General features: G+C 58.6%; 50 protein-coding genes and 1 pseudogene (2 of these 51 cut by a window edge). 34 read left to right on the top strand and 17 right to left on the bottom strand.

The genetic code is table 11. The features are described 5' to 3' along the window. The 16 genes and pseudogenes from K0F75_RS14160 to K0F75_RS14085 all read left to right on the top strand — a co-directional run. A protein-coding gene (locus K0F75_RS14160) for a copper chaperone PCu(A)C (protein ID WP_219062497.1) crosses the window boundary here: on the top strand, window positions 1–88 show its 3' end. The gene continues 398 nt to the left of window position 1, outside the view; 88 of the gene's 486 nt are visible here — the last part of the coding sequence; the start codon falls outside the window, past its left edge; the stop codon is at window positions 86–88. Window positions 89–138: 50 nt separating this feature from the next. Next, on the top strand, window positions 139–543 hold the full coding sequence (locus K0F75_RS14155) for a DUF2946 domain-containing protein (RefSeq protein ID WP_257604376.1): 405 nt from the start codon (window positions 139–141) through the stop codon (window positions 541–543). A gap of 83 nt (window positions 544–626) precedes the next feature. Next, a complete protein-coding gene (locus tag K0F75_RS14150) occupies window positions 627–2,762 on the top strand; it encodes a TonB-dependent copper receptor (protein WP_219062495.1) in 2,136 nt (711 codons plus the stop codon). Between the two features lie 87 nt (window positions 2,763–2,849). Beyond that, a pseudogene (locus K0F75_RS14145) lies at window positions 2,850–4,217 on the top strand (PepSY-associated TM helix domain-containing protein). 337 nt (window positions 4,218–4,554) lie between these two features. After that, window positions 4,555–5,820, top strand: a complete 1,266-nt coding sequence (gene urtA, locus K0F75_RS14140) for an urea ABC transporter substrate-binding protein (RefSeq protein WP_219062494.1) — start codon at window positions 4,555–4,557, stop codon at window positions 5,818–5,820. Window positions 5,821–5,969: 149 nt separating this feature from the next. Further along, window positions 5,970–7,472: an urea ABC transporter permease subunit UrtB gene (gene urtB, locus K0F75_RS14135; RefSeq protein ID WP_219062493.1), complete on the top strand. Its 1,503-nt coding sequence runs from the start codon at window positions 5,970–5,972 to the stop codon at window positions 7,470–7,472. Further along, a complete protein-coding gene (urtC, locus tag K0F75_RS14130) occupies window positions 7,472–8,551 on the top strand; it encodes an urea ABC transporter permease subunit UrtC (RefSeq protein ID WP_219062492.1) in 1,080 nt (359 codons plus the stop codon). The genes urtB and urtC overlap by 1 nt, the downstream gene beginning before the upstream one ends. Continuing rightward, window positions 8,548–9,411 (top strand): urea ABC transporter ATP-binding protein UrtD, encoded by an 864-nt coding sequence (gene urtD, locus K0F75_RS14125; protein WP_219062491.1) that lies wholly within the window; start codon window positions 8,548–8,550, stop codon window positions 9,409–9,411. Before urtC ends, urtD begins: the two co-directional genes overlap by 4 nt. A gap of 57 nt (window positions 9,412–9,468) precedes the next feature. Next, on the top strand, window positions 9,469–10,167 hold the full coding sequence (urtE, locus tag K0F75_RS14120; RefSeq protein WP_219062490.1) for an urea ABC transporter ATP-binding subunit UrtE: 699 nt from the start codon (window positions 9,469–9,471) through the stop codon (window positions 10,165–10,167). Between the two features lie 55 nt (window positions 10,168–10,222). Next, window positions 10,223–11,062: an urease accessory protein UreD gene (locus K0F75_RS14115; protein WP_219062489.1), complete on the top strand. Its 840-nt coding sequence runs from the start codon at window positions 10,223–10,225 to the stop codon at window positions 11,060–11,062. Window positions 11,063–11,101: 39 nt separating this feature from the next. Further along, window positions 11,102–11,404 (top strand): urease subunit gamma, encoded by a 303-nt coding sequence (gene ureA / locus K0F75_RS14110; RefSeq protein ID WP_219062488.1) that lies wholly within the window; start codon window positions 11,102–11,104, stop codon window positions 11,402–11,404. Window positions 11,405–11,427: 23 nt separating this feature from the next. Further along, complete coding sequence (locus tag K0F75_RS14105) at window positions 11,428–11,955, top strand: GNAT family N-acetyltransferase (RefSeq protein WP_219062487.1); 528 nt, start codon at window positions 11,428–11,430, stop codon at window positions 11,953–11,955. Between the two features lie 7 nt (window positions 11,956–11,962). Next, on the top strand, window positions 11,963–12,499 hold the full coding sequence (locus K0F75_RS14100) for a GNAT family N-acetyltransferase (RefSeq protein ID WP_219062486.1): 537 nt from the start codon (window positions 11,963–11,965) through the stop codon (window positions 12,497–12,499). Beyond that, a complete protein-coding gene (locus K0F75_RS14095; RefSeq protein ID WP_219062485.1) occupies window positions 12,496–12,804 on the top strand; it encodes an urease subunit beta in 309 nt (102 codons plus the stop codon). The genes K0F75_RS14100 and K0F75_RS14095 overlap by 4 nt, the downstream gene beginning before the upstream one ends. Window positions 12,805–12,953: 149 nt before the next feature. Then, window positions 12,954–14,654 carry an urease subunit alpha gene (gene ureC / locus K0F75_RS14090; protein WP_219062484.1) on the top strand — a complete coding sequence of 567 codons (1,701 nt, stop codon included), beginning with the start codon at window positions 12,954–12,956 and terminating at the stop codon, window positions 14,652–14,654. Between the two features lie 129 nt (window positions 14,655–14,783). Further along, window positions 14,784–15,914 carry a sensor histidine kinase KdpD gene (locus K0F75_RS14085; protein WP_219062483.1) on the top strand — a complete coding sequence of 377 codons (1,131 nt, stop codon included), beginning with the start codon at window positions 14,784–14,786 and terminating at the stop codon, window positions 15,912–15,914. A gap of 104 nt (window positions 15,915–16,018) precedes the next feature. Here K0F75_RS14085 and K0F75_RS14080 read toward each other — a convergent pair whose 3' ends face one another. Then, window positions 16,019–16,324 carry a chaperone modulator CbpM gene (locus K0F75_RS14080; protein ID WP_219062482.1) on the bottom strand — a complete coding sequence of 102 codons (306 nt, stop codon included), beginning with the start codon at window positions 16,322–16,324 and terminating at the stop codon, window positions 16,019–16,021. Window positions 16,325–16,326: 2 nt separating this feature from the next. Then, a complete protein-coding gene (cbpA, locus tag K0F75_RS14075) occupies window positions 16,327–17,271 on the bottom strand; it encodes a curved DNA-binding protein (protein ID WP_219062481.1) in 945 nt (314 codons plus the stop codon). 329 nt (window positions 17,272–17,600) lie between these two features. Between cbpA and K0F75_RS14070 the strand changes: the two genes are divergently transcribed. After that, window positions 17,601–18,866, top strand: a complete 1,266-nt coding sequence (locus K0F75_RS14070) for an Hsp70 family protein (protein WP_219062480.1) — start codon at window positions 17,601–17,603, stop codon at window positions 18,864–18,866. Window positions 18,867–18,960: 94 nt separating this feature from the next. On the opposite strand, the gene K0F75_RS14065 is transcribed toward K0F75_RS14070, so the two are convergent. The 3 genes from K0F75_RS14065 to K0F75_RS14055 form a co-directional block, all read right to left on the bottom strand. Further along, window positions 18,961–19,971 (bottom strand): AI-2E family transporter, encoded by a 1,011-nt coding sequence (locus K0F75_RS14065; RefSeq protein ID WP_219062479.1) that lies wholly within the window; start codon window positions 19,969–19,971, stop codon window positions 18,961–18,963. A gap of 191 nt (window positions 19,972–20,162) precedes the next feature. Continuing rightward, window positions 20,163–20,462, bottom strand: coding sequence for a PsiF family protein (locus K0F75_RS14060; RefSeq protein ID WP_219062478.1), 300 nt, complete (start codon window positions 20,460–20,462; stop codon window positions 20,163–20,165). Between the two features lie 71 nt (window positions 20,463–20,533). Beyond that, entirely contained in the window at window positions 20,534–21,334 is an 801-nt protein-coding gene (locus K0F75_RS14055; RefSeq protein ID WP_219062477.1) for a helix-turn-helix transcriptional regulator, read from the bottom strand. A 95-nt stretch (window positions 21,335–21,429) separates the two neighbouring features. Here K0F75_RS14055 and K0F75_RS14050 point away from each other — a divergent pair, with 95 nt between their 5' ends. After that, window positions 21,430–22,317, top strand: a complete 888-nt coding sequence (locus tag K0F75_RS14050; RefSeq protein ID WP_219062476.1) for a DMT family transporter — start codon at window positions 21,430–21,432, stop codon at window positions 22,315–22,317. Here the strand turns inward: K0F75_RS14050 and K0F75_RS14045 are convergent. Further along, window positions 22,312–23,202: a triacylglycerol lipase gene (locus K0F75_RS14045; RefSeq protein ID WP_219062475.1), complete on the bottom strand. Its 891-nt coding sequence runs from the start codon at window positions 23,200–23,202 to the stop codon at window positions 22,312–22,314. The two genes, K0F75_RS14050 and K0F75_RS14045, sit on opposite strands and share 6 nt — an antisense overlap. A gap of 236 nt (window positions 23,203–23,438) precedes the next feature. On the opposite strand from K0F75_RS14045, the gene K0F75_RS14040 reads away from it, so the two are divergent. Next, complete coding sequence (locus tag K0F75_RS14040) at window positions 23,439–23,972, top strand: bacterioferritin (RefSeq protein ID WP_374028650.1); 534 nt, start codon at window positions 23,439–23,441, stop codon at window positions 23,970–23,972. A gap of 127 nt (window positions 23,973–24,099) precedes the next feature. Here the strand turns inward: K0F75_RS14040 and K0F75_RS14035 are convergent, their stop codons facing one another. Together K0F75_RS14035 and K0F75_RS14030 are read right to left on the bottom strand one after the other, a co-directional pair. Continuing rightward, window positions 24,100–25,752 (bottom strand): methyl-accepting chemotaxis protein, encoded by a 1,653-nt coding sequence (locus K0F75_RS14035; RefSeq protein WP_219062473.1) that lies wholly within the window; start codon window positions 25,750–25,752, stop codon window positions 24,100–24,102. Between the two features lie 545 nt (window positions 25,753–26,297). After that, window positions 26,298–28,364, bottom strand: coding sequence for an AsmA family protein (locus K0F75_RS14030; protein WP_219062472.1), 2,067 nt, complete (start codon window positions 28,362–28,364; stop codon window positions 26,298–26,300). Between the two features lie 311 nt (window positions 28,365–28,675). Here K0F75_RS14030 and K0F75_RS14025 point away from each other — a divergent pair, with 311 nt between their 5' ends. The 5 genes from K0F75_RS14025 (at window position 28,676) to K0F75_RS14005 (ending at window position 32,575) form a co-directional block, all read left to right on the top strand. Beyond that, window positions 28,676–29,308: a TetR family transcriptional regulator gene (locus tag K0F75_RS14025; RefSeq protein ID WP_219062471.1), complete on the top strand. Its 633-nt coding sequence runs from the start codon at window positions 28,676–28,678 to the stop codon at window positions 29,306–29,308. A gap of 161 nt (window positions 29,309–29,469) precedes the next feature. Then, window positions 29,470–29,970 (top strand): urease accessory protein UreE, encoded by a 501-nt coding sequence (gene ureE, locus K0F75_RS14020; RefSeq protein WP_219062470.1) that lies wholly within the window; start codon window positions 29,470–29,472, stop codon window positions 29,968–29,970. Next, on the top strand, window positions 29,967–30,641 hold the full coding sequence (locus K0F75_RS14015) for an urease accessory protein UreF (RefSeq protein ID WP_219062469.1): 675 nt from the start codon (window positions 29,967–29,969) through the stop codon (window positions 30,639–30,641). Before ureE ends, K0F75_RS14015 begins: the two co-directional genes overlap by 4 nt. Before the next feature lie 43 nt (window positions 30,642–30,684). Further along, complete coding sequence (ureG, locus tag K0F75_RS14010) at window positions 30,685–31,302, top strand: urease accessory protein UreG (protein ID WP_219062468.1); 618 nt, start codon at window positions 30,685–30,687, stop codon at window positions 31,300–31,302. 136 nt (window positions 31,303–31,438) lie between these two features. Then, window positions 31,439–32,575 (top strand): AGE family epimerase/isomerase, encoded by a 1,137-nt coding sequence (locus tag K0F75_RS14005; RefSeq protein WP_219062467.1) that lies wholly within the window; start codon window positions 31,439–31,441, stop codon window positions 32,573–32,575. A 94-nt stretch (window positions 32,576–32,669) separates the two neighbouring features. Here the strand turns inward: K0F75_RS14005 and K0F75_RS14000 are convergent, their stop codons facing one another. From K0F75_RS14000 to K0F75_RS13965, 8 genes are all read right to left on the bottom strand, one after another. Next, the gene (locus K0F75_RS14000; RefSeq protein WP_219062466.1) at window positions 32,670–33,434 is read right to left on the bottom strand and encodes an SDR family oxidoreductase; all 765 of its coding nucleotides are present in this window, start codon (window positions 33,432–33,434) and stop codon (window positions 32,670–32,672) included. Window positions 33,435–34,194: 760 nt separating this feature from the next. After that, a complete protein-coding gene (locus K0F75_RS13995; RefSeq protein WP_219062465.1) occupies window positions 34,195–34,911 on the bottom strand; it encodes an ABC transporter ATP-binding protein in 717 nt (238 codons plus the stop codon). Continuing rightward, window positions 34,908–35,783, bottom strand: coding sequence for an ABC transporter ATP-binding protein (locus tag K0F75_RS13990; protein ID WP_219062464.1), 876 nt, complete (start codon window positions 35,781–35,783; stop codon window positions 34,908–34,910). Before K0F75_RS13990 ends, K0F75_RS13995 begins: the two co-directional genes overlap by 4 nt. Continuing rightward, window positions 35,780–37,063 carry a high-affinity branched-chain amino acid ABC transporter permease LivM gene (livM, locus tag K0F75_RS13985; protein ID WP_219062463.1) on the bottom strand — a complete coding sequence of 428 codons (1,284 nt, stop codon included), beginning with the start codon at window positions 37,061–37,063 and terminating at the stop codon, window positions 35,780–35,782. Before livM ends, K0F75_RS13990 begins: the two co-directional genes overlap by 4 nt. 2 nt (window positions 37,064–37,065) lie before the next feature. Next, window positions 37,066–37,980, bottom strand: coding sequence for a branched-chain amino acid ABC transporter permease LivH (locus K0F75_RS13980; RefSeq protein WP_219062578.1), 915 nt, complete (start codon window positions 37,978–37,980; stop codon window positions 37,066–37,068). 172 nt (window positions 37,981–38,152) lie between these two features. Beyond that, window positions 38,153–39,289 carry a branched-chain amino acid ABC transporter substrate-binding protein gene (locus K0F75_RS13975; RefSeq protein ID WP_219062462.1) on the bottom strand — a complete coding sequence of 379 codons (1,137 nt, stop codon included), beginning with the start codon at window positions 39,287–39,289 and terminating at the stop codon, window positions 38,153–38,155. Window positions 39,290–39,666: 377 nt separating this feature from the next. Next, a complete protein-coding gene (locus tag K0F75_RS13970) occupies window positions 39,667–40,950 on the bottom strand; it encodes an FAD-binding oxidoreductase (RefSeq protein ID WP_219062461.1) in 1,284 nt (427 codons plus the stop codon). A gap of 124 nt (window positions 40,951–41,074) precedes the next feature. Then, the gene (locus K0F75_RS13965) at window positions 41,075–42,565 is read right to left on the bottom strand and encodes an aldehyde dehydrogenase family protein (protein ID WP_219062460.1); all 1,491 of its coding nucleotides are present in this window, start codon (window positions 42,563–42,565) and stop codon (window positions 41,075–41,077) included. A gap of 179 nt (window positions 42,566–42,744) precedes the next feature. On the opposite strand from K0F75_RS13965, the gene K0F75_RS13960 reads away from it, so the two are divergent. The 4 genes from K0F75_RS13960 (at window position 42,745) to K0F75_RS13945 (ending at window position 47,068) form a co-directional block, all read left to right on the top strand. Then, complete coding sequence (locus tag K0F75_RS13960) at window positions 42,745–43,647, top strand: LysR family transcriptional regulator (protein WP_219062459.1); 903 nt, start codon at window positions 42,745–42,747, stop codon at window positions 43,645–43,647. Between the two features lie 108 nt (window positions 43,648–43,755). Continuing rightward, the gene (gene pncB / locus K0F75_RS13955) at window positions 43,756–45,000 is read left to right on the top strand and encodes a nicotinate phosphoribosyltransferase (protein WP_219062458.1); all 1,245 of its coding nucleotides are present in this window, start codon (window positions 43,756–43,758) and stop codon (window positions 44,998–45,000) included. A 3-nt stretch (window positions 45,001–45,003) separates the two neighbouring features. Next, window positions 45,004–45,831, top strand: coding sequence for an ammonia-dependent NAD(+) synthetase (gene nadE, locus K0F75_RS13950; RefSeq protein WP_219062457.1), 828 nt, complete (start codon window positions 45,004–45,006; stop codon window positions 45,829–45,831). A 211-nt stretch (window positions 45,832–46,042) separates the two neighbouring features. Then, window positions 46,043–47,068 (top strand): 2-oxoadipate dioxygenase/decarboxylase family protein, encoded by a 1,026-nt coding sequence (locus tag K0F75_RS13945; protein ID WP_219062456.1) that lies wholly within the window; start codon window positions 46,043–46,045, stop codon window positions 47,066–47,068. Window positions 47,069–47,140: 72 nt separating this feature from the next. On the opposite strand, the gene K0F75_RS13940 is transcribed toward K0F75_RS13945, so the two are convergent. Beyond that, window positions 47,141–49,123 carry a sigma-54-dependent Fis family transcriptional regulator gene (locus K0F75_RS13940; RefSeq protein ID WP_219062455.1) on the bottom strand — a complete coding sequence of 661 codons (1,983 nt, stop codon included), beginning with the start codon at window positions 49,121–49,123 and terminating at the stop codon, window positions 47,141–47,143. A 516-nt stretch (window positions 49,124–49,639) separates the two neighbouring features. On the opposite strand from K0F75_RS13940, the gene K0F75_RS13935 reads away from it, so the two are divergent. The 6 genes from K0F75_RS13935 to K0F75_RS13910 form a co-directional block, all read left to right on the top strand. After that, window positions 49,640–51,583: a hydantoinase/oxoprolinase family protein gene (locus K0F75_RS13935; RefSeq protein WP_219062454.1), complete on the top strand. Its 1,944-nt coding sequence runs from the start codon at window positions 49,640–49,642 to the stop codon at window positions 51,581–51,583. Between the two features lie 2 nt (window positions 51,584–51,585). Next, entirely contained in the window at window positions 51,586–51,987 is a 402-nt protein-coding gene (locus tag K0F75_RS13930) for an acetone carboxylase subunit gamma (RefSeq protein ID WP_257604373.1), read from the top strand. A 40-nt stretch (window positions 51,988–52,027) separates the two neighbouring features. Beyond that, window positions 52,028–54,175: a hydantoinase/oxoprolinase family protein gene (locus tag K0F75_RS13925; protein ID WP_219062453.1), complete on the top strand. Its 2,148-nt coding sequence runs from the start codon at window positions 52,028–52,030 to the stop codon at window positions 54,173–54,175. Window positions 54,176–54,221: 46 nt separating this feature from the next. Continuing rightward, window positions 54,222–56,498 carry a hydantoinase B/oxoprolinase family protein gene (locus K0F75_RS13920; RefSeq protein ID WP_219062452.1) on the top strand — a complete coding sequence of 759 codons (2,277 nt, stop codon included), beginning with the start codon at window positions 54,222–54,224 and terminating at the stop codon, window positions 56,496–56,498. Then, window positions 56,495–57,367, top strand: a complete 873-nt coding sequence (locus tag K0F75_RS13915) for a hypothetical protein (protein WP_219062451.1) — start codon at window positions 56,495–56,497, stop codon at window positions 57,365–57,367. The genes K0F75_RS13920 and K0F75_RS13915 overlap by 4 nt, the downstream gene beginning before the upstream one ends. Before the next feature lie 108 nt (window positions 57,368–57,475). Further along, window positions 57,476–57,671, top strand: the 5' end (the start) of a protein-coding gene (locus tag K0F75_RS13910; RefSeq protein ID WP_219062450.1) for a GTP-binding protein. The gene runs 1,088 nt beyond the window's last position; 196 of the gene's 1,284 nt are visible here — the first part of the coding sequence; its start codon is at window positions 57,476–57,478; the stop codon falls past the right edge of the window.

Genomic DNA, 57,671 nt, shown 5'->3' with positions numbered 1-57,671 from the left:
AAAAGCCGGTGACGTAACGGTCGAGGTTGCGGTGCAAAAACAAGCACCGGACGAGAATGCCGAACCCATGCATATGCACATGCAGTAACTGACTGACCTGCGTTGAGCCACAGGCGCTCACCAGGCTTCAGGTCCTCCGTGCAGCCTCGTCCCAATGGGACGCGAGGCGCATGGCTGAGCCTGTTCGCTATGTTGATGATCTTTATCGGCCCGCTGATTTCCCAAGCGATGCCGATGGATCAGCACGCCGGTATGTCGATGCCGATGTCCGCGTCCATGGACATGACGGCGGACGCCCCCGAGTGCCACAGCGCAGAACAGGCCACACCCTCGGCCGCAACCGATCACGTCATATGGGCCAAGTGCGGTTATTGCACGCTGCTGTTCAGTTGCCCGGCACTGCCGCAGGCGCTGGCCTTTATCGCCGCCACCCCGCCAAAACCGACGGGCTTTTTTACCGCAGCAGCCCGCCAGGGTTATGCGCGGCACACCACATTTCCCAACGCCCGCACCCGCGCGCCACCCTCTTCAGTCCTGCTCTGACACCCTTATTGTCCACACCTGCATGCACCGCCTGAAGCGGTTGCAGGGTGTGACGATCCTGATTGTTTGATGATGGAACGCTTATGTCCAGCTCCACTGCCAAGACTCGCCTGCGCACGATGCGAGTGGCTCCCTGCTTTACCCTGAACGAACCTCAGCTGCGCATGAAACACGCAGTCGCCGTACTGTGCGGTTGCATGTTCACGCCTCTGGCGTTTGCGCTGCCGACCCTTGATGTGCCTCAGCAAGACGCCACCGAGATCAGCCCGACTGTGATCACGGCCATCGCCCCCAGCTCGCCGCTGACGATAGTGACCAACCCCAAAGACCCACGTCAGCCGGTTCCGGCCAGCGACGGGGCGGATTACCTGAAAACCATTCCCGGGTTTTCCGCCATTCGCGCGGGCGGGACCAATGGCGATCCGGTGTTGCGCGGGATGTTCGGCTCACGCCTGAACATTCTCACCAACGGCGGCATGATGCTGGGCGCCTGCCCAAATCGAATGGACGCACCCACGTCGTATATTTCCCCGGAAACCTTTGACCGCCTGACCGTGATCAAGGGTCCGCAGACTGTGCTCTGGGGGCCAGGCGCTTCGGCGGGCACGGTGCTGTTCGAACGTGAACCCGAGAAATTCGGCGAGCTGGGCAGCCGGGTCAACGCCAGCGTACTGGCCGGTTCAAATGGCCGTTTCGACAAGCTGATAGACGCCGCAGCCGGCGGTGAATTGGGTTACGCGAGGGTGATCGGCAACCAGTCCCACTCCGACGATTACAAGGACGGCAATGGCAATACCGTGCCGTCGCGGTGGGACAAGTGGAACGGCGATGTGGCGCTGGGTTGGACCCCGGATGCCGACACGCTGGTGGAATTGACCGCTGGCAAAGGTGACGGTGAAGCCCGTTATGCCGGGCGCGGCATGGACGGGTCGCAGTTCAAGCGCGAGAGCCTGGGGCTGCGTTTCGAGAAGTCCAACATCGGCGATGTTCTGGACAAGGTTGAGGCTCAGGTCTACTACAACTACGCCGACCATGTGATGGACAACTACAGCCTGCGCACGCCGTCCGGCACCGGAATGATGGCCGGGCCAATGGCATCGAACGTGGATCGCCGCACTCTGGGCGCACGGATCAAGGCCACGTGGCGCTGGGCCGACGTGCAGTTGATCAGTGGCATCGATGCGCAGACCAACGAGCACCGCCAGCGCAGTGCCATGGGCATCGACGCCTATAAGGAGCTGCCGTGGACCAAGGATGCAGACTTCCACAACTACGGGGTATTCAGCGAACTGACGTGGTACGTCGCGCAGGATAATCGACTGATCACAGGGGCGCGCCTAGACCGTGCCTCGGCCAAGGATTACCGGAAAAGCAGCGGTTCGGGAATGACGGCCAAGGCGAACCCTACGGCCAACGAGACCCGCGCCGACACCCTGCCCAGTGGCTTTGTGCGTTATGAGCACGACCTTGCCGCAACGCCTGCCACGCTCTACGTCGGCCTGGGCCATGTGCAGCGCTTTCCGGATTATTGGGAACTGTTTTCCCCCACCTCAGGCCCGGCCGGATCACTCAATGCCTTCGACGCGATCAAACCGGAAAAAACCACGCAACTGGATTTCGGCGTGCAATACCAGCATGACGACTTGCAAGCCTGGGCGTCGGGCTATGTGGGCCAGGTCCGCGATTACATTCTGTTCAACTACACCACCGGCATGATGGGCACGACCTCTCAGGCCGAGAACATCGACGCCCGGATCATGGGCGGCGAACTGGGCGCGGCGTACCAGCTGACGTCCAACTGGAAAACCGATGCGACCCTGGCCTACGCCTGGGGCAAGAACAGCAGTGACGGCACCGCCCTGCCGCAAATGCCGCCACTCGAGACCCGTCTGGGCCTCAGCTACAGCCGCGACGCCTGGAGCGCCGGGGCCTTGTGGCGGGTGGTCAGCGCGCAGACCCGAGTCGACCTGAACAAGGGCAACGTGGTCGGCAAAGACCTCGGTGACAGCGCGGGGTTTGGCGTGTTCTCGCTGAATGGCGCCTACCGGATCAACAAGCACCTGAAGGTCAGTGCCGGCGTCGATAACCTCCTGGACAAAGCCTATGCCGAGCACCTGAACCTGGCTGGCAACGCCGGTTTTGGCTTCCCTTCAGACGACCCGCAGTCGATCAACGAACCGGGCCGCACGTTGTGGACCAAAGTCGACATGAGTTTCTAGACCACTGCGCCTCCAGAGGAGCGGGCATGCCTGCTCCTCTGTTCCATCAGAACCGTGTTGTAAATGATGTCGCCGGGAGCGCTACACATGAATAAATCAAATGTCTCCTTCTACAACCTTGCATGGCGCTGGCATTTCTATGCCGGCCTGTTCGTCGCACCGTTCATGATCCTGCTGTCCCTGACCGGGATGATTTATCTGTTCAAGCCTCAACTGGACACCCTGATGTACAGCGATTTGCTGTACGTGACGCCAGGCCAGCACCGGCTCAGCGCCGATGTGCTGCAACAGTGGGTGCAAGTCGATTATCCGCAGGCGCATGTCAGCAAGTACCTGCCGCCGTTGAGCGCCCAAGGCAGCGCGCAATTCGTGATGCAGCAGGACGGTCGCGAGTTGAACGTGTTTATCGACCCGTATAGCGGGAATATTCTTGGCGAGCAGGATGCCCGGAATAACGTGCAAGCCATCGCCCGTGCCCTGCATGGCGAATTAATGATCGGCAAAGTCGGTGACCGGCTGATTGAACTGGCCGCTGGCTGGGGCATTCTGCTGGTGGTGTCGGGCCTGTACCTGTGGTGGCCACGGGGCAAATCCGGGGCAGGCGTGCTGTGGCCCCGGTTCAAGAGTCGCGGGCGCGCGCTGTGGCGAGACGTGCATGCGGTGACCGGTTTTTGGGGCGCCCTGTTGCTGCTGTTGATGCTGCTCAGCGGCATGACCTAGACCGGCTTTTGGGGCAAGCAATTCGCCGACGTCTGGAACACCTTCCCGGCGGCGATGTGGAACGATATCCCCACGTCCGACAAACAGGCCGGCGAGCTCAATACCGCGACCCGCCAGACCGTCCCTTGGGCCCTGGAAAACACCCCAATGCCACTGTCCGGTGACCACGCCGAACACATGGCTCACGGCGGCATGTCGGCACCCGCTGCGCCCACGGTGTCGCTGCAACAGGTCGTCGACATCGCTACCGAGCACCGCATAGAGCCGGGCTACAGCATCACACAACCCGCCACCGCCGATGGCGTGTTCACCGTCTCAGTGTTCGCCGACGACCCGCGCAACGATGCCACCCTGCACATTGATCAGTACACCGGCAAGGTGCTGGCCGATGTGGGCTGGAAAGACTACAGCACGGTTTCCCGCGCCACGGAAATGGGGGTAATGCTGCATGAAGGGAAGTTCTTTGGCTGGATCAACCAGCTCATCATTTTCCTGATTTGCTTGATGGTGCTGCTCAGCGCCGTCAGCGGGTTGGTGATCTGGTGGCAGCGTCGCCCGCAAGGTGGCCTGGGTGTCCCGCCGCTGCGCCATGACCTGCCTCGCTGGAAAACCGCGATCATCATCATGATCGCCGTGGGTGTCGCGTTTCCGCTGGTGGGAGCTTCATTAGTGGGAATGTGCCTATTCGATCGGTTAGTCCTTTCGCGCTTTGCCAAATCTGCCGCGACAGCCTAGATTGCAGGTGTGGGTCCTGATACCTGGCGGGAGGGATTTTGATGAGTTCCTCCCCCGCCCGGTTTCAGGACCCATTTTGCTATAGCAGGCAACGCTCGTTGCAGGTTGCTTACCCCTGGCATCAAGCCATCTGACACCCCCAGATTACGCACCGTTTGCACCCGCAACCGCGCACCAAGGGTTTTGCACGGCATCATCGTGGTGCACTCCTGACATATTCAGCCGATATACCCCCCGCATATGCTTCATTTCCCGAGCTGGGCATAGCCTTTGCTAAGAAGCTTTCAGGTGTTCTGATTCGCCCTACTAAAAATTCCAAGTGAATGGAGATGGCCCTATGAAGCGTCGCAGTCTGATCAAAGCTTTCACCCTGTCCGCCTCGATTGCCGCAATGGGCATGACCTGGACTATCCAGGCAGCCGAAACGATCAAAGTCGGGATTCTGCATTCACTGTCCGGCACCATGGCGATCTCTGAGACCTCACTCAAAGACATGGCGTTGATGACCATCGACGAAATCAACGCCAAGGGCGGCGTCAACGGAAAAATGCTCGAAGCCGTGGTCGTCGACCCGGCCTCCAACTGGCCGCTGTTCGCTGAAAAGGGCCGTCAGTTGCTGACCCAGGACAAGGTGGCGGTGGTCTTCGGCTGCTGGACGTCGGTCTCGCGTAAATCGGTGTTGCCGGTGTTCGAAGAACTCAACGGGCTGCTGTTCTACCCGGTGCAATACGAAGGCGAAGAAATGTCGCCTAACGTCTTCTACACCGGTGCGGCGCCTAACCAGCAAGCCATTCCTGCAGTCGAATACCTGATGGGCGAAGAAGGCGGCAGCGCCAAGCGCTTCTTCCTGCTGGGCACTGACTACGTCTACCCACGCACCACCAACAAAATTCTGCGGTCATTCCTCAAGTCCAAAGGCGTTGCAGACAAAGACATCGAAGAGGTTTACACCCCGTTCGGTCACAGCGATTACCAGACCATCGTGTCAAACATCAAAAAATTCTCTGCCGGTGGCAAGACCGCTGTGATCTCCACGGTCAACGGCGACTCCAACGTGCCGTTCTATAAAGAGCTGGCCAACCAGGGCCTGAAAGCCACCGACGTGCCGGTTGTTGCGTTCTCGGTCGGCGAAGAAGAACTGCGCGGTATCGACACCAAGCCGTTGGTGGGCAACCTCGCTGCCTGGAACTACTTCGAATCCGTACAGAACCCGGTCAACACCAAGTTTGTCGCTGACTGGAAAGCCTACGCCAAGAAGAAAAACCTGCCGGGCGCTGACAAAGCGGTGACCAACGACCCGATGGAAGCCACTTACGTCGGCATCCACATGTGGGCGCAAGCGGTCGAGAAAGCCAAATCGACCGACGTCGACAAGGTCCGCGAAGCGATGGCCGGTCAAACCTTCGCCGCACCGTCGGGCTTCACCCTGACGATGGACAAGACCAACCATCACCTGCACAAACCGGTAATGATCGGCGAAATCCAGGACGACGGTCAGTTCAACGTGGTCTGGCAGACCAAGGAACCGATCCGCGCGCAACCGTGGAGCCCGTACATCCCTGGCAACGACAAAAAGCCAGACTATGCAGTGAAGAGCAACTAAGTAGGTTTTATTCCTGATTCAGCTCGCCTTGTAGGAGCTGACTTGTCTGCGAAGGCCATGCGGCGCGGAGTGCCTGACCGACCGCGTTGTCTGGCCTTCGCGAACACGTTCGCTCCTACAAAGTCCGCGCATGAACGTGAGACACCGATATGCCTACTGCTTTTTACCGCTTCATTCTCGCCCTGATACTGCTGTTGCCCTTTGCAGCCCATGCCAGTGATGCCGGCGACTTCGTTGCGGCCGATCCCGGGCAACAAGCCAAACTGCTTGAAGCGTGGGCCGCACAGCCCGATCCGGCACGTGTCGAGTTGATCAACAGCCTGCAACAGGGGCAGATTACCGTCGACGGTGAAACCAAAGTCCTTCGCCTGAATAACCGACTGCGCGGGCTGGTCGACACCGCCCTCGCCAGTCACCAATTACTCGCCGCCGACGCCAAGCTGCGTCTGGGCGCCGCGCAACACCTGCAAAAAAGCGCGAAACCGGCGCAACTGAAATTCCTTGATCGGCAGCTTGCGAGCGAAACCAACGCCGACGTACACACCGCCTTGAGCCTGGCGCTGGCCAATCTGCAACTGGTAGATACCGACCCAGCCGTACGCCTGGCAGCCGTCCGCTTACTGGGTGAAACCGGCGACCCATTGGCCCGCACACGCCTGGAAACCCTGCTCGACCCGGCTGTCGAAACCGATGCGGGTGTGCGCACGGCGGCTGAAACCAGCCTGGCGCAGGTCAAACGCAAACTGCTGATCGGCGAGATCCTCGGTCAGGCTTTCAGCGGCCTGTCGCTGGGCTCGATTCTGCTGTTGGCCGCGCTGGGACTGGCGATCACCTTCGGCCTGCTGGGCGTGATCAACATGGCCCACGGCGAGATGCTGATGCTCGGGGCCTACTCCACTTATGTCGTGCAGCTGATGTTCCAGCGCTATGCGCCAGGGGCATTGGAGTTCTATCCAGTGGTCGCGCTGCCGGTGGCGTTCTTCGTCACGGCGGTTATCGGCATGGCGCTGGAACGCACGGTGATTCGCCATCTGTATGGCCGCCCCCTGGAAACCCTGCTCGCGACCTGGGGTATCAGCCTGATGCTGATCCAGACGGTGCGCCTGGTGTTCGGCGCGCAGAACGTTGAAGTCGCCAACCCCGAGTGGCTGTCGGGCGGTATTCAAGTACTGCCCAACCTGGTGCTGCCCTACAACCGGATCGTGATCATCGCCTTCGCGCTGTTCGTGGTGGTCCTGACCTGGCTGCTGCTGAACAAGACCCGTCTGGGTCTGAACGTGCGCGCCGTCACTCAGAACCGCAACATGGCCGCCTGCTGCGGCGTGCCCACCGGACGCATCGACATGATGGCCTTCGGTCTTGGCTCAGGCATCGCAGGCCTGGGTGGCGTGGCCTTGAGTCAAATCGGCAACGTTGGCCCGGACTTGGGCCAGAGCTACATCATCGACTCGTTCCTGGTCGTGGTGCTGGGCGGGGTCGGTCAATTGGCCGGTAGCGTGATGGCGGCCTTCGGGCTGGGCATCGCCAACAAAATCCTCGAACCTCAGATCGGCGCCGTACTTGGCAAGATCCTGATCCTGGCGCTGATCATTCTGTTTATCCAGAAACGTCCGCAAGGGCTCTTCGCACTGAAAGGACGGGTGATTGACTGATGAACCAGCCTCTTATGGTGACGGCCGCGCAAAAGGCCGGCCCGAAAATCACCCTGGCCCTCTGCACAGTCGTGCTCGTGCTGCTGGTCGCACTGGCACTGTTGTCGTTACTGCCAGCCGATAACAGCCTGCACGTCTCGGCCTACACCCTGACGCTGGTGGGCAAAATCCTGTGCTACGCCATCGTTGCCCTCGCGCTGGACCTGGTCTGGGGTTACGCCGGGCTGCTGTCGCTGGGGCACGGGCTGTTCTTCGCCCTCGGCGGCTATGCCATGGGCATGTACCTGATGCGTGAAGCGGCAGGCGATGAGTTACCTGCGTTCATGACCTTTCTGTCGTGGACCGAACTGCCCTGGTACTGGACCGGGACCAATCACTTCCTCTGGGCCATGTGCCTGGTGGTCTTGGCCCCTGGCTTATTGGCGTTGACTTTCGGTTTCTTTGCCTTCCGCTCGCGGATCAAGGGTGTGTATTTCTCGATCATGACCCAGGCTCTGACCTTCGCCGGGATGCTCCTGTTTTTTCGCAACGAAACCGGCTTCGGCGGCAACAACGGCTTCACCAACTTCCGCAGCATTCTGGGCTTCAGCATCAGTTCGCAGGGCACCCGGGCGACCTTGTTTCTGGCCACCGTGGTCCTGCTGGTGGGCAGCCTGTTTGTCGGCTGGCGCCTGGCGCAAAGCAAGTTCGGCCGGGTCCTGACGGCGCTGCGTGATGCCGAAAACCGCCTGATGTTCTGCGGCTACGACCCACGCGGTTTCAAGCTGTTCGTCTGGGTGTTGAGCGCCGTACTGTGCGGCCTGGCCGGGGCGCTGTATGTGCCGCAAGTCGGCATCATCAACCCCAGCGAAATGTCGCCGACCAACTCCATTGAAGCGGCTGTCTGGGTCGCCTTGGGCGGACGTGGCACGCTGATCGGCCCGCTGCTGGGCGCCGGACTGGTCAACGGTATGAAGAGCTGGTTTACCGTGGCCTTCCCCGAGTACTGGCTGTTCTTCCTCGGTGCGCTGTTTATTGGCGTGACGTTGTACCTGCCCAAAGGCGTGATTGGCCTGCTGAAGAAAAGGGGCGAGCAATGAAAACCACACCGACACCCGCCTTCATGCTCGAACCCATCCTCGATCCAAATTCAGACGCGGGCACCAGCCGTGATGCCATCGGCCTCGGCCAGCGTGCCCAAGAAGGCCTTCTTAACACACGGCACGGCACGATCCTGACCCTGGAAGACATCAGCGTCAGCTTCGATGGCTTCAAGGCGTTGAACAACCTGAACCTGTATATCAGCGTCGGCGAACTGCGCTGCATCATCGGCCCCAACGGCGCGGGCAAGACCACGCTGATGGACGTGATTACCGGCAAGACTCGCCCAAGCCACGGCAAGGCCTGGTTCGGCGAGACCCTGGACCTGACGCAGATGAGTGAAGTGCAGATCGCCCAATCGGGGATCGGCCGCAAATTCCAGAAGCCAACGGTGTTCGAAGCCTTGAGCGTGTTCGAAAACCTGGAGCTGGCGCAGAAGACCGACAAATCAGTGTGGGCCAGTTTGCGCGCACGCCTGACCGGCGAGCAGCGCGACCGCATCCACGAAGTGCTGGAAACCATCCGCCTGACGTCTTCGATGCATCGCCCGGCGGGACTGCTGTCCCACGGTCAGAAGCAGTTTCTGGAGATCGGCATGCTGCTGGTCCAGGACCCGCAATTGCTGTTGCTCGATGAGCCCGTGGCGGGGATGACCGACGCCGAAACCGAGTTCACCGCCGAGCTGTTCAAAAGCCTGGCGGGCAAACACTCGTTGATGGTGGTGGAGCACGACATGGGCTTCGTCGGCTCGATAGCCGATCACGTCACCGTTCTGCATCAAGGCAGCGTACTGGCCGAAGGGTCGCTGGACGATGTGCAGGCGAATGAACGGGTAATTGAGGTTTATCTCGGAAGATGATCGACACCCCTGCTCCCACCGTTGGCTCCTTGTCCCTATTTGCTTGAGAACTTACCTATGCTGCAAGTCGACAAGCTCCACCAGTATTACGGCGGTAGCCATATCCTTCGTGGGCTGTCATTCGACGTAAAGATCGGCGAAGTGACGTGCCTGCTCGGTCGTAATGGCGTGGGCAAGACCACGCTGCTTAAAGTTTTGATGGGCCTGCTGCCTTCCAGGGAAGGCGTGGTGCAATGGGAAGGCAAGGCCATCACCGGTTTTAAACCCCATCAACGGGTGCACGCGGGCATCGCTTACGTACCCCAGGGCCGGGAAATTTTCGGGCGCCTGACCGTAGAAGAAAACCTGCTCATGGGCCTGTCACGTTTCCCTGGTTCCGAGGCCAAGGAAGTCCCGGCGTTTATCTACGAGCTGTTTCCGGTGCTCCTGCAAATGAAACAACGACGCGGCGGCGATCTGTCTGGCGGTCAGCAACAGCAACTGGCTATCGGCCGCGCGCTGGCCAGTCGCCCTCGCCTGCTGATCCTCGACGAGCCGACTGAAGGCATACAGCCCTCGGTGATCAAAGAGATCGGCGCGGTGATCAAGCAGCTCGCGGCACGTGGGGACATGGCGATTCTGTTGGTGGAGCAGTTCTATGACTTTGCTGCCGAGCTGGCGGATCAATACCTGGTGATGTCCCGTGGCGAAATCGTCCAGCAAGGCCGTGGCGAGGACATGGAAGCACAAGGGGTTCGTGGTCTGGTTACAATTTGATGCGCCAATCCGCTAAGGTGCGGTCTCCCGGCATACCTCATAAACATAACGACGAATGAACCTTCCTGCCCACACCATGCTGTTCACCCCCAGTTGGCATGCCGAGCTGGAGCTGGGCTATGGGCGTTTCGGCGACAGCACACGGCCGGTCATGCGTCGACATCAAGGCCCGCTGCGGGTGCAAAAACACCTGTACGCCGAAGGCCCGCAGGTCTGTCAGCACATCATTGTTCACCCTCCGGGCGGGATTGCCGGCGGGGATCGACTCGATATTTGCGCCAACGTCGGTAAAGACGCATGGGTACAACTGACCAGCCCCGGCGCAGCCAAGTGGTACCGCGCCGCAAGCCCGGCATATCAGCAACTGGAACTGCGCGTTGAAGCGGGCGCCACGCTGGAGTGGCTGCCGCAGGAAACCATCGTCTTCAGCGCCGCCCAGGCCGAGTTGACCACGCATATTGAGCTGCAAGGCGATGCGCGGCTGTGCTACTGGGACATGGTGGCGCTGGGTCGCCCGGCCAGTGGCGAGCGTTTCGACCTGGGGCATTTTCAATCGCATCTGGATATCCGCCGCGACGGCCAATGGCTGTGGCACGAACGCCAGCGAATAATGGGCGGTGATGGCTTGCTCGATTCGCCCATCGGCCTGGACGGCAAACCGGTTTTTGCCACGCTGCTGATGACTGGCGAGGCCAGCAGTGAGTTGCTGGAAGTCTGCCGTAACCTGCAAAACCCGGTACGCGGTAACCTGACCCAATTGCCCGGCCTGTTGGTCGCCCGCTGCCTGGCTGACGAAGCCCTGCACGCACGCGCCTGGCTGATCGAATTATGGACGCTGCTGCGCCCGGCATTGCTGGGGCGCGAAGCGGTTGCACCTAGAATATGGAGCACCTGATAGTCCGAGATCCACAACCCATTTCAAACGGATTAAACAATGGACCTGACACCCCGCGAAAAAGACAAACTGCTGATATTCACCGCCGGTCTGGTTGCAGAACGGCGTTTGGCCAGAGGGGTAAAGCTCAACTACCCGGAAGCCATGGCCTACATCTCTGCCGCTCTGCTGGAAGGCGCCCGTGATGGCAGAACCGTTGCCGAGCTGATGCATGTCGGCACGACCTTGCTCAGCCGCGAACAGGTGATGGAAGGTATCCCGGAAATGATCCCGGAGATCCAGGTCGAAGCGACCTTTCCTGACGGCACCAAACTGGTCACCGTACATCAACCGATTGCCTGATTTTTGACCCTGCGAGCCCTGTAATGACGTACCTCATTCGTGACGCAGTGGAAGCCGACCTTGCCGGCATCCGCGATATCTACAACGACGCCGTGCTCAACACCACGGCCATCTGGAACGAACAAGCCGTCGATCTCGCCAATCGCAAGGCCTGGTTCGACGCCCGCCAGACTCAGGGCTACCCTATTTTGGTGGTAGTCGATGCGGCTGACGGCGTACTGGGTTACGCCTCGTTCGGCGACTGGCGTCCGTTCGACGGCTTCCGGCATACCGTCGAGCATTCGGTTTACGTGCGCGCCGACCAACGTGGTAACGGCCTCGGCCCGCTGCTGATGCAGGCACTGATCGAACGTGCAAGGGCCTGCGACAAACACATGATGGTCGCCGCCATCGAAAGCGGTAATGCCGCCTCGGTGCACCTCCACGAGCGCCTGGGTTTCGCGGTCACAGGCCAGATGGCGCAGGTCGGGACCAAGTTCGGTCGCTGGCTAGACCTGACCTTTATGCAACTGAACCTGTCACCGGATGCCCCCGCCCCCCATCAGGAGTAATACCGTCATGAACGCCGCCCAGTTACGACGCGTCACTGCCGAAAGCTTTGCCCACTATCGTCAAGGTCTGGTCGAGTTGTTGCTGGACGCCGTCAAGCAAGGCGCATCGGTGGGGTTCATGGCCAATCTTCAGGCCAGCGAGGCCTACACCTATTTCGACGGGGTACGTGCAGAGCTGGAAAAAGGCAATGTGCTGCTGTGGGCAGTCGTTCAGGAAGAGCAGGTGCTGGCCAGCGTGCAACTGGCCCTGTGCCAGAAACAGAACGGCCTCAATCGCGCCGAGGTACAAAAACTGCTGGTGCTCAAACCCGCGCAACGGCGCGGGTTGGGTGGGCAGTTGATGAGTGCGGCCGAGCTGGCGGCGCACCAACACAAGCGCGGCCTGCTGTACCTGGACACCGAGTCCGGCTCGCCTGCGGAAAACTTCTACCGCTCGTTGGGTTACCTCTGCGCTGGCAAGCTGCCCGACTATGCCTGTAACCCTGACGGCGAATACAAAACGACTGCCATTTACTACAAAACCCTGGTGAGGAAGACCGCATGATCCCTGGCGAATATCAGATCCAGCCCGGCGATATCGAACTCAATGCCGGCCGTCGCACGATCAGCCTTAACGTCGCCAACAGCGGTGACCGGCCCATTCAGGTGGGTTCGCACTATCACTTTTTCGAAACCAACGACGCCCTGACCTTCGACCGCATGGCCAGCCGTGGCATGCGCCTGAACATCCCCGCAGGCACCGCCGTGCGCTTCGAGCCAGGCCAGTCGAGGGATGTGGAGCTGGTCGACCTGGCCGGCCACCGCCGGGTGTTCGGCTTTGCCGGACGGGTTATGGGTGAGTTGGATTGAAATGATTCATTTCGCCAGACAGATATTTTTCATCTGATCGGACGCCTTCGCGGACAAGCCCGCTCCTACAGTGGATTGCGTTCACCCTGTAGGAGCGGACTTGTCCGCGAAGAGACCGGTACAGGCACCGAACGAACCAAGGGATCGCCATGAAGATTTCCAGACAAGCCTACGCCGACATGTTCGGCCCCACCGTTGGCGACCGCGTGCGGCTGGCCGATACCGAGCTGTGGATCGAAGTCGAGAAAGATTTCACCACCTACGGGGAGGAAGTGAAGTTCGGCGGAGGCAAAGTCATTCGTGACGGCATGGGCCAGGGCCAATTGCTGGCGGCCGAGGTTGTCGATACTTTGATCACCAACGCCCTGATCATCGACCACTGGGGCATCGTCAAAGCGGATGTCGGCCTGAAAAACGGACGCATCGCCGCCATTGGCAAAGCCGGCAACCCGGATATCCAGCCTGACGTCACCATCGCGGTCGGCGCCAGTACCGAAGTGATTGCAGGCGAAGGCATGATCCTGACTGCTGGTGGCGTGGACACCCACATCCACTTCATCTGCCCGCAGCAGATCGAAGAAGCCTTGATGAGCGGTGTGACCACCATGATCGGCGGCGGCACCGGCCCGGCCACGGGCACCAATGCGACCACGGTCACCCCCGGCCCCTGGCATCTGGCGCGCATGCTGCAGGCCGCCGATGCCTTCCCGATGAACATCGGTTTCACCGGCAAGGGCAATGTCAGCCTGCCCGAACCCCTGATCGAGCAAGTCAAAGCCGGGGCCATTGGCCTCAAGCTGCATGAAGACTGGGGCACCACACCGGCCGCCATCGACAACTGCCTGAGCGTGGCCGATCAATACGATGTGCAGGTGGCGATCCACACCGATACGCTCAACGAGTCCGGCTTTGTGGAAACCACATTGGCCGCGTTCAAGGGCCGCACCATCCACACTTACCACACCGAAGGCGCGGGCGGCGGGCATGCCCCGGATATCATCAAGGCCTGCGGCTTTGCGAACGTATTGCCCAGTTCGACCAACCCGACCCGACCGTTCACCAAAAACACCATCGACGAACACCTGGACATGCTGATGGTTTGCCATCACCTGGACCCGAGCATTGCCGAAGACGTGGCGTTCGCCGAAAGTCGCATCCGCCGCGAAACCATCGCGGCCGAAGACATCTTGCATGATCTCGGCGCGTTCTCGATGATCAGCTCCGATAGCCAGGCCATGGGCCGCGTTGGCGAAGTGATCATGCGCACCTGGCAAACCGCCGACAAAATGAAGAAGCAGCGCGGCCCGCTGCCTGAAGACGGCCCCGGCAACGACAACTTCCGCGCCAAACGTTACATCGCCAAATACACCATCAACCCGGCGATTACCCACGGCATCAGCCATGAGGTGGGCTCGATCGAAGTGGGCAAATGGGCCGATCTGGTGCTGTGGCGTCCAGCGTTCTTCGGGGTGAAACCCAGCCTGATTCTGAAAGGTGGCGCCATTGCCGCCAGCCTGATGGGCGATGCCAACGCCTCGATTCCGACGCCGCAGCCCGTGCATTACCGACCGATGTTCGCCAGCTACGGTGGCTCGCTGCACGCCACCAGCCTGACCTTCATCAGTCAGGCCGCGCTTGATGCCGGGATCCCTGAGTCTCTGGGCCTGAAAAAGAAGATCAGCGTGGTAAAGGGTTGTCGCAACGTAAAAAAAACCGATCTTATCCACAATGACTACCTGCCAAAAATCGATGTCGATCCACAGACGTATCAGGTCAAGGCCGATGGCGTGTTGTTGTGGTGCGAGCCCGCGGAAGTGTTGCCCATGGCACAACGGTACTTTCTGTTCTGATGCAGCAGGTTCCGATGCGGCCTGTTTTGAAACATTAACAGGCCGCCCGGAACCTGGCAGTGCTTGAAACGAGACAAAGACGCTAAGATGCGCCACCTCATTTATAGCTGCCCAGCAAGGTAACCGGCCATGCGCCTCTCTGAATTCATCGTCCAACAGGTTGACCGTATCGTCGATGAGTGGGAAAAGTTCGCAAAAACCATAAAGCCTGCAGCCGACTCGATGAACCGAATCGAGCTACGTGACCATGCCAAAACGATTCTGCTGGCGGCCGCCCGGGACATGACCACCTCGCAGACCGCTGGCGAACAGGCGGCCAAAGCAAAAGGTGAAGGCCCGGAAAAATCCCCGACACTGGATCAGGCAGCCGCCAGCCATGGCGAGTTGCGGCATAACGTAGGCTTTGATTTAGTGCAGATGACGTCTGAATTTCGTCATTTGCGTGCCAGCGTGATTCGATTATGGGTCGCCAGTCTGGAGTCGCCAGATCTGACGTACTTTCAAGACATGATTCGCTTCAATGAAGCCATCGATGAAGCGCTGGCCGAATCCACTGCGGCCTATGCCGAGCAGGTGACACGCTCACGGGATATCTTCCTGGCGATTCTGGGGCATGATCTGCGCGCGCCTTTGCAAGCCGTTAGCATGTCCACAGAACTGCTGGTGCGTAAGCTCGACCTTGATGAAAGCGCACAGGCCTATGTGGCGCGCATTAAAGGGGGCACCCGGCACATGGGAGCGATGGTTCGGGATCTACTCGAGTTCGTGCGCAGCCGTCTGGGCGCCAGCTTGCCCGTCGAGCGCAAGCCCATGGACATGGCCAGCGCCTGTCGCGAGGCCATCGAAGAAGCCTGCGCCGGTCAGCCGCACTGTGACCCAAGTCTTGTGGTCAGCGGTGATACCCACGGTGAATGGGATCGCGGACGCATTGATCAATTGCTGCAAAACCTGATTGGCAATGCGCTACAGCACGGTTCCAACAACCACAAAGTCAGCCTGACCCTCACTGCCGATGAGCACGACGTCACCCTGCTCATGCACAACTTCGGCGAGCCTATTGCCGAGGACGCGATCGCAACGATTTTCGACCCGATGGTACGCAGCGCCAGCGAAGTCGTCGGCCAACCGTCGACCAGCCTTGGGCTGGGGCTGTTTATCGTCAGGGAAGTGGTCAATGCCCATCAGGGCAGTATCAAGGTCAGCTCAAACAGCACTGATGGCACCACGTTTACCGTGGTATTGCCCAAAGTCGCGAAATAACAGCAGTTGGCCCAAGGTAGAGGCGTCAGACACCGGTTGTGTGTCTGAGGCCGTCTTCGCGAATAAACGTGCGAAGTCCGTGTGCCAAGCGCTATCGAACGAGATCAATCCAGCAAAAACCGCCCCAGGCGCTGCTTGAGCATACGGTTCTCGGCCCGCAAGAGCTCGACTTCGCCCAACAGATCCAGCGCAACAGCCACCCCTTGCCATTCCAGATCCAGGTCATGCTGTAATTTCAGCGCCCGCTTGGCGACCGCCAGGGCGTGGGCGTCGAACAACCAGTCATCCGGCTTTTGCCCCTGAGGTTCGAGGATGCCGTGTTCGACGATTTCGATCACGTAGGCAGCCGGTATCTCGGTTACCTGACAGAATTCCTTCATATCCAGCTCTACGATCAGGGTGCTGCTCATGATCAGTTACTCCATTGGACCCGCGGATCAAAGGCGGCTTTCTCAGCCAGGCTTTGCCAAATCGCCTTGGTTTCTTCGTCGGAAAACGTGGGCATGACGACTTTAAGCTGGGCGTAGAGATCGCCCCGCTGCCCCTTCTTGTCGATCAAACCATTGCCTTTGACGCGTAAGCGCTGACCGCTCTGGCTGTCCGGACGGATGGTCAGGTGGATCTTGCCGGTCAGGGTCGGCACCGCCACTTTGGCACCCAGCGCAGCTTCCCACGGGGTCAACGGCACGGTGATGATCAGGTCATGACCTTCAACATCGAACAACGGGTGAGGTGCCAGACGGATGATCAGGTACAGATCACCATTCGCTCCACCGCCCACACCCGGCGCGCCCTGCCCTTTGAGGCGAATACGCTCGCCGTCGGCGACACCGGCCGGGATTTTCACGTTCAGGGTTTTAGTGATGTCCGGCAAACGCTGGCCGTCAGCGCTGTGTTGCGCGACCTTGAAGCTGACCTGTTTCGATTCGGTCGACAGGGTTTCTTCAAGGAAAATCGGAAGTTCCATCTCTACATCCTGTCCACGGCGACCGGCGCTGTGCGCACGGCCTTGCTGAGCCCGACCACCAAAGATCGAGCTGAAAAAGTCTGAAAAATCACCCCCGGCTTCATCCCCGAAACCACCTTGAGGTGCGCCACGACCCTGCCAGCCAGGCGGCCCCTGGAATGGACGACCCTGCTGGCCGTACTTACGCAGGTCATCGTATTCGGCACGCTTTTCCGCGCTTTTGAGGACTTCATAAGCCTCTGAAGCCTCTTTGAACTTGGCTTCTGCGCCCGCTTCTTTGCTGACATCAGGGTGATACTTGCGCGCCATTTTGCGGTACGCGGTCTTGATCGCCTTGTCGTCCGCCGTCGGCTCTACGCCAAGAATCTTGTAGTAGTCTTTGAAGTCCATCTAACGGTCACCCTCCCCAAATTTATCCAGCTTAGCCCCGAAACGCCCATGCTCTGCGCATAGCATCCTCTTATTCGGCGCGTTTGGATCGATTAACGTTGCAAGCTTAATGGCTGCCGAGCGGACTCACGTGATGAGTTCAGCTGATAAACCGCTCAGGCGCCAGGCAATACCCGCAAGATTGGGGGCAAGTGCGGCCAGTTCAAGCCTTGCGTACGGATCGAGCCTCAAAATCAGCATTTAACTGCATCTAACCGACGTTTGCCCTACGCATCTGCGGTGCACTGACATACACTGCGCGGCCGTTTTTTAACTGGAACATGAAACACATGAAAAACGAATCTCCAGCCCGTGCCTGCGGTATCGACTTCGGCACGTCCAATTCCACTGTCGGCTGGCTGCGCCCTGGCATGGAATCGCTTATCGCGCTGGAGGACGACAAGATCACATTGCCGTCGGTGGTGTTCTTCAACATCGAAGAGCGCCGCCCAGCCTATGGCCGCATGGCGTTGCACGAGTACCTGGAAGGCTATGAAGGCCGCCTGATGCGCTCGCTGAAAAGCCTGCTGGGTTCCAAGCTGATCAAACACGACACCAGCGTTCTGGGCACGGCCATGCCGTTCAAGGACCTCCTGGGGCTGTTTATCGGCGAGCTGAAATACCGTGCCGAGGTCACCGCCGAGCGTGAGTTCGATGAAGTAGTGCTGGGCCGCCCGGTGCATTTTGTCGATGACGACGCCGCCGCCGACCAGGAAGCCGAAGACACCCTGGTGGAAGTCGCCCACAAGATTGGCTTCAAGGAAGTCTCCTTCCAGTACGAACCCATCGCAGCCGCATTCGACTATGAGTCGACCCTCGAGCGCGAAGAGTTGGTATTGATCGTCGACATTGGCGGCGGTACCTCGGACTTCTCGTTGGTGCGCCTGTCGCCGGACCGGCGTTTCATCGCCGACCGTCACGACGACATTCTTGCCACCGGCGGCGTACACGTCGGCGGGACTGATTTCGACAAGCAACTCAGCCTGCAAGGCGTGATGCCGCTGTTCGGTTACGGCAGCCGGATGAAGAGTCAGGCCTACATGCCCACCAGCCACCACATGAACCTGGCGACCTGGCACACCATCAATGCCGTGTACTCGCAGAAATCCCAGCTGGCGTTAGGCAGCATGCGCTACGACATCGAGGACACCAGCGGCATCGACCGCCTGTTCAAGCTGATCGAGCAGCGCGCCGGGCATTGGCTGGCGATGGAGGTGGAAGAAACCAAAATCCAGCTGACCCACGAAGAAAGCCGCCATGTTGCGCTGGACCGGATTCAGCCAGGCTTGAGCGTGGAACTGAGCCGGGCGTTGTTCGAGTCAGCCATCGACGCATTGCTGACACGAGTGCGCAACAGCGTGTCGAAGCTGCTTAATGATGCAGGCGTGAGCGTTGACCAGGTTGATACGGTGTTCTTCACCGGCGGCTCGAGCGGCATTCCGGCGTTGCGCAACAGCGTCTCGGCCATGCTGCCCAACGCCCGCCATGTGGAAGGCAACATCTTCGGCAGCATCGGCAGCGGCTTGGCGATCGAAGCCAAGAAGCGCTACGGCTGATTCAGTCAGGCAGGTAACTCCCACAGAAGATTGCATGCCTCTGTGGGAGTGAACTCATTCGCGAATGGCCTGAAACGGTCTATCTGATACCGCGCTAAACCAGCCCTACCCCTCTCAACTCGCTTTTCAAATACGCGTAATAAATCGGCCCGGCCACGACGCCGGGCAGGCCGAAGGCTGCTTCGAAGATCAGCATCGCCAGCAACAATTCCCATGACTTAGCACTGATCTGACCGCCGACGATTCGCGCGTTGAGGAAGTATTCAAGCTTGTGGATCACGATCAGATAACCCAGCGCCGCTGCGGCCACCCAGATCGACAGCGACATGCCGACGATGAAGATCAGCGTGTTGGACATCAGATTCCCCACCACGGGCAGCAGGCCCAGCAGGAAGGTGAGGATGATCAGCGTTTTGGTCAGCGGCAGATGAACCCCGAATAACGGCATGACCACCGCCAGAAAGATCCCGGTAAACGCGGTGTTCAGCAGGGAAATCTTGATCTGCGCGAAAACGATATTGCGAAAGGCCTGACTCAAAAAGCTCAGACGATCGAACAACGCCGCCGCCAGCGGTTTGCGCTTATGGACGTCACTCACCTGCTGCAAGGCGATGATCGCACCCAGCACCATACCGATCAGCAGCGTGACGAACATGTGCGCCGCGCCCTTGCCAAGCAGCTGTAGCTCGCCCACATGCTTCGCCAGCCAGGCACCCAGCGACACACGGAACTCGGCGGCGCTGGCGGGCAGGTAACTGTCGATGAACGGCGGCAGTTGCCCGCGAGCGCGGTCCACCAGAATCATGAATTTATCCAGCGATGCGCCAGGGTTTTCTGCTTCGTGCAGCAAGAAACTGATCGCGCCGGCAAACAGCAAGGCCAGCACACTGACCACCAGCGTGCCCAACAACGCCACCGCCAACCAGCGCGCGCGCTCTCCTGCGATCAGTCGCTGCAACTTCGGTGTGAGCATATTGACCAGCTCGTACACCAGCAACCCGGCCAACAGACTCGGCAGCAGTTTGAGCGGCAAGACCAGTAACAAACCGCAAAAAATGATGATCCAACTGGCCAACAACACGTGACGCGGAGAAAACGTTGGCATGACAGCCCCAAAACGAACGGCTCGAAAAGGTGGGCAGTCTGCCAGCGTTCCGGGTCGAGGACCAGCGATCCGATAGCCGTGCCGATGATCAGCCGACAACGCCTGCGATCACAGCCCGAATCAAGGCCGGCAATCGCAGGTTTAAATGCGCTGGACGTGCCGCTGCGCCTGTCATGGCAGCCGGTTGTAGATTATTTTTTGAGGCACTGGCTCATGAATGCTTTGCGCTCATCGCCCTTCAGCGCTTTCGCCTGAGGATCGGCATTGCAGTCTTTCATTTTCTGCTGCTGAGGCGTGACCGCCTTGGCCGCCGGTGCGGGTGACGCTTTCAGGCAATTGCTCATGAAGGCTTTGCGCTCATCGCCCTTTAGGGTTTTCGCCTGGGGATCAGCATTGCACGCTGCCATCTTGTTCTGTTGTGCTGTAGCAGCGAAGCCTTGGGCACACATCAACACACCCACGATCAGCAAAGGTATATGCAGCATCTTCATGGAGTTTTCTCCTGATTACCGCACCGGGCAGCACGGTTCGCGTTGAAGTGTAGCCAACGCTCCGCCATGTGTTATGGCATCTGCCTATCAGGCTTTTTTGCCTGCCGCCGATACTGCTCGGGCGTACATCCGGCCAGACGCTGGAACATCGAGATAAACGCCGAGGCACTGCTGTAGCCCATATCGAAAGCGATTTCCTGCACCGAACGACGTCCTTCCAGCGCCTCGATGGCCGCCAGAAATCGCATGCGCTGACGCCAGTCACCGAAGCTCATCCCCAGCTCGCGCAGGCACAGGCGCGCCAATGTTCGTTCGCTGACATGCACCTCACGCGCCCATTCGACCAAGGGCCGGTTATCCCCGGGATCGGCCTGCAAAGCCTGGAGCACGCTGTGCAGCCCAGGGCTTTGCGCGTAAGGCAGATAGCGCGTTTGCACCTGCGCCACGCGCAATTGATCGACCACCACTTGCGCCAGCCGGATATCAGCTTCGCGCTCAGGGATTTTCACGTCCCGTTCCGCAAAGTCATTGAGGATCGCCTTGAGAATGTCGCTGATCACCAGTGTGCACGGCTCGCTCGGTAAACTGGCGCAATGCTCGAGGGCGAGATAGACCGACCGATAGACGATAGCCTGACGGTTGTAGCAACTGTGTTCGGTTGTGGGGGGTATCCACACGGCATAGTGCGGCGGCGAGATAAAGCGCTGCCCGGCTATTTCCAGCTCCATCACCCCGTGGGCGACAAAGTTGAGCTGGCCCCAGGCGTGGCTGTGCGCCGCACTGTGCGTGTCCGCGCCGAATTCGTCGTGGCGCAGGTAAACCGGGGACGGCAGCCCGGAAAAGTCTGGAATGCTTAAAAGCTTGTTGTTCATGCTGTCTGTATTCAAGGGGATGTTGTCTGAAACAGAGTATAGCCATCGATCCAGACAGGGGATAATCCAGTCTCATTTCTGTTGTGGTTGTCCTTATGCAATACCTGTATCCGTTATTGGCCATTTTGATCTGGGCCGGCAATACCGTCGTCAACAAATTGGCCGTGGGGGTGATCTTCCCCGCCGAGATCGGTTTCTATCGCTGGGTGCTGGCCGGGATCCTGTTCACGCCCTTCATGCTCAAACCAGTGCTGGCCAACTGGACGACGATAAAACCCAACCTGGGGAAAGTCTTCATCCTCGGCGTGCTCGGCATGGCGGTGTATCAAAGCCTGGCGTACTTCGCCGCAACCCTGACCTCGGCCACCAACATGGGGATCATTCTGTCGCTGATGCCGATGATGGCCCTGACGCTGTCAATAACCAGCCTTGGTAATCGCCTGACAGCAGGGGCGTTAGTGGGTGCGGTGCTGTCGTTTGGCGGGGTATTGGTGGTGATTTCAGCGGGCAACCTGAGTACCTTGATCGAGCAGGGCGTGAACATGGGCGACGCGATGATGCTGGTCGCGACCCTGGCGTATGCGGTCTACAGCACGTTGCTCAAAAAGTGGCAATTGCGCATGCCGCCCCTGCAACTGCTGTACCTGCAAGTGTTGGTGGCGATTATTGTTCTGCTGCCACTGTTTGTTCTGTCGCCCAAAGCAGGGCTGAGCCCGAGCAATATCCCTTTGATTTTATATGCCTGCATCCCCACCTCGATGCTGGCCCCGCTGATGTGGATGCACGCCATCAGCCGTCTGGGCCCGAGTCGCACGACGTTGTTTTTCAACCTGCTGCCGATCGTCACCGCACTGATTGCCGCTGCAGTGCTGGGCGAACGCCTGGCCCTGTACCACTTGCTCGGCGGTGCGCTGACGCTGGGTGGCGTGGTGCTGGCGGAACGCTGGAAGACACCGTTACGGGCCCGATCAGCAGCCTTATAGCCCCGCCGCTTTCAGACGCTCGGCATGCTCGGTGAACAACCGCACCGGGTCAGCCCCCTTGCCCACCAGCCCGAGTGTCTGGTTGACGATGTCGAAATGGTCGAGCGGATAGTCATCGCCGATGACCGTTCCCAAGTGCGAACTGAAACGCCCGACCATACCGTCGCAATGCCCAACTTCACGGGTAAAAGTACGGGCAAACAGGCGACAGGTGACGTTGGTACCGTCCAGACGATTACGCCCGCGATCACTGCGCCCTGGCTGCAACGTGCCGGACCACGAGTAATAACGCACACCGTTGACCGACTCTTCGCCCTGCCCGCCCCACGCCTCGGGCAAGCCTTGCGGGCAGCGGTGGTTGAACAGCGCCACGCCCTCGGTAGTCAGCGATTGGTGAGACGCATCGACATCGATCGGCAGCTTTGGCCCGCGATAGCCGGTCTCCAACAGGCGCATCAATCCGGCCATCAGGCGCATGGCGCCATTGAGCAGGCATCGCCGGACCGTGCCGAGAGGGAAGCTTCGTCCCAGGTAATCCGCCAGCTCCGAGCCATGATTCGGGCCGGCGACCGAGGTCACGGACGCTACCAGATCCGGGCGTTTCGCTGCGGCGTAGCGACTGGTCAGCGCGCCCTGACTATGGCCGATCAGGTTGACCTTGGCCGCCCCCGTTTCGCGCAGTATTCGCTCGATCTGTTGCAGCAATTGTTCGCCGCACACTTCAGTGGAATTGACTGCAGACACCATCACCGGAAAGACCTTGGCCCCACCCTGCCGCAACCTCGACACGATCCCGAACCAGTAGGGGTACACCACCACCCGGACAAACCCTAATAAACCCGGAACCATCACCAGCGGATAACGTGTGGCCAACTCTTGCGTCATAAACCCGGATCCTTTGCATAGAGGACTTCAACCCTGACGGCACCTGCGCAATGCGGGCCCACTGTCTCGTGTCCAATTAAAACTGGCAATGGACCAACCACGCCCACTTCAATAAAACTTTCTCGCTGTTCATCACTCACAACTACGTACCGATCACGCCGGAGTACCCATTTGAAGGTTTAAACGGGCAACTCTCGAGAGCGAGACGGAAACCGGATTAGCCCTGGAGATTGATGATGAGCAACGAGCAGCAATTATCAGATGTGAGCAGCTTGCGCCAACGTGCGCGCGTGAATGTGGAAAACGGTGCAGTCACCGAGGGTTACAGCGCTGACCGTGAAACCGTATTGCGTTTGCTCAACGAGTCACTGGCCACAGAGCTGGTGTGCATCCTGCGCTATAAGCGCCACTACTACATGGCCAAAGGCCTGAAAGCCAACGTCGCGGCTACCGAGTTCCTCGAGCACGCTCAGCAAGAGGCAGAGCATGCGGACCTGCTGGCGGAGCGGATCGTGCAGTTGGGCGGCGAACCGGAATTCAATCCGGACACCCTGTCGAAAAACTCCCACGCGCAATACGTCGCCGGCAACACGCTTAAGGAAATGGTCTACGAGGACTTGGTCGCCGAACGGATCGCCATCGACAGCTACCGCGAAATCATTCAATACATCGGCGAACAGGACCCGACCACCCGGCGGATTTTCGAAGTGATCCTCGCTCAAGAAGAAGAGCACGCCGATGACATGGCGGATATTTTGAAGGATTTGTGATGACCGCCTAGACGCATTCGCAGGCTGCACCCGCAGAGAATCGAGTCATTCTGTGGGTGCAGGCTGCCTGCGAAAGCGGTCGTAATCCGTATGCCATCCTGAAACCGCTCTTTTATGAGCGACTATTTTAAACTTGGAAACGACCTATTTGGTGTTGTAAAGCACTGCCGAGATTTGCCAAGCCAGTGCTGGAAGCAGCCGTTTGTTCGCTAGCGATCGCTGATTGGTCGGCGATATCGCGTACAGAGGTCACACTACGGCTAATCTCCTCGGCGACAGCACTTTGTTCTTCCCCTGCGGTTGCAATTTGTCTCACCATTTGTTGAATATTCGCAATCATCTCGGCGATGGCCGCCACCGCATTGCCTGTGTTTGAAACTTGAATCACCGTCTCGTCGGTAAGACCGCGACAGACATCCATCATCCCCGCAGCCTCTTCGGCGATTTGTTGTAAGCCGGTCGTGAGCTTTTCTATCTCTTGGGTTGCTCCTTGCGTACGCTTGGCCAAGTTTCGAACCTCATCGGCAACCACTGCAAAGCCACGGCCGGCATCCCCAGCGCGAGCCGCTTCGATGGCGGCATTCAGTGCGAGCAGGTTGGTCTGATCCGCTACCGATTTGATCACATCAAGAACGCCACCTATATGTTCGCTTTCCTGTTTGAGGCGGGTCATGGCAGTCGCAGATTTAGAGACTTCATCTGCAAGACGCGTAATCTGAGTGATTGCCAGCTTGGCCATTCCGCCACCTGCCTGCGCCTGCATATCTGCACTTAAGGCTGCATTTGCCGCGTCCTCAGAATTACGGGCCACTTCAAGAGCAGTGGCCAACATTTCATGAATGGCCGTCGCGACCTGATCGATTTCCAACCGTTGGTTCGCGACACCAATACGGCTCTGCTCTGTGGCGGCGGAGAGTTCTTCCGCAGCCGTTGAAATGACATTCGATGAACTGTGCACTTGACCGATAAGGCGACTTAAACTTGATTGCATTTCACCCAGCGAAAACAGGACGCTGTCTCGGGCGGCGGTTTTAACTTCGGGGATAGGCCGTATATCGCCCGAGGCGACTCGCTGCGCAATAGTGGAAAGCACCGCGGGTTCGGCGCCTAGGGCGCGAGCCAAACCGCGTATGATTAACAGTGAAAGGATCAAGGCGATCACCACTGCAAAACCACTGACGGCGATCAGTATGTTACGTTGTCCTGCATATTCAGCGCGGGCTCGTTCCAGGCTGGCCATCGCACGTTGGGTGCCAAACGTCGTATATGCATTTACGGCGGCGACCAACTGATTAAGTAACGGCAGGCATTCGGTATTCATTTTGAGGACTGCCGCCTCCTTGTTTCCTTTCGTTGCCAAACTAACTATGTCCATCGCGACAGGGCCGTAACGAGACTCGATATTCTCTATTACCGTTAGCAAGCGGTGTTCTTCACTCCCATTGTCTACCGATGATAACCGACCAATCGAAGTACTCAACTCGGCCAGCAAACTGCTAACGCGTTTGTGGGCGAGAATCACTGTGGCACTTTCGGACTCCCGCTCAGGTGCCGAGGTAACAAGAACCAGGTTACGTGCCGATATGGCCCGTTGCTGAGCGAAAAACAGTAGACTCGTGGCTATTTCTTTGCGCTTGCTAAGCCCATCGACATAATCGGAAAAACGCTGATTGGCATCACTGAGATTTAAGAGGGAAAGCAAGCAAACCAGCAAAATTATGAGCGTCATAACGCCAAAGCTAAGACTCAGTTTGGCCTTTACAGATAGGTTGCTTATCATTATTTTAACCTGCGCCTGAAGAGCGATCTCATTGTGAATTCCGCAACTTTCAGCAGACTACCACGCGAACATTATAATAATGATGGTTGCTGGCTAAAAAGCGATTTTTTATTAAGTTAAATTTTGCAAGCCTGCTAACTGCTATTCGAAAAGATACAGTAAAGTTCCAAAGGGACATTCATTGTAACCGTCCGGTTATGCTGATGAGTCTGATCCAGACTGCCACGCTCAACGAGCAGGGGTCTCGACAGGAATGGCCGTTACCCCCGCACAGATTCGTAGGTGCGGAATTACCGCCTATAGCGCCTGCCACACGTAAGTGACGCGAAACGACCCTTTGGGTAAGGATGTGCATTTATGGGTCTAGGTATAGGGAGCACAGCATCGGCGATCAGCGTGCGTCTTTGAATGTCGGAAACATGGAGCGGATACAGTTAATGTGTATCGCTTTACCCCCCCGACCTACCAAGAGCCCTATAACCGCCGCTGTAAAAGGACAATGTTCGCTCATACGGAGTCAGGGTGGCTCTACTGGGCTCCGGATATCACTTCACGGTCTTCGGCGCCTTGCCTGCTTTCATCTGTTCCAGCAACGGCGCGCATTGGTTCGGCTCGCCTCCGCTAGGCGCCACCAGGGCGAGCAAACCGGCAGCGGGTCCCATGACCACCCCCAACAGCACCATCCCTGCCCCCCTTAATAGCAGCGGCCCGGTCTCGACACCGGCATCAGGCTTGGCGAACGGCCCGCGGACATACAGCGGCGAACGCAACGAAAACACGCGCATGCCCTTGGATTCCGGATTGATCTTCAGATCCAGCTGCTCGCTGCTGAAGTTCGCCGTGCCATCGATGTAGACGATCGCGTTCTCGGTATCGAACACGAACAACCGGGTTGTGGCGAGGCCATTTTTGATCCCCAGATCAGCTGCGGCGCAATTGATCTTCACCGTCTGGTCGCCAAACATCTTGCCGACCACGTAGTTGCCGACGTTGAGCCCGGCGATCTCCATCAACCCACGGCTGATCGCGCCGTCGTTGACCAACATTTTCAGATCACCATTGGACGTCCCCAGCAACGCGGCTATCGAATTGCCGCGCCCGCTGATGTCCGCGTCACCATTCAACTCGCCGAAGCTGGTTTTCATGGGTTCGAATGTCGGAAACAACTGCTTGAGTTTGAAGTTACGTGCGGTGAGCTTCGCCCGCCCTTGCAGTGGCGTGGCGCGTCCGTCCAGGCGAATGTCCGCGTCCAGCTTGCCGCCCGCCACGCCGAAACGCAGGGGTTGCAGGCTTAATTGGCCGTCGTCGAGCACCACGTGGGTGTACAGGTCAGTGAACGGCAAGTCTGTGCTCTGGACAATTTTCTTACCGGTGAACTCGACGTCGGCATCCATATCGCGCCAGCGCTCGGTGCGAAACGCCTCAACTGGCAGCACCTTACCTGCAGGCTGCTTGCTGTCGCCCCCGCGCTTTTTCTGTGCGGCATTGGAGTCGGCACCAATCAGTGGCGCCAGATCGGCCAGCAGTAACTGGTTGGACACCAGCGTCCCGGTCAGCTTCGGACGCGGCTGGCTGGCGACGTAACCGAGATCACCCTGGATATCACTGTTGCCGATCTTGCCGTTGAAGCCCTCGTACCGAAACGACGCGCCATCGGACTCATGCAGTTTGGCCACCAGATGACCATCAGTGGCATAGGCTGGCGAGTCCGGCAAGGTCACGCCGGTCAGCGGGTACAGGTTAGCTAGGCTGCTGCCCGCGAGTTTCAGGCGCAGGTCCAGCGCACCCAGGTTTTGCGGGTCGGTCAGGGTGCCGGCAACCGTAATATGGGTGTCGGCAATCTGCAGATCGGCTTGCAGCGGGAAAGGTTGTGCTGGGTCTTTGAGCGCCAGCAACCCACCGACTTTGCCGGTGCCACTGAGCTTCTGGCCGTGATACTGCCCTTTGACCGTCAGGCCAAAGGTGTAATCCTGCGGCGCGACGCCCTGATTATGAATTTTTTTCGCCTGGCCACTGCCGACGATATCGCTGAACGGGATGGGTTTGCCCAACAGATCAATGACCAGATCGACCTGCGTGTTGAGGTGCTGGTCATTGAGGCTGACCAGCCCTTTATCAAAGCCAATCGTGCCGATGTCGATCACCCATTTCGAAGGCTCGGCGCTGGCGTCGGCCTTGGGCAGGTCGAAGGTCCAGTTGGCGCGGCCATCAGCCAGGCGCTCCAGCTTCGCATCGGGCCCCGTCAGATCGATTCGCGGGATTACAACCTGCTGAAGCAACAATGGCAGGAGCGCCAAACGAAACTCAACACGCTTGAGGGTGACCATCTGCGGACTTTTGGACCAGTCCGGATTGCCCAGCATCAGGTCTTCAGCGACGACATGCGGCCACGGCAACCACGCGCGCCAACCGCCTTGATCAGACTCACGCTGCCAGAGCACCGCGAGATTGCCATTGATTGCAAAGGGCCGATGCAGCGCCTCAGAGACTTTTTCGTTGAGGGTCGGTTTGATTCGATTCCAATCGAACGTCGCAATCACAATGCCCAGAACCGCGAACAACACCAACAGCGTGGCACCCATACCGCTAAAAAATTTACTGCCGCGCGTCATTGCACGATTCTCCTGATAGCGGCAACACGCCCACGTATAGAGGGGCGCGCCTCCGAACGACTTTGCTGTTCGACTGAAAAAAGCCGTTCAGGTTTGGTCAACGTGGCAAATAAGCTGAATTCGATTCGATGATGCCACCGCCTGTCTACCCACTCGGTCGCGCACTGAGGGAGGTTCTGGTCGTCTGGCTGGCTCACTGTCAGCGCATTTCTGCTGTTTACTGAAACTCACTTTTGCAGCGGTCGATTCGACGCATGCGAAGTTCATTTGATAGAGTGCCGAGCAGTCTCCTTTCAGATATCTGCTGCCCCATGCTGCTCCGCGCCGAACAGAAACAACAAACCCGTCACGCCTTGCTCGACGCCGCTCGCAGCTTGATGGAGAGCGGCCGAGGATTCGGCAGCCTGAGCCTGCGTGAAGTGGCCAAAGCAGCGGGCATCGTGCCGACCGGATTCTACCGGCATTTCGAGGACATGGACCAACTGGGCCTGACCCTGGTCTGCGAAGTAGGCGAAACCTTTCGCGAAACCATTCGGCTGGTGCGGCACAACACCTTCGTGGCGACCGGAATCATTGACGCGTCGGTGAAAATCTTTCTCGAGGTGGTCGCCGCCAACCGTTCACAGTTTCTGTTTCTGGCCCGCGAACAATATGGGGGCTCGCTTCAAGTGCGTCAGGCGCTGGGCGCCCTGCGTGAAGGCATCAGCGCTGACCTCGCCACTGACTTGGCGGGGATGCCTAAATTGCAGCACCTCAACCCTGATGACCTGTCTGTCATGGCCGATCTGGTGGTGAAGAGCGTCTTCGCCATGCTCCCAGAGCTGATCGACCCACCCGCCGAGAACCTTGCCGAACACCTGACGCCCCGGGCTAAAATCACCCAGCAATTGCGCTTCATCTTTATCGGTGCCAACCATTGGCAAGGGCTTGGCAGTACCGAGTGACCCGCAATAGCGCTCCAATCAGCGATACGCACTAATAGGGTGCCGCTCTGCGTGCTATCTGCACGCAGATGCAGCACTCTCTGTCAGCAAACTCCCACACGATCACTGTTGGCAAGCCCCTTGCTCTGCCTACTGCATCGCACTTAGCTGGAAGCACTCTGATGCTGGTGATTCATCGAAGAATCGATCCTCAAGCCACATGGTCTGCCGAGCTGCATTTGAATTTCGAGGCGCGCAGTAAAAGCCGCCTGCGGTGTTTCAGTGCCGAGGGTGAGGACGTCGGGCTATTTCTTGAACGCGGTCAGCCACCCCTGCGCGACGGTGAGTGCCTGCAAGCCGAGGACGGGCGCATCGTTCGCGTGTGCGCCCGGCCTGAACAACTGCTGCACGTCACCTGTTCCAACGCTTATGAGCTGACCCGCGCCGCGTATCACCTGGGCAATCGACATGTCGCCCTGCAAGTGGGCGATGGCTGGTTGCGCCTGCTTGATGACTATGTGCTCAAGGCCATGCTCGACCAACTCGGCGCAACCACCGAATCCATTGAGGCCCCGTTCCAACCCGAGCATGGCGCTTATGGTGGCGGCCATCACCATTCGCGGGCGGGCGAGGAAGAGTTTAATTACCCGCCACGCATGCACCAATTTGGCGTGCGTACGTGAACAACGCCTGGGCGCTGCTGCGTCTGGCCAGTCCGCAACTGCCGATTGGCGGTTACAGCTATTCCCAAGGGCTGGAAATGGCGGTCGAGCAAGCGTTGGTCGCCGACTCAGACAGCGCTCGACGCTGGATAGGTGATCAACTGTTGCTCAATCTGGCGCGTTTCGAAGCGCCATTATTGCTGGCCCATTGCACCGCAGCGGCACAGGACGATTGGGGCCAATTATTCCAGCTGAGCCAGGAACACCGCGCCAGTCGAGAAACCCGCGAGTTCTATCAGGAAAGCCGGCAGATGGGCTATTCCCTGCAACAACTGCTCAATGGCCTGCCTGAACTGGATCAACCGGCACGGGCATTCCTTGTACAACTGCCAGAGCCGCATTTCGCATTGGGTTGGGCCTTGGCCGCCCGGGCCTGGCAAATCAGCCCGCAAGACGCCTTGGCCGCATGGTTATGGAGCTGGCTGGAAAACCAACTGGCCGTGCTGATGAAAACCCTGCCGATGGGCCAGCAAGCTGCGCAACGCCTGACCAGCGAGTTGTTGCCCCTGCTGCAACAGGCTCAACAGCAGGCCACGACAACCGAACCCCGGCATTACGGCAGCGCCGCCTTTGGCCTCTCGCTGGCGAGCATGGCCCATGAACGTCAATACAGCCGACTGTTTCGGTCCTGATCTTTTTTTGTGTAGAGCCTTGTAGCGCTCAATGGAGAACATTATGAACAGCCAACCCCTGCGCGTCGGCATCGGTGGCCCGGTCGGTTCCGGCAAAACGGCCCTGACCCTGGCCCTGTGCCTGGCCCTGCGCGACCGTTACAACCTGGCCGTGGTCACCAACGATATCTACACCCGTGAGGACGCCGACTTTCTGGTGCGCAATCAAGCCCTCGCGCCCGAGCGGATCATCGGCGTCGAAACGGGCGGCTGCCCACACACCGCCATTCGCGAAGATGCCTCGATCAATCTGGAAGCGGTGGACCAACTGAACCGGCGCTTTCCGGGACTGGACCTGATCATCGTCGAATCCGGTGGCGATAACCTGTCCGCGACCTTCAGCCCCGAGCTGTCGGACCTGACCCTCTACGTGATCGACGTCTCGGCCGGCGACAAACTGCCACGCAAGGGCGGTCCCGGTATCTGCAAGTCGGATTTGCTGGTGATCAACAAGGTCGACCTGGCCCCGCTGGTGGGCGCATCGCTGGAAATAATGGACCGAGACACGAAGAAGATGCGCGGTGAAAAACCCTTCGTCTTCAGCAATCAGAAAACAGGTCTGGGTCTCGAACAAATCATTGCCTTCATCGAGCGCCAGGGCCTGCTGACTCAGACGGCGTGATTTGCCGCGAATAAGCTCGCCCCCACAGATCGCATTTTTGTGGGATCGAATTTATTCGCCAATGGGTCAACACGGTGTACCTGATACACCGTTGCGTTACCATGTCGCGCAAACGCCCTAGCCGTGACGCCAGCCGATGCCCGATGCTTCCAGCTCTGCCTCCAAGCCTGAATTGACCCCTGTATTCGCTGCTGTGCAGCTACATTTTCAGCAGGTAATCGTGCCGCTCTGGCTAGGTTCTGGCTGGAATGCGGCGCTGGCGCTGCCGTATGAGGCCGTGGACGCCGATCATCAGCCGTTGCCTCCCAAGCGCTACCGCGCCATGGCGTGTGCGCGGCAGTTGTACCTGTTCTCCAGCCTGATCGATCAGCCCTCGACGCCGGATGCACGCGTCCATGCCGCAGCCCTGTTCCGCTCTTTGCAGCAGCATTTCCATGATGCCGAGTACGGTGGCTGGTTTTACAGCATCGATCCGCAAGGTGGGCCTCTGGATCGGCGCAAAGACCTGTACACCCATGCGTTCATCATTTTCGCCTGCGCTCATTACTGGGCCAAGGTGCGCGATCCATTGGTCGAGTCGGTACTCAATGCGGCCCTGAACGTGGTCGCCGAGCGCTTCACCAATGGCGACGGGCTTTACGAAGCCTGTCTCGATCAGGATTGGTCGTTCCTCGACAGTGGTCCGCTACAGAATCCATTGATGCATCTGGCCGAGGCCTTCCTCGCCACCGTGTCCGTGCGCGAGGACCTGCCCACTCAAGCAGCATTGGCCGCATTGGTCGCCGCGATGCAGGCGCAATTCATCGACCCGGCGCACGGCGTGTTGCTGGAAAAACCGCTGGGGGCTGTGGATAACTGGTTCGAGCCGGGGCATCAGTTCGAATGGTTCTTCTTGCTTGAGTCCTCGCCACTGCTGCGTGGCAGTCCCCTGCACGCATCGCTGAGCCGAGCGTTCGCGTTTGCCGAGCGACACGGCGTCGATCCGCAAACAGGCGCAGTCAAGGCAATGCTGGACGTGAACGGCGCGGTGCGCGATGGCACCCAGCGAATCTGGGCGCAGGCCGAATACCTGCGGGCATTGACCCTACGGCCTGACAGCGATGCGTTGCTGGCGCGCCAACTGGTGGCCCTGCAACAACGCTTTCTGCACCCGGCAGGCTGGCATGAATGCCTGGACGCCGACGGCAAGGTCAGCCGCAACGATATGCCGTCGACCACGCCTTATCATTTGGCGACCTGCTATGCAGGACTGGTTGAGTATTTCGACATCTGATAAATCGCCTTCGCGAATGAATTCGCTTCCACAGAAGATCGTATACCCCTGTGTGCCAATTTATTCGCGAAGAAGCCCCCGCCGTCTCCCTGACTCAGCCCCGGCTGCGATCAATCGAAAAACCAGCCCACGTCTGGCTCACCGGCATCAACTCAAGGCTGTTGATGTTGATGTGCGCAGGGGTGTTCAGCACCCAGAAAATGGTCTCGGCGATGTCCTGTGGCTGGATCGGCTCGGCGCCCGCGTACGTGGCGTCATAACGTTCCTTGTCACCGGCAAAACGCACCAGCGAGAACTCGCTTTCGCACAGACCCGGCTCAATGTTGGTCACACGTACGCCAGTGCCTACCAGGTCGCAGCGCAGGTTCAACGAAAACTGTTTGACGAACGCTTTGGACGCGCCATACACGTGGCTGCCCGGGTACGGATAATTGCCCGCGATGGAACCCAGGTTGATGATCCCGGCCCCACGCCCGTGAGCGATCAACCGTGGCAGCAACAAACGGGTGCTGTACAGCAGGCCCTTGATGTTGGTGTCGACCATGGTGTCCCAGTCATCCAGATCACATTTCGGCGCAGGGTCCACGCCCAGTGCCAGACCGGCGTTATTGATCAGTGCGCGCAGGGTCGCGAACTCAGCCGGCAGGCCCTCGATGGCACTCTCCATGGCCTTGCGGTCGCGTACGTCCAGCACCAGGCCATGGACCTTGGTCTGCTTGGACAACTCGGCGCACAGCGCGTTGAGGCGCTCCTCACGACGGCCCGTCAGCACCAGCGACCAGCCAGCGTCGGCAAATCGACGGGCGCACGCTTCGCCAAAGCCGGAAGTTGCACCGGTAATGAACACAGTGGAAGTCATGTCTTTCTCCTGATTTGGCTTGAACGTAGCGCAGCCATGATGACGGGTAAGGGAAACAGGTCAGCAGAATGCCCGCCCAAGCGGGTTTCCAGCAACCCTTTGGGGATAAATCAGCCTCCTGCGCTGGCTGCGACTGTACAAAAAACACTCTATCGAGGCAAAGCCACGTTCCATATGGGCTGCACTGGGTTTTACCCACCTTATCCACAGTCAGACCCACAGTCTTTGGGGGCAAGTGCACATTAGCTCAGACCCGCCAATGCAGGGCCTGCGTGCAGATTTCGGACGTTTTTCACTTGACCCCGGGGTCCGCGCATGTAGCAGGCACAAATCAGCCTGCCAGACCAAAACTGCCGGTGAAGGCCCCATGCCAGTAACTACGGCCCTTAGCCGAACCTTTCCAGTGCTTGCCCACAGACTTATCCACAGGCTGCGCCGATAAATTAACTGTACGAATAACCAGCTATAAAACCGTTGACAGAACGCACCAGAGCTCGCGTAAAAACCACTGATCAAAAAATAACCAAACTTCTACAGGCCACGTATAACAAGGGCTCCAGCCAGCTACTCCCATGTTACCCACAGCCGCTTCCACAGCAATCTTGGACAAGTCAAAAGCGTGACAAAACAACTATTTGCAGCGGCTTTATGTCGCGCTTCCAGAGCTTGTGAAAATTGTTTTCCACAATTTGAAAAAAGCGCGCCCCGAGTGAATTTCACCCGGGGCGCGCTTGGTATTTACAGCCTGTTTGAGTGCGGGTCAGTGACCGCCGAGATACGCGTTCCTGACCTCATCGTTGACCAACAACTCCTGCCCGGTACCTGTCAGGCGGATCTCGCCGTTAACCATCACGTAGGCGCGATCAGAGAGCTTCAGCGCGTGGTTGGCGTTCTGTTCCACCAGGAAGATCGTCATCCCGCTGGAGGCCAGCTCACGCAAGGTCTGGAAGATCTGCTTGACCACGATCGGCGCCAGCCCCAGCGACGGCTCATCGAGCAGCAGCAGTTTGGGTCGGCTCATCAGTGCACGAGCGATGGCGAGCATTTGCTGCTCACCACCGGACATGGTCATGGCGCGCTGATTGCGGCGCTCCTTGAGCCGTGGGAACAGGTCGAACATGTGCTGCATGTCTTCCGTGGCGAACTTGTCGCCAATCGGAATGGTGCCCATCAGCAGGTTTTCCTCGACTGACATGTCGGGGAACACCCGCCGCCCTTCTGGCGACTGCGCTATGCCATTGGAGGCAATGTAGTGCGAAGACTTCTGCGTGATGTCGACGCCGCGATAAATGATCTGCCCATTGGCGGCGCGTGGCTGGCCGAAAATCGACATCAACAGGGTCGACTTGCCGGCCCCGTTGGAGCCGATCAGGCTGACGGTTTCACCTTCGTTGATGTGCAACGACACTTTTTTCAGGGCCTGGATCGGCCCGTAAAACACATCGATCTCTTTCAGTTCGAGGATCGGTTCGCTCATACCAACTCCTCTTCATCAGCGCCCAGGTACGCGGCAATCACTTTCGGGTCGTGGCGGATCTGATCGGGGCCTCCTTCGGCGATCACGTTGCCGTGGTCGAGGACCACGATGTAATCGGAAATACTCATGACCATGCCCATGTCGTGTTCGATCAACACCACTGTCAGGTCGTGTTCGTCGCGCAGCAACCGAATCATTTTGCTCAGGGCTTCGGTTTCCTGTGGGTTGAGGCCCGCAGCCGGTTCGTCCAGGCAAATGATCTGCGGCCGTGTGCACATGGCCCGAGCGATTTCCAGACGCCGTTGCTGGCCGTAGGACAGTTCGCCCGCCAAGCGGTTGGCGCAGTCCACCAGGTCGACCACTTCCAGCCAGTAAAAGGCATGGTCCAGGGCATCGCTTTCAGCTTTGCGATAGCCCTTGGTGTTGAGAATCCCGGCCACCATGCTGCGGTTGACCCACATGTGCTGAGCCACCAGCAGGTTTTCCAGTACCGACATTTCCTTGAACAAGCGAATGTTCTGGAAGGTGCGTGCGAGACCGGCACGATTCACCAGGTGCGTGCCACCGAACATTTTGTAGAACAGACGGCTGGCGAAGGCTTTTGGCGCGACGAAATCAGTGACGCGAAAGGACTCACCCAGCAACTGGATGATGTTGGTACGAGTGCCGCGGGCATTCAGCTCGATCCGCCCGCCCGAGGCTTTGTAAAAGCCGGTCAGGCAGTTGAACACCGTGGTCTTGCCGGCACCGTTAGGCCCGATCAAGGCAAAAATCGAGTTGCGCTTGACCTTCAGGCTGACGTCGCTGAGCGCCTTGATCCCACCGAAGTGCATCATCAGGTTCTCTACCGAAAGAATGACTTCATCGCTCATGGCGCCACTCCTTTACGCGGGGTAATACCGGTCCGGCTGATACGGATCAAGCCACGCGGTCTCCAGATCATCATCAACACCATCAGGATGCCGAACAGCAACACACGGTATTCCGAGAAGCTGCGCAGCAGTTCCGGGGCGACGGTCAGAACGAACGCCGCAATCACCACACCGATGGTCGAGCCCATGCCCCCCAGCACCACGATGGCGAGGATCAGCGCCGACTCGAAGAAGGAGAACGACGTCGGGTTGACGAACCCCTGATAGCTGGCGAAAAACACACCCGCCAAACCGGCAGTGGACGCACCGATAGTGAACGCAGAGAGCTTCACCAGAACATGGTTCAGGCCCATGGAGCGGCAGGCGATTTCATCTTCACGCAAGGCTTCCCAGGCACGACCGACCGGCATGCGAGTCAGGCGATGCTTGACGTAGAGCACCAGCAGGACCACCAGGAACAGCACGGTGTAAATGAACAGGAATTTCAGGTTCGGGTTGTATTCGGTCCCGAAGAACTGGTGGAAGGGTATCCCCCCATCCTTGGCCACACGCCCGAACTCCAGGCCGAGAAAGGTCGGCGATGGCACCGGCATGCCGTTCGGTCCGCCGGTAAAGGACAGCCAGTTGGTCAACACCAGACGAATGATTTCCCCGAAGCCCAAGGTCACGATGGCGAGGTAGTCACCGTGCATTCGTAACACCGGGAAGCCAAGTATGCATCCGGCCAGCGCCGCCGTGAGAGCCGCCAGCGGCAGGACCGTCCAGAACCCCAGCCCAAGGTAGTGATACCCCAGCGCCAGGCCATAGGCACCAATGGCATAGAACGCCACATAACCCAGGTCGAGCAGACCGGCCAGACCGACCACGATATTGAGGCCAAGGCCCAGCAATACGTAGATCAGGCCGAGAATCACCACTGTCAGCAGGTACTTGTTGGCGAAGATCGGGAAGATGATGGCAATCACGATCAGCAGCGGAATGACCCAGTACAGCTTTGACTTGTGGTCAGGTGCCCGGACATGCACGCCGGAGCCGGTGACTTCAAACCCTTGCAGCACTTTCAGGCCCTGCGCGGTTTGCAGAAACAGGCTCAAGAGAAAACGCCCGACCATGACAATCCCGACCATCCACGCCACGCGGGTGGGTTGCAGGTTGTAGCTATAGCCATCGAGCACCACGCCGACAACCGGGCCGAACACAATCAAGGAGATCAGCCCGGCCAGAATGGCGTCAACCAGGCTTTTCTTGATATCGATAGGTTTATTATTGGCTGCAGACATACTTACACCTTCGCCACGAGTGGGCGACCCAACAGGCCTTGAGGACGGAAAATCAGGATCAGTACCAGCAGCGAGAAGCTGAAGACGTCCTTATAGTCAGAGTTGATCAGTCCGGAAAACAGCGACTCGGAGATACCCAGGATAATCCCGCCGAGCATGGCCCCAGGCAGCGAACCAATCCCGCCCAACACCGCAGCGGTGAACGCTTTGATACCGATCACGAAGCCTGCGTAGAAGTCGAAGGTGCCGTAGTTCAGGGTGATCAGGACACCGGCCAGTGCCGCCATGGCCGCGCCGATGATGAACACGTAGGAAATGACCCGGTCCGTATTGATCCCGAGGATCGAAGCCATTTTGCGGTCTTGTTGGGTCGCGCGACACATGCGGCCCAGCTTGGTGTACTTGATGATGTAGGTCAGCAGGGCCATCCCGGCAAACGCTGCAACCAGAATGAAGATTTTGGTGTAGGTGATCTGGACGAAACCTGTCCCGATATCCAGTTTCAACGCCCCGGCCAGCAACGTCGGCACACCTTGTTGCCGTGAACCCTGGCTGATCTGCGCATAGTTCTGCAGGATCAGTGAAACGCCGATGGCACTGATCAGCGGCGCCAGTCGGGTGGAGTTACGCAGCGGTTTGTAAGCGATACGCTCGATGACCCAGCCATACACACCCGTCACGAAGACGGTGAACAGCAACGTCCCGAAGATCAACAACGGAAAGGATTGAATACCGAAGGAGGACAGCAGAGCCAGGCTGATCGCCGCGAGGTACGCAGAGATCATATACACCTCGCCGTGGGCGAAGTTGATCATGCCGATGATGCCGTAGACCATTGTGTAGCCGATGGCAATCAGGCCGTAGACCGACCCGAGGGTCAGGCCATTGATAATTTGCTGCAGGAAAATACCGTCCATCATGCACTCTCACACGCTTGAGAGGCCACGTTGAACCCGGTTTCGATGAGCCCTTGTGAGGCGCATCTGGCCGGGTTCATGTGGCTCCAGAAGAAATTAGAACCCATTACCAAAGCCGAGCCTGCGTCTGACGACTTATGTCGGGAGGCGCAGGCTCGGCGATGCGTTTATCTCACTTCTGTTTTTCCAGCTGATGGTATTTGCCTTGTGCATCCCACTGGTAAACCACGTAGTCGGAGACTTTCAAGTCGCCTTTGCCGTCCCAGTTTTTCTTGCCCATTACGGTTGGCACCGTATTGGCTTTGAGCCATTCGGCGGCAGCCTCGCCTTTGTTGGACTTGGCACCATTGAACGCGGCAGCCAAGGCCTGCACAGACGCGTAGGCATACAGGGTGTAGCCTTCAGGCTCGTAACCGGAGGAGCGGAACTTCTCAACCACAGCCTTGCTGTCTGGCAGCATGCGAGGGTCGGCACCGAAGGTCATGTACACGCCATCGACGTACTGAGCACCACCGGCAGTGGTCACCAGTTCGTCTGTCACGATGCCGTCATCGGACATGAACTTGACGTCTTTGAGGCCTTGTTCACGCAGTTGACGGACCAGTGGGCCGGCTTCCGGGTGCAGGCCACCGAAGTAAACGACATCGGCTTTTTCTGAACGGATCTTGGTGACCAGAGCGCTGAAGTCTTTCTCGCCGCGGGTCAGGCCTTCTTCAATAACCGGTTTAACACCACGCGCGGTCAACTGCTTCGACGTGGCGTCAGCCAGACCCTTGCCGTAAGTGTCTTTGTCGTTGATCACAGCAACGCGTTTGCCTTTGAGCACATCGACGATGTAATCACCGGCAACGATGCCCTGCTGATCATCACGCCCACACATACGGAACATGGCTTTCAAGCCACGCTCGGTGACGACAGGGTTGGTGGAACCCGGGGTCATCACGATGATGCCTGCATCGGCATACACTTCTGAAGCAGGAATCGTCGACGATGAGCAGAAGTGCCCGACCACGCCCACCACTTTGTCCTGATCGGTCAGACGGTTGGCTACAGCGACCGCCTGTTTCGGTTCGCAGGCGTCATCGCCTTTGACCAATACGATTTTCTCGCCGTTTACACCACCGCTGGCATTGATCGCGTCCGCTGCAGCCTGGGCGCCTCTCATGTACTGCTCGCCGAAGGACGCGTTCGCACCAGTCATCGGACCTGCCACGCCAATTTTGACATCTGCCTGAACAAACGAAGAAACACCCAATGCAGTAGCAACTGCGAGTGCCAGAAAACCTTTCCTGTAAAACGTCTGCGACATGTGATGGTGCTCCTGAGGTGTTTTAGTTAGCACAGCAACTTCAGCGGAAGCTTTGATTCAGCTACAAGCGCAGAGCAAGTGGCGTGCCATAGGTTTTTTATTCTGAAAAAAGTCGTTGTTTTGTTGTTATTCGACCGTTTTGTGCCCTTTTTCATTGGGCGTGCAACCGTCTAAACCGGAACAGGTACAACCCTCCTTATATAAAAGAGCAACCCTCCCCCTTAAAACTTGCAACCCACGCAGACGACCCCGTGCAACCCAGCTGTAACAGTGCGCGTAACCGAAGTGCACATCCGCGGTGCGCGACCGCTACGGGACGCACCATTAGAGGTTAGTTGGTGCGCGAAAAAGCGCCGCCCGTTGCCAGAAAATTCTCCTCAAATCACGATTCGCAGGCACTGGCCCGCGTGATACAGGGAAAAACCCGCCTCATAAAGGCAGCTGCGCAGCCCCACACCGGACAACGGCAGCATCGGCGCAAACGGAATCGGCAACGCCTTGGTATTGCCATGGCACAGGTAATCGGCAAACGCCTTGCCCACGACGCTGCCCGTGGTGTTGCCTCGACCGTTATAACCGGTGACGGCCACCAACCCCGGTGCAGGCTCAAAGAGCCGCAGCAGGTGGTCAGGAGTGAACGCGATACAGCCCGTCCAGGTGAATTCCCAGTCCACCGGTTTGAGGTAGGGGAAGTAATGCTGCTGGACGCGGTCTGCCCACGCCTTGAGGAACCAGGCCGGCTTCTGATTGCCGTTGCCCAAGCTGCCTAATAAAAGACGACCGTCAGCGTCGCGACGAATGCTGCTGAGCACCTGGCGCGTGTCCCAGGAACCCTGCCCACCCGGCAAAATCCGCTGTGCAGCCTCTTCGGTCAGTGGTGCAGAGGCGACCTGATAGTAATAACCGGGGAAAAAGTTGCGGCGCAGCTCCGTCCACTCGCCTTCGGTGTACGCATTGGAAGCAATCACCACTTTCTCGGCCAGCACGGCACCATGCTCGGTGATGACGCACCAACGCTCGCCCTGGCGTTCCAGGCGGGTGACCGGGGAGTGATCGAATAATTGACCGCCGAGGCTGCCCACGGCTTTTGCGAGCCCGCTGGTGAACGCCATCGGGTTGAATGTGCCGGCACGCCGATCCAGCAGTGCTGCGGATATTTTCTGAGTGCCGGTAGCGTCCTGGCACGCCTTGCCGGTGAGTAACTCGACCGGCGCGCCCCGACGTTTCCATTGTTCTTCGCGACTGCGCAGATCGGCTTCGCCACGGGCGTTGTGCGCCATGTGCAGCGTACCTTCGCGACGCAACTGGCAATCGATGTTGTATTTGTCGACCAGGCTGAACACCAGAGACGGCGCAGCACCTAGCATCTGATTCAACTGACTGCCGACGTTCTTGCCGAACCCGGCTTCGATCTCGTCCGGCGGAATCCACAGCCCGGCATTGACCAGCCCGACATTGCGCCCAGAGCCCCCGTGCCCCGTGCGATGGGCCTCAAGCACGGCGACCCGCTTGCCTTGCTCCAACAAATGAATCGCTGCCGACAACCCGGTGATGCCCGCGCCAATCACGCACACATCGACCGTCAATTCGCCCTTGAGCGCCTTGGCCTCAGGCCGTTGCGGTGTCAGCTTTTCCCACAGACATTCTTCGCGTAGCGCCATCGCAAAAACCCCTGAAATACTGCGCAAAATCTTGTGTTGCTGATCCATCGCTTCGCGAACAAGTTCGCTCCTACAGGATTTACGCAGAACCTGTAGGCGCGGGCTTGCCCGCGATGAGGGACTATCAGTCGAACGTAATACCCTGCGCCAGCGGCAACTCAAGGGAGTAGTTCACCGTCGCCGTCTGACGACGCATGTAACCGCGCCATGAATCCGAGCCCGACTCACGACCGCCACCGGTTTCTTTTTCACCGCCGAAAGCGCCGCCGATTTCCGCACCGCTTGGGCCGATGTTGACGTTGGCGATCCCGCAGTCGCTGCCCAATGCAGAAATAAACTGCTCGGCTTCGCGCACGTCCGTGGTGAAAATGCACGACGACAGGCCTTGCGGCACGGCGTTGTTCAGGCGCACGGCTTCAGCAAAATCGTCGTAACCGACCACGTACAAAATCGGGGCGAAAGTTTCGGTGCACACCACGTCACTTTGCTCTGGCATTTCGACGATGGCCGGGGACACGTAGTAGGCATCAGGGAACTGCTCAGCCAACTGGCGCTCGCCGCCGAATACTCGACCGCCTTCGCTCAGGGCCTGCTCAAGGGCGTCCCGCATATTTTCGTAGCTGTTTTTGTCGATCAACGGACCGACCAGATTGCCTTCCAGCGGATGACCGATGCGCACTTTGGCGTAGGCGGTTTTCAGACGGCTGACGATTTCGTCCTTGACCGATTCGTGAGCAATCAAGCGACGCAAACTGGTGCAGCGCTGACCGGCCGTACCGACGGCGCTGAACAGAATTGCGCGTACCGCCAGATCAAGGTCGGCGCTTGGGCCGAGGATCATTGCGTTGTTGCCGCCCAACTCAAGAATGCTGCGGGCAAAGCGTGCTGCGATTTTCGGCGCGACTTCGCGGCCCATACGCGTACTGCCAGTGGCACTGATCAGCGCAACACGCGGGTCGTCGACCAGCGCTTCGCCGGCTTCACGCCCACCGATGACCACCTGGCTCAGGTAAGCAGGCGCATCAGGGAAATGTTTGAGCACGCCTTCGAACAACGACTGGCAGGCCAGTGCGGTCAGCGGGGTTTTCTCCGACGGTTTCCAGATCACGGCATTGCCGCAGACCAGCGCCAGTGCCGTGTTCCAGGCCCAGACCGCGACAGGGAAGTTGAACGCACTGATCACGCCGACGACGCCCAGCGGGTGCCAGGTTTCGCGCATATGGTGACCAGGGCGCTCGGAAGCGATGGTCAAACCGTACAACTGGCGCGACAGGCCGACGGCGAAATCACAGATATCGATCATTTCCTGCACTTCACCCAGACCTTCCTGAGTGATCTTGCCGGCTTCCCACGACACCAGCGCACCCAGCTCGGCCTTGTGCTTGCGCAGGGCCTCACCGAACAGACGAATCAGCTCACCACGGCGAGGCGCCGGGACCTTGCGCCAGGCGTCGAACGCATGTTCGGCACGGGTGACGTGCTGCTCGACTTCCGCTCGCCCTTCCCAATGCACGGAAGCGATACGGCTGCCATCGACAGGCGTGTGCACGGCCTGATCGCCTTTCTGGTACAGGGCGGGATCGACACCGAGGCGGTTGAGCAAGTCGGTAAGCATGTTGTCTCCTTGATTCTTGAAATGAAAAACGGAAATCGAAAGATGGGTGAAGCGTCAGGCTCTACTAATAGCTGGCCTGAGACGTGCGAACAAACGACCATTAGGCGAGATATCATTCCGTTTATTCATGCTGCCCTCCCATCTGCACATGGCAGCCTCGAAAAACATAAGGCCTGAGCATGCTCAACAAACGTTATCTGCCATCAATCACCGCGTTGCAATGCTTTGAGGCAGTGACCCGGCACTTGAGTTTTACCCGCGCGGCCGAAGAGTTGAACCTGACGCAAAGCGCCGTCAGCAAACAAGTCGCCCAGCTTGAAGAACTGGTGCAACACTTGCTGTTTCGCCGCGTGCGCCGACGCCTGCAATTGACTCCGGCTGGCGCGCTGTACCTGGGCGAAGTACGCAAAATCCTCACGCAGGTGGAAATGTCGACCCACTACCTGCGGTCCTACGGTGGGGAAACCGAAGTCCTGCGCGTGTCCACGCCATCGACCTTCGGTGCCCGCTGGCTGGTGCCCCGGCTCAAAGGCTGGCGATTGCGCCATCCGCACATCCACCTGGACCTGATGGATGAACAGGAACCCGACGACCTGATTCAGGGCCGCTGTGACCTGGCGTTCTATTTCGGCCAAGGCGCCCGGCCGGGTGCCGAGTCGGTAAAATTGTTCAGCGAAGAACTTATTCCGGTCTGCGCGCCCGGCAGCCTGCCGGACAAACCGTTTACCGACCCGACCCAACTGAGCGAGCTGGTGCTGCTGCAAAGCGCCTCACGCCCGCAAGCCTGGCATGACTGGTTCGACAGCCAGGGTTACCACACCGAACACAGCTACCACGGCCCGCGCTTCGAGACGTTTTACATGTGCATACGCGCCGCACAGGTCGGGTGCGGGGTCGCGCTGCTCCCGCGGTTTCTGGTCGAAGAGGAGCTGGCGGACGGTAAGCTGGTGATCCCCTGGCCCCACGCGCTGCCCAGCCATGACGCCTATTACCTGGCCTACCCTGAGCACACGGCAGAAGTGCCGAAAATCCGCGATTTCGTGCGCTGGATGCTGGAACAGTTGGATAACCCGACAAGTTAGGGGCGACAATGCCGGCCCAGCAGCCCGCACGGACGTCAGCAGCGCCTTTACAGCGTTGCCCGAGCGTTGCGAGCCCAACCCCATCGGCTGCTCTGGAGAGCTGACAACATGAGTGAGAGCGCCTTCTCCGATCGCATCGTGCAGAACCTGCTCGACACCGACTTCTACAAGCTGACCATGATGCAAGCGGTGTTGCACAACTACCCAAACGTCGACGTGGAGTGGGAGTTTCGCTGCCGCAATGGCGAAGACCTGCGGCCTTATCTGGCCGAGATCCGTCATCAGATCGAGCTGCTCTGCGAGCTGTCCATGAGCGACGCTCAGCTGGGTTTTCTTGAGCGCATCAGCTTTATGAAGCCCGATTTTCTGCGCTTCCTCGGCTTGTTCCGCTTCAACATGCGCTATGTGCAGACCAGTATCGAGAACGGTGAGCTGTGCATCCGTCTGCACGGGCCGTGGCTGCACGTGATCATGTTCGAAGTGCCGCTGCTGGCGATTGTCAGCGAAGTGCGCAACCGTCATCGCCACCCCGGCACATTGCTTGTGCAGGCGCGTGATCAGCTGTATCGCAAATTCGACTGGCTATACGCCAACGCCACCGCCGATGAGTTGGCCGAACTGAAAGTGGCGGATTTCGGCACCCGTCGGCGCTTCTCCTACCGCGTGCAGGAGGAAGTCGTCACTGTGCTCAAGCACGACTTCCCCGGCCAGTTCGTCGGCACCAGCAACGTGCAACTGGCCCGCACGCTGGACCTGAAACCGCTCGGCACCATGGCCCACGAATGGATCATGGCCCACCAGCAACTCGGCCCGCGGCTGATCGACAGTCAAAGTGCCGCGCTCGATTGCTGGGTCCGTGAATACCGTGGCCTGCTAGGCATTGCCCTGACCGATTGCATCACCACCGACGCCTTCCTCAACGATTTCGATCTGTACTTCGCCAAACTGTTCGACGGGTTACGCCATGATTCCGGCGACCCGATCATGTGGGCCGAAAAATGCATTGATCATTACCAGAAGCTCGGCATCGACCCGATGAGCAAGACGCTGGTGTTCTCCGACGGTCTGAACCTGCCGAAGGCGCTGGATATATTCCGTGCGCTACGGGGTCGTATCAACGTCAGCTTCGGCATCGGTACCAATCTCACCGCCGACATCCCCGGTGTAGAGCCATTGAGCATTGTGCTTAAAATGACGGCTTGCGCGGGTCAGGCCGTGGCGAAAATTTCCGACGAACCCGGTAAGACGCAATGCAAGGACCCCAACTTTGTCGCCTACCTGCGGCATGTGTTCGAAGTGCCTGCGAGCCCGGTTTCCAACCCTTCCGTTTCTGCACAACCTGTTAAGGAGTGAATCATGCAAGCCGTACAGCTCCAGATCGCTGAACAGCTCAAGGTCCAGCCACCTTTCGCCGACCAGAATGCACTTGAAGCCGAGGTCGCCCGACGGGTCGCCTTTATCCAGCAATGCCTGCAGAACGCCAGGCTCAAGACCCTGGTACTGGGCATCAGTGGCGGCGTCGATTCGCTGACCGCCGGCTTGCTCGCGCAGCGCGCCGTCGAGCAGTTGCGTAAAAGCACCGGGGATGAAAGCTATCGATTCATCGCCGTCCGCCTGCCGTATCAGGTCCAGTTCGACGAGCACGAAGCCCAGGCATGTCTGGAGTTCATTGCGCCGGACGAGTCGCACACGGTCAATATCGGTCCGTCTGTGCAAGCGCTGGCAGCGCAGATCAAGGCGTTCGAAGGCCAACACGCCAGTGCGGTGGATTTTGTGATGGGCAACACCAAGGCGCGGATGCGCATGGTCGCGCAATACACCATCGCCGGCGCGCGTCAGGGGCTGGTGATCGGTACCGACCATGCGGCGGAAGCCGTGATGGGTTTTTTCACCAAGTTCGGCGACGGCGCCTGCGACCTGGCACCGCTCAGCGGGCTGGTGAAAAATCAGGTCCGGGCCATCGCCCGCAGTTTTGGCGCCCCGCAATCACTGGTGGAAAAAGTCCCCACCGCCGACCTTGAAGACCTGGTACCCGGCAAACCGGATGAAGCGTCCCACGGCGTGACCTATGCCGAGATCGATGCGTTCCTGCATGGCGAGCCGGTCCGCGAAGAAGCGTTCAACATCATCCGCGACACCTACGCAAAAACGCAGCACAAACGCGAACTGCCATTCGCGCCGTAAAACAACACAGATCCCACGCAGGAGCGGGCTTGCCCGCGATTGCGGTGTAACTGACGCACCGTATCAAGCTGACTCGCAGGCAAGCCCGCGCCTACAGAGGGATCGCGTTTCAACAATAGAAAACGGAATGAACCTGCCGTTTTTTTTCGCTTGTCCGGCTGGCTGATCAACGCTTTCATAGGCACCTCTCATTCAGCCAGAGCCGCTGCCCATGTCCTCGTTCCAAGGCCTTTTCTCTCTCGTCGCCTCCGTCGTCGGCCAACCCGCTGCGCAGTGGCTTGAATCCCACGTCGAAGTACCGGAAAGCCTGCACGCCTTCAGTTGGAGCGAGACCGCGCTGCACCGCGCGTGGCTGGCTGAAGCGCTGAACCTGTGCCTGCTTCACAAGCTGGTGGAGGCTGTGCCGGTGGGCCGCATGTATGTCGAGGAACAGGCCGGACAAGGCCGCAAAGTGCTGTTCGACCATGGCGCTATCAGGACGGTGGACTGGGTCGCAAACGGTGAACTGCCGCGGGGTCGCCTGGCGTTTGCCCGGCTACTCGAACCGCTGGGTTTTACCGATGTGCGCACGTATCCACTGACCAAACTGAACATGACCGGCTGGGGTTATCGTCAGCAGGATCTGCCGGAAGATATCGCCCAGTTCTTCGTCTCCGAGCTACACCCTGGTCGTTTCAGCCCAGCCTTTCAGGCAGCTGTAGGCCGCATAGTCGGCTCCAGCCGCGATCCGCTGAACGCCGAGCACTTGAGCATCCTCAACCGCCTGCAACTGACCCGCCACTGCACCTTGGCCGAAGCGTACCGCTTGCTGCCGGGGCTGTATGAAGCGTTCGGGCGCCAGCATGGCGTGGTGCAGCACGCGGATTATCAGCAAGTACTGAGCGAGAGCGCGGAAATGGCCTGGATCGCCACCGAAGGCAATAGCTTCAATCACCTGACCGACCGGGTCACCGACCTTGAGACCCTGGTGGCGGAACAGAACCGCAGAGAACGGCCAATGAAGGCCAGCATCGAGGTGTCTGCTTCGGGCAGGGTGATGCAGACCGCCTACAAAGCGTGCACCGTAAACCGCGCACTGGCGGACGCCAACGGGCAATTGCACGAGCATCAGGTGCCCGGCTCGTTTGTCGAATTTATCCAGCGCAAGCTCGACCCCATCGACGACAAGCTCGACCTCAACTTCGACAGCAGCAATGCGCAGGCCATCTTCAAGATGACCGAGTCGAGACCGACATGATCACCGTCAGCCAGCCAGTAGCCTGAACGCGTCCTGGAAGTGCAGTTCCTCGAGGCGCGATTCGCACCGACTTCAGCCTGAAGTTGATGACCCCGCCTCTCCCGCTTCACGGTTGATTCCATAACGCTTTATACGCAGGTAAAGGGTGCTTTTTGCGATGCCAAGTTCCTTCGCCACCTGCGTCAGGTTACCTCGACACCGCTCTATCGTTTTGGAAATGACCTGGCACTCTGTTTCCTTCAGGCTGCCAATGAGACTTTCGCTCTGCTGAACAGCCGTTTTCCGCACATAGGAAGGCAGGTCAGAAAGTCTCAATACTGTGCCCCCCATCAGTAACATACCCTCTACCACATTGCGCAGTTCCCGGACGTTACCCGGCCACGCATAGGCCATTAGATGCCCCAGCAGGTCGTCGTCCATGTGTGGAACTTGAACACCGTGTCGATGGGCTCGGCTTATCAGCAAATGTTCAACCAACCGAGGAATATCTTGCTTACGCTCGCGCAGTGGAGGAATCGTTACGCTGGTCACCGCGATCCGATAAAACAAGTCACTCCGAAACCGTTGATTGGCCACATCTTCGCGCAAATCACGGTGGGTTGCCGCGACCAGCCTAAAGTTTACTTTGCGTGGTTCTGTCTCGCCCAGCCGGTATATCTCCCCCTCTTCCAGCACCCGAAGAAGGTAACTTTGCAACTCCAGGGGCATTTCGCCGATTTCATCCAGAAACAATGTGCCCCCGTCTGCGGCTTCAATCTTGCCTTTCATGCCTCCACGGCGGGCCCCGGTGAACGCCCCGTCCGCATAACCGAACAATTCGCTGGAGAGCAGGTCCTTGGAAAGACTCCCACAGTTAATGGAGACAAACGGCCCGTTTTTGCCAACACCTGAATAGTGAATACCCTGCGCAAAAGCTTCCTTGCCAACCCCGGTTTCCCCGTGCAAAAGGACCGATACGTGAGAGTTGGCCAGTTGTCTGGCTTTTCGCAGAGACTCGACAAGCGCCGGGCTCTCTCCGATGATGCTGTCGAACCCTCTGCGCTTTTCACAGTCTTCGTTGCGAGCCAATGGGGTGATAGACGGTCGGACCAGTGCTCTACTCGGCACGCGTATCAACGTGCCTAAACGCACACCTTGCGCGCTGATTGACTGCAGCCAATCGGCAGATAACCACTGTGGTAAAACGCCCATTAAACGTCCGTAGTCGTCCAGGCACAATGACGGTAGACGGCAGTTATTGGCGACGTTGAAATCGATGCCTCGGGCCGTCAGCGCACCATAAGCCTGAGCATTGGCCTTGATCAGTAAACCATTGGCATCGAACAGCATGATCCCCTCACCCGCTTCTCTCCACAGATCGACAGAGGCGTCCAATAGCCGGTAGCGATTGGCGGCGTATTGCTTGGCTAATGCGGACTCGATCCGGTCAGCCGTGGTCACCGCCAGGGCAAGCGTGTGGCGGTTGTAAGTCTTCGACTCTCCCGAAACGTTCAGAACACCCAGAATCTGACCATCAGAAGGGTCACGGATGACGGTCGCCGAACAGGTCCACTGCTTGATGCCTTCGCAGAAATGCTCTGCCGCGTGAACCTGTATGGGGCCTTCCAGCAACAGTGCAGTGCCAATCGCATTGGTCCCGCAAACGTCTTCGCCCCAAGGGCTGCCAGGGAGCAGATGAATGTGCTCGGCGCTCCTGAGCGTATAGGGGTCACCGCCCGTCTCGATAATCATGCCGCTGCTGTCGGCTAAAACGATGACGGTGCCCGTCTGCGCAAGAAACTGGTTGGCCATCGCCATCGCTATTGCGCTGACGTCCAGAAGGCGTGCCTGCCCCCCACGGATCGCCGCGAGCTGAGCCTGGGTTACCGGTTCCGGCGCATGTCGAAGCGTTGGGTTGACGCGTTTGTCCAGGCAGCGCCTCCACGAGTCCCCCACCGGATAGCGCAATACCGAAGCAGGTGTTTCGACGCCGCTGAGGACGCCCTCCCACGCAGCCAGTATCTGACCGTCGTGTTCTGGTCGTGGATAGACGAAATCCAGGTGCGAAGCATTCATCAACACATCCTCTTTTCTTATTATGTATGTGCCCGCCTGGCAGCACAGCGAAGGGCTCAGCGCTCTATATAACGGCGAACGCCACTTTTAGGCCATGTCCCTACATTGCAGTTTGTCCTGACTGTACCTCTTCACCTGGGCGCCCGACCACCCTCCAAAGACGAAGAGGACGAATGGCGTTGGGCTGAACGTATTGAACATGGCTCAAGGACATCCCTGTTTATACGAATTGGGACCGAACGAAAGTCATCCACTCATCCGTCCGAGAATCAAACGCCCGACGCATAAAACAACCCGACACACATCGGACTTATAATTTAATCACTTAAAAATCAAACAGTTATAAATAATAAATTTACTGGCATGCCGCTTGCTATTTCTTATTCGGCAGCCCTAACAATCTGCCGTACACAGTGATGCGTCACACGCTCAAGAGCCTAAGCCGGTTACGGCAATACGGAAGACTGTGTTGTTCAAACACTGGTCAACTGATAACAAACAAAAGGACATAGACCCGTGACACTACAAATCAATATTGATAACGGTGGAACGCTCACCGATATCTGCATACTCACCGATAACGACGTCAAGAAAACCAAGGTACTCACCACGCCCTATGATTTAAGCAATTGCTTTTTTGAAGGGTTGAAAAAAGCGTCCGGCGTGCTCTATGGCGAACCCGATGTGCAGCGGTTACTTGAGGAAGTTGACCTGATCCGCTACTCGACAACGCAAGGCACTAACGCAATATGTGAACGAAAAGGCCCCAAGCTCGGGTTGATTACCAGCCTTAACAACCGTGAACTTTCAGACCAACTAAGGCAGCATGACGCCGACTTATATGACGCCTTGGTCGGGGTACGCGTCAGTTTGCTGGACACCGACTCCCTGGGCGTCGAACAGGCCGAGATGGAGATTGTAAAATCCATCAATGCGCTGACCGCGGCGGGTGCCAATCGCATCGTCGTCAGTTTTGCGGATAAAAACTTCGAAGCGCTGGAAAATATTTTCCGCAAAGTAGTACTCCGTAAATACCCTCGTCATCTGCTGGGGGCCGTCCCTACGTTGTATGGCAGCGACCTGAGTATGGATGCGGACCCGGTACGCCGCACCTGGACCGCCCTGATCAACTCCTTTCTTCATCCGGCAATGGAGCAGTTTCTGTTCAATGCAGAAAACCGCTTGCGTGCCTTCAACACCAAAAACCCGTTGTTGATTTTTCGCAACGACGGCGATGCGTCTCGCGTCGCCAAGACGGTGGCAGTGAAGACCTACAGCTCCGGTCCGCGCGGTGGTATGGAGGGGATGAAGTCTTTTGCCAAGCGCTATGGGATGAGCGACGTTGTCGCGATTGATGTCGGTGGCACGACGACGGACATCGGCCAGTGCATCAACGGCAACGTGGCTGAAGTGCGACGCGGTCGTGTCGAAGGTATCAGCGTTTCATTCCCCCTCAGTGAAATCACCAGCGCCGGGGCTGGTGGCAGTTCAGTGTTCAAGGTGGTCGACAAGAAAATCGTGATCGGCCCGGACAGCGTCGGCGCCGTGCCCGGACCGGCCGCCTTTGGTCGTGGCGGCACGCAAGCGACGATTACCGATGCCAGCCTGCTCTCCGGTTTGTTCGATCCAAAATCCTATTTTGGTGGCGGCATGCAGCTGGATCTGGACCGCGCGGCAACCGCCATCGCCATCCATATCGCGACCCCCTTGGGGCTGGAACCCGATGACGCACTGAGCGCGATGGAAACCGCGTATGAAACCAAAATCGCTCAGGAAGTCCTCCGCGTTACACAGGTCAGTAACGAGACGGTGCTGCTGGCTTTTGGCGGCGCAGGCCCACTGAATGCCTGCGGTGTGGCTGAAAAAGCGGGAATCAGTCGTGTCGCGGTTCCCTGCATGGCGGCGGTGTTCAGTGCTTTTGGCATTGGCACTTGCGATATATCGCACCGCTACAGCGCTGTGCTGGACGCCGATCAACGCACCCAGGCGGGTGTCGATGCCGCACTGGCAGAGCTCAGTATCAAAGCCGGGCGTGACATGTTTGCCGAAGGCTTTCAACCGGGCGATTACGACATCGAATCACGCCTGTTCGTCACCGATGCCAAGGGCAAAGAACTCGTTCATCCCTTGGACAAGACGTCGAACGTACGCCTTGCATTCGAGGGCGCACACAGCGCCGAACTGGAAGTCACGGCGATCAAGCGCCTGCGTAAGGACGCTCATCAAGCCGCTCAGTTCACGCCGCTCAACGCCGCCACAAGCAGCGTTACCCGCCATGTACTCACGCGCGACCAAGGCCGTATCGATGTCCCGGTTTATCGACTGGCGGATTTGAAGGCTGGCGATTATGCCCAGGGGCCGGCGATTCTCGAAGAGGACTTCTTCACCTGCAAGGTGCTCGACGGTTGGACGTTTGCCATCAGCGACCACCAAGACATCTTATTGAACAGGAAGGCATGACCATGAAAGTACAGATGACTGAATACCTGCGTCTGGACCTGGACGCCGAGCTATGGGAATGCCGTGTTTGCGACCACATCATCGGCACCGCTCACACCGGATACAAGGAGGGCATGCTGGTGTATGACCGCGATCCAAGGGACATCCATCCGCCCATCCTCGCGCCGGAAAAATACCGCTACACCTTCAGCCCGGACCCGGAGTGGGTGCGCATCCTGGAGTATTACTGCCCGAAATGTGGCACCCAGGTTGAAACCGAATACGTCCCGCCTGGCCACCCTCCCCTGCATGACATGCAGCCTGATCTACCGGCCTTGCGCGCGCAGTGGGCGGGCCGTACCGAAGTCACCGAGGTTGCAGCTGGACCTGCTGTAACCCTCAGCTCAGACGACCACAAACACTAAACAATTCACTTCCACTCACTACAAGAACAAGGGAAATGATATGAGACGCGTTTCTGTCGATATCGGTGGAACATTCACGGATTGCTTCGTGGTCTGGGATGGCAAATACATCGAAACCAAGGCTCTGACAACCCATCACAACCTGGCACTGGGCTTCAATCAGGCGCTGGGTAAAGGCTGCAAGATATTGGACCTGGAGTTGGCCGACGTCCTCTCCAGCGTGGACTCGGTTCGCTATGCGACCACACTGGGCACCAACGCATTGATCGAGCACAAGGGGCCCAAGATCGGCATGCTGGTCACCTGTGGCTACGAGGCAACCGTCCCTCTGAGCCGTGGTCGCGGGTACGGCGAAGGCCTGGATATCCTGGGCCAGACCGACATACCCAACGCCAGCCGACCGAACCCGCTGGTGCTTCCCAGCATGATTCGAGGCGTGCGCGAGCGTCTGGATTTCGAGGGCAACCTCGTCATGGCCCTTGATGAAGACAACGTTCGTTTGCAGATTCGCGAACTGGTGAATCGCGGCGCCCAGATCATTGTCGTCTCGCTGATCAATTCTGTGGTCAACCCGGAACACGAGCAACGCATCGAAGAGATCTTGCAGGAGGAATATCCCTCTCACCTGCTGGGCGCTATTCCCATCATCCTGTCGCACCAGGTATCGGGCCGTAAGGGCGAATATGTACGTTCTGCATCGGCGGTCATCGACGGGTATCTTCACTCCACCATGTACCACGCGCTGTCGACGCTGGAACAGAATCTGCGCACACACCATTACGAACAGCCAATGCTGGTTATTCATAACTCAGGCGGCATGGCCCAGCTCAACTCCACCGATGCACTGCAAACCATTCACTCCGGCCCTGTATCGGGCATCGCTGCCTCCGAGCATCTGGCCATGCAGGCCGATCTCGGAAACGTTGTCGCCACCGACATGGGAGGCACCAGCTATGACATCGGCATCGTGGTAGAAGGCGGCGTCAAACACTATGACTTCAACCCGGTCATCGACCGCTGGATGGTGTCCGTGCCGATGGTGCACCTGGTGACGCTCGGGGCGGGCGGCGGTTCAGTGGCCAGCTATGACCGCATGTACAACACGGTCAAATGCGGGCCCGAGTCAGCCGGTTCAGACCCAGGCCCTGCCTGTTACGATCGTGGCGGCTTGAAGCCCACGGTGACCGATGCCGACTTGGTGCTGGGCTACCTCAACGCAGAGAACTATGCAGGAGGCTCCATCCCCCTGAATACGCGCCGCGCCGTCACCGCGATCGAAGACGCCATCTGTGAAGAGTTGGAGTGCGAAGTGATCGAGGCAGCGTTGCTCATCCGCGAGAAAGTGGATGACAACATGGCCAACGGTCTATTCACCGAGTTACGCGCCCGAGGTTACGACCCGAAAGATTTCACCATGTTGGCCTATGGGGGCAACGGGCCGCTGCACTGCTGCAGCATCGCGCAGAACCTTAACATCGACAAAATTCTCGCGCCGCCTTTCAGTTCGGTGTTCTCGGCCGTGGGCGCGGGCAATATTCACCAACTGCACATCCACGAAAAATCGCTGTACATGGTGCTGTACGACTCCAATTCCCGTCACCTGTTCAACGACTACGACCGCTTCAACGATATCGTGTCCGAACTCAAAGAGAGAGGCACTCAGGACCTGCTGCGCCAAGGCATTGCCCGCCAGGACATCCGTCATAACCTGGAACTGGACATGCGCTACGGCAACCAGCTAGTCCAGACAACGGCGGTCATTCCTCAGCACACCGTCCATGGCCCCGCCGATATCCTGGCGTTGATAGAACAGTTTGCCAGCGACTATGGCAGCCGTTTCGGGGAAGGATCACAGGCCCCGGAAGCCGGCATACGCATCAACACTATTCGCGTGGCCGCGTTTGTACACCATGAAACCGTGCAATTCGGCAACATCAAGCCCGTGCCTGTAGAGCAACGCAAAAAACCCCCTGCACCTTCCTCCACTCGCAAATGCTACTTCGCGGGCCACAAGGAGGCCTTCGACACCCCGGTATGGAATCGTTCAGACATTGATCCTGGGGTGCAAATACGTGGCCCGGCCATTGTGGCTTCTGAGGTCACCACCTTCCTGGTCAACCCGGGCTGGAACTTCGTCGCCGCACTGCAAAACGCCTCTTGGTTTCTTCGCGATCAACTCACGCATTGATGCATTGATCAGCTGAAACTTTATGAACTCGAGAAAGGATCTAGACATGAACGATCTTGCTATCAACGTCCCTAGCCTGACACCCAGTGCAGCAGATGCGGCGCTCATCAAGAAATTCCTTGAAGACACGACGCTATTCCTCGCCCCTGACCCGGAAATCATGAACAACCATGATTTGATGCCTCGCTCGGAACAAGAGGACATCAGCATCCGTAAAGACTGCGATGCCCACACCATCGCCAAGATTCGTGACCGACTCCAGTCCGGTTGTGATGAAGGCTACGAGATGGTCGAACAGATGGGTGCCGCCCCCGGTGCTAAATGGGGTGACGTCATCACCGGCGTCTACTCGGCATCCGGGGATCTGGCCATCGCCAGCGCCGGCGGTGTGCTGCTGTTTTCAGCGCTGGTACACCACCCCATCAAGTTCATTATCAAGAACTGGATCAACGAACCCACGGTGGGCGTACGCGAGGGCGATGGTTTTATTCACAACGATTCGCGCTATGGCAACGTGCATAACACCGACCAGAGCATGATTCTGCCGATCTTCCATGAAGGCAAGCTGGTGTGCTGGGTGGCCGCCACGGTTCATGAAGGGGAAAACGGTGCTATCGAACCCGGCGGCATGCCGTCCATGGCAGAAAGCCCGAGTGACGAAGGGCTGAAAATGAGCCCGTTCAAGGTAGTTGAAAACTACCAGATAAAACGCGACTTGCTGACCTTCCTGCAAAACTCGGTACGCGAACCCAAGCTCCAGTATGAGGACATGAAGGTCAAACTCTACGGTTGCCTGCGCATCAAGCAGCGTATCGAAGACGTGCTCAAGACTGACGGCCCGGATGCACTGATCGCGACCCTGCGCCTGACCATGGAAAACGTGCGCACCGAAGTCAAACGCCGCATCAGCGAATGGCCGGACATGACCGTGCGGACCTACATCATTCAAGACTCCACGTTGCGCGAAAACTGCATCGCTAAAATCAACTGCCAACTGACCAAGAAGGGCGACCGACTGATCTTCGACTTCCGGGGTTCGGCGCCGGAGTTTACCAACCGCCCCACCAACACGGTTCTGGCCGGGCTCAAGGGCATGCTCTCGCAATTGGTCATGTGCTACATATGGCCCGACCTGCCGCGTGGACAAGCGGCCTTTGCACCTATCGAGGTCATCACCGACCCCTACTCCATTCTCAACTCGTCTTACAACGCGCCCAACTCGCAGAGCCTGATGTCCATCTTCACCGGGTTCACAGCGGGCCAGCATGCCGTCGCCAAATTCCTCTATAGCTGCCCGGAGAAGTACACCAAGGTCCATGCCCCGAGCTTCAACATGATCAACACCTTTATCTGGGGTGGCGTCAGCCAACATGGCGAAACACTCGGCAACCTGTGTGCCGATCTCAATGGCATGGGCGGCGGAGCACGCGTGGACATGGATGGCGAGCCAGGCTTGCAACCTATCTTTGCCACGATGGCCGACGTCGGCGAGCAAGAGCTCAACGAAGAGGACGTGCCGTTCCTGCAACTGGTCTCCAAGAAAATGACCCGCGATGCCATCGCGCCGGGCAAATACCGTGGTGGCCAGGGCTATACCATGATCGTGGCCACCAAGGACAGTGAAGAGTGGGGCTTCATGACCACCGCCCAGGGCGCCAAGGTTCCGCCGCTCCAAGGACTCTTCGGCGGGTATGCCTGCGGCACCTATCCGCTCTCCAAAGTCAAAGGCGTGGACGTTTACGATGTTCTGCTCAATGAGCCGGAAAAGTTCAAGCACTCCATCGAGGAAATCATGAACGAGCAATCCTTCGAGGGGGCCGATTACACCACGCACCACATGGGCATGGGCTTTGAAATATCCAACCGGGGCGAACTGTTCATGATTGCCCAAGGGGCTGGCGCAGGCTACGGCGACCTGCTGGAACGGGACCCCGCATTGATCGTTAAAGACCTGGAAGAAGACCTGATCTCACATGGCGTGGCCGAACGTTTGTACAAGGTCAAGATTGCGCCCGATACGCTGATTGTCGACCAGAAGGCCACCCAGGTGCTGCGCGATAACGAACGCAAGGACCGGCTCTCCCGAGGTATTCCCTATGCGGAGTTCATCAAGACCTGGAACAAACCCAAACCACCGGCTCACCTGCCCTACTTTGGCTGCTGGGGAGACGATGCAGACATACTCTACATGGGCACCCCGGAAAAAACCCGCCAGGCCAACGAGCCCATGCCCAACTACATGCGCAATCCCAAAGATGTACGTATCGAAGAACTGGAGGCGCGGCTTTCAGCGGTCGGGGCGTCGATGGATGAAAAAAGATGAGCACGCCATTTGCCGAGCAGTTGCCCAAGCCGGCAGGCAACGGGGCCATACGCTTATGGCTTAAATCATCCGCCTATACACGGAGGCTGCTTCAAGGCTCTGCGGAGGCCGATGTCTGGACCCATGCGGCGAGTTTTCTCGCCTGGTTTTCCCAGTCGCACGGGCTGCTCAAACCGGAGGTGGCGATCCTTGAAGTCGGCGAGCTTTTTGACGCCTGGATCGCCCGCAACGGTGGGCTGGAAAGCCGCCTGGGCAAGCGCCGTCGGCCCACCGCAGCGTTACGCGCCCTGTTGGCAGAAGAGGAGCCCAAAGCCTTGCTCGCCGAAGTGATCGATGCGGTCGACGCCCACCTGCGTGGGCGAGTGCCGCTCGTGCTGGCGATGCCTTCGCCACGGCATTGGCTGCGCCATGCCAACCGCCTGGCCAATCAACCGGACGAAGCGCCCGATGCCAACACCGTAGAGGATGCCAGCATCTATCTGGCCGACCTGCTGCGCGCCGTCTCCACCAAGCCGGTGAGCGGTGTGCTACTCGAGGAAGCCGCAGGCGATACAACCTTCAGCGCCGCCGACCTGGAGCGCTACAGCTCTGTCGTCAACGTTGCACGGCATTATCGCTGGTCGCTCGCCCTGCGCTTGCCTCCGGGCACGCCCATGCCCGGCAGCGGGCTGGAGGACTTCGACGCGGTGATTGCGCAGGGCGTGCGTGACACTGCCGCGTCGTCCAAAGGACGGGACATCAGCGCCGAGTTTACTCACAGCCCTCCCCACCCGCTGGCCGACGGTGAGTTTTACTTTGCATCGGTCGATCCCGGGCTGCATCCCGAGTCAGTACTGGAGACCCTGGAGTTGTTGCGCAAGCGGGCCTGAGTGGCATCGATACAGCGTGTCCCCACGAGCCCGGCCGGTGTCGGGTCCGTGGGGACACGCCCTTAATAACAACAATCGTATCATCGGCTTTTGGAGACTATTCCAATCATGAAGACCTCTACGCCTGCTCTTTCTCTTGTCACCGCCCCCCCTAAAAAAGAAGCAATAGACCGTATTCCTGTCACCGTGCTGACCGGTTTCCTCGGCTCGGGCAAAACCACACTGCTCAACCACTGGGCGAGTCAGCCCGGCATGTCGGGCGTTGCGCTGCTGGTCAATGAGTTCGGCGACGTCGGCATTGATC

This window comes from Pseudomonas sp. UMAB-08, from assembly GCF_900095225.1.
Taxonomy (GTDB): domain Bacteria; phylum Pseudomonadota; class Gammaproteobacteria; order Pseudomonadales; family Pseudomonadaceae; genus Aquipseudomonas.
This window is presented reverse-complemented; position numbering and strand designations above follow the sequence as displayed.

Coding starts and splice junctions, on each gene's coding strand:
- K0F75_RS14150 (WP_219062495.1), top strand. CDS start 627: ATGTCCAGCTCCACTGCCAAGACTCGCCTGCGCACGATGCGAGTGGCT.
- K0F75_RS14025 (WP_219062471.1), top strand. CDS start 28,676: ATGCTGCTCCGCGCCGAACAGAAACAACAAACCCGTCACGCCTTGCTC.
- K0F75_RS14005 (WP_219062467.1), top strand. CDS start 31,439: ATGCCCGATGCTTCCAGCTCTGCCTCCAAGCCTGAATTGACCCCTGTA.
- ureG (WP_219062468.1), top strand. CDS start 30,685: ATGAACAGCCAACCCCTGCGCGTCGGCATCGGTGGCCCGGTCGGTTCC.
- K0F75_RS13965 (WP_219062460.1), bottom strand. CDS start 42,565: ATGCTTACCGACTTGCTCAACCGCCTCGGTGTCGATCCCGCCCTGTAC.
- K0F75_RS13915 (WP_219062451.1), top strand. CDS start 56,495: ATGAGCACGCCATTTGCCGAGCAGTTGCCCAAGCCGGCAGGCAACGGG.
- ureE (WP_219062470.1), top strand. CDS start 29,470: ATGCTGGTGATTCATCGAAGAATCGATCCTCAAGCCACATGGTCTGCC.
- K0F75_RS14000 (WP_219062466.1), bottom strand. CDS start 33,434: ATGACTTCCACTGTGTTCATTACCGGTGCAACTTCCGGCTTTGGCGAA.
- urtD (WP_219062491.1), top strand. CDS start 8,548: ATGAAAACCACACCGACACCCGCCTTCATGCTCGAACCCATCCTCGAT.
- K0F75_RS14095 (WP_219062485.1), top strand. CDS start 12,496: ATGATCCCTGGCGAATATCAGATCCAGCCCGGCGATATCGAACTCAAT.
- K0F75_RS14055 (WP_219062477.1), bottom strand. CDS start 21,334: ATGAACAACAAGCTTTTAAGCATTCCAGACTTTTCCGGGCTGCCGTCC.
- K0F75_RS13925 (WP_219062453.1), top strand. CDS start 52,028: ATGAGACGCGTTTCTGTCGATATCGGTGGAACATTCACGGATTGCTTC.
- pncB (WP_219062458.1), top strand. CDS start 43,756: ATGAGTGAGAGCGCCTTCTCCGATCGCATCGTGCAGAACCTGCTCGAC.
- K0F75_RS14040 (WP_374028650.1), top strand. CDS start 23,439: ATGAGCAACGAGCAGCAATTATCAGATGTGAGCAGCTTGCGCCAACGT.
- ureA (WP_219062488.1), top strand. CDS start 11,102: ATGGACCTGACACCCCGCGAAAAAGACAAACTGCTGATATTCACCGCC.
- urtE (WP_219062490.1), top strand. CDS start 9,469: ATGCTGCAAGTCGACAAGCTCCACCAGTATTACGGCGGTAGCCATATC.
- K0F75_RS13930 (WP_257604373.1), top strand. CDS start 51,586: ATGAAAGTACAGATGACTGAATACCTGCGTCTGGACCTGGACGCCGAG.
- K0F75_RS14085 (WP_219062483.1), top strand. CDS start 14,784: ATGCGCCTCTCTGAATTCATCGTCCAACAGGTTGACCGTATCGTCGAT.
- K0F75_RS14035 (WP_219062473.1), bottom strand. CDS start 25,752: ATGATAAGCAACCTATCTGTAAAGGCCAAACTGAGTCTTAGCTTTGGC.
- urtA (WP_219062494.1), top strand. CDS start 4,555: ATGAAGCGTCGCAGTCTGATCAAAGCTTTCACCCTGTCCGCCTCGATT.
- K0F75_RS14115 (WP_219062489.1), top strand. CDS start 10,223: ATGAACCTTCCTGCCCACACCATGCTGTTCACCCCCAGTTGGCATGCC.
- K0F75_RS13940 (WP_219062455.1), bottom strand. CDS start 49,123: ATGAATGCTTCGCACCTGGATTTCGTCTATCCACGACCAGAACACGAC.
- K0F75_RS13980 (WP_219062578.1), bottom strand. CDS start 37,980: ATGGACGGTATTTTCCTGCAGCAAATTATCAATGGCCTGACCCTCGGG.
- urtC (WP_219062492.1), top strand. CDS start 7,472: ATGAACCAGCCTCTTATGGTGACGGCCGCGCAAAAGGCCGGCCCGAAA.
- cbpA (WP_219062481.1), bottom strand. CDS start 17,271: ATGGACTTCAAAGACTACTACAAGATTCTTGGCGTAGAGCCGACGGCG.
- K0F75_RS14065 (WP_219062479.1), bottom strand. CDS start 19,971: ATGCCAACGTTTTCTCCGCGTCACGTGTTGTTGGCCAGTTGGATCATC.
- K0F75_RS14080 (WP_219062482.1), bottom strand. CDS start 16,324: ATGAGCAGCACCCTGATCGTAGAGCTGGATATGAAGGAATTCTGTCAG.
- K0F75_RS13945 (WP_219062456.1), top strand. CDS start 46,043: ATGTCCTCGTTCCAAGGCCTTTTCTCTCTCGTCGCCTCCGTCGTCGGC.
- K0F75_RS14050 (WP_219062476.1), top strand. CDS start 21,430: ATGCAATACCTGTATCCGTTATTGGCCATTTTGATCTGGGCCGGCAAT.
- nadE (WP_219062457.1), top strand. CDS start 45,004: ATGCAAGCCGTACAGCTCCAGATCGCTGAACAGCTCAAGGTCCAGCCA.
- K0F75_RS13960 (WP_219062459.1), top strand. CDS start 42,745: ATGCTCAACAAACGTTATCTGCCATCAATCACCGCGTTGCAATGCTTT.
- K0F75_RS13975 (WP_219062462.1), bottom strand. CDS start 39,289: ATGTCGCAGACGTTTTACAGGAAAGGTTTTCTGGCACTCGCAGTTGCT.
- urtB (WP_219062493.1), top strand. CDS start 5,970: ATGCCTACTGCTTTTTACCGCTTCATTCTCGCCCTGATACTGCTGTTG.
- K0F75_RS13970 (WP_219062461.1), bottom strand. CDS start 40,950: ATGGCGCTACGCGAAGAATGTCTGTGGGAAAAGCTGACACCGCAACGG.
- K0F75_RS14030 (WP_219062472.1), bottom strand. CDS start 28,364: ATGACGCGCGGCAGTAAATTTTTTAGCGGTATGGGTGCCACGCTGTTG.
- livM (WP_219062463.1), bottom strand. CDS start 37,063: ATGTCTGCAGCCAATAATAAACCTATCGATATCAAGAAAAGCCTGGTT.
- K0F75_RS14105 (WP_219062487.1), top strand. CDS start 11,428: ATGACGTACCTCATTCGTGACGCAGTGGAAGCCGACCTTGCCGGCATC.
- K0F75_RS14060 (WP_219062478.1), bottom strand. CDS start 20,462: ATGAAGATGCTGCATATACCTTTGCTGATCGTGGGTGTGTTGATGTGT.
- K0F75_RS13990 (WP_219062464.1), bottom strand. CDS start 35,783: ATGAGCGATGAAGTCATTCTTTCGGTAGAGAACCTGATGATGCACTTC.
- K0F75_RS13995 (WP_219062465.1), bottom strand. CDS start 34,911: ATGAGCGAACCGATCCTCGAACTGAAAGAGATCGATGTGTTTTACGGG.
- K0F75_RS14100 (WP_219062486.1), top strand. CDS start 11,963: ATGAACGCCGCCCAGTTACGACGCGTCACTGCCGAAAGCTTTGCCCAC.
- ureC (WP_219062484.1), top strand. CDS start 12,954: ATGAAGATTTCCAGACAAGCCTACGCCGACATGTTCGGCCCCACCGTT.
- K0F75_RS13920 (WP_219062452.1), top strand. CDS start 54,222: ATGAACGATCTTGCTATCAACGTCCCTAGCCTGACACCCAGTGCAGCA.
- K0F75_RS14045 (WP_219062475.1), bottom strand. CDS start 23,202: ATGACGCAAGAGTTGGCCACACGTTATCCGCTGGTGATGGTTCCGGGT.
- K0F75_RS14070 (WP_219062480.1), top strand. CDS start 17,601: ATGAAAAACGAATCTCCAGCCCGTGCCTGCGGTATCGACTTCGGCACG.